Origin of the sequence: Streptomyces sp. NPDC059696, assembly GCF_042733745.1 — a bacterium.
Lineage (GTDB): Bacteria > Actinomycetota > Actinomycetes > Streptomycetales > Streptomycetaceae > Streptomyces.
This window is the reverse complement of the sequence record NZ_JBHWFG010000002.1, coordinates 1-57,671: the sequence shown is the minus strand read 5'-3', so window position 1 is coordinate 57,671 and position 57,671 is coordinate 1. Positions and strand designations below refer to the sequence as shown.

Below are 57,671 nucleotides of genomic sequence, written 5' to 3'. Positions count from 1 at the left end.
GAGGAGATGGAGACCAAGGGCCGCTTCGTCCGGATCACCTCCGCGGGTCTCAAGGAGAGCCACCCGCACGACATCCAGATGACGGTCGAGGCACCGAACTACAGCCGCAGCAAGTAGCGGCCCCGGCTTCCGAGGGCGGCTCCGGAGCATCCGGGGCCGCCCTCGTCGTGCCCGTCGGCGATACTGGAAGACGCTGCAACGCATCAGGGAAAGGCCACAGACGTGACTGAGATCGAGATCGGGCGCGGCAAGCGCGGCCGCCGGGCGTACGCCTTCGACGACATCGCCGTCGTCCCCAGCCGCCGTACCCGGGACCCGAAGGAGGTCTCGATCGCCTGGCAGATCGACGCCTACCGCTTCGAGCTGCCCTTCCTGGCCGCCCCCATGGACTCGGTCGTCTCCCCGGCCACCGCGATCCGCATCGGTGAGCTCGGCGGCCTCGGCGTGCTGAACCTCGAAGGCCTGTGGACGCGCTACGAGGACCCGCAGCCGCTGCTCGACGAGATCGCGGAGCTGGACGCGGAGACCGCGACCCGCCGTCTGCAGGAGATCTACGCGGCCCCCATCAAGGAGGAGCTGATCGGGCAGCGCATCAAGGAGGTGCGCGACTCCGGCGTCGTCACCGCCGCCGCGCTCTCCCCGCAGCGCACCGCCCAGTTCTCCAAGGCGGTCGTGGACGCGGGCGTGGACATCTTCGTCATCCGCGGTACGACGGTCTCCGCGGAGCACGTCTCCGGCGCGCACGAGCCGCTCAACCTGAAGCAGTTCATCTACGAGCTGGACGTCCCGGTGATCGTCGGCGGCTGCGCCACGTACACGGCGGCCCTGCACCTGATGCGCACCGGCGCGGCCGGTGTCCTCGTCGGCTTCGGCGGCGGCGCGGCGCACACCACGCGCAACGTGCTCGGCATCCAGGTCCCCATGGCGACGGCCGTCGCCGACGTGGCCGCGGCGCGCCGCGACTACATGGACGAGTCGGGCGGCCGCTACGTGCACGTGATCGCGGACGGCGGTGTCGGCTGGTCCGGCGACCTGCCCAAGGCGATCGCCTGCGGCGCCGACTCGGTGATGATGGGCTCCCCGCTGGCCCGTGCCACCGACGCGCCGGGCAAGGGCCACCACTGGGGCATGGAGGCGGTGAACGAGGAGCTGCCGCGCGGCAAGAAGGTCGCCCTGGGCACGGTCGGCACCCTGGAGGAGATCCTCACGGGTCCGTCCCACACCCCCGACGGCTCGATGAACCTCTTCGGCGCCCTGCGCCGCGCCATGTCCACGACCGGCTACAGCGAGCTCAAGGAGTTCCAGCGCGTCGAGGTGACGGTGGCGGACTCACAGCACCGGCGGTAGTCCGCTCAGCTTGAGAAGGGCCTGGTCACTCAGGGGAGTGGCCGGGCCCTTTCGCATGCCCAAGTGGCGGTGACGGGGCGCGTGTTGCCGATGGGGGGCGCACGGGTGCCTTCGGGCCGTTCTGACCCGTGGAGGGCGGTTTCGAGGGGCTAGTGTCCGTGATCGGCGCCCCGGTTCTTCTGGGTGCCCCCTTCCAAGGACACGGTCCGGACCCCGCTCCTCGGGGCCCGGCCCGATGCCGACGTGCCGTCTACCGGGTCAATGGGCGGCGTCGTGGAAGGGGGCGCCCATGGGACGTCACCGCAAGCCCACCCGCTGGGACCGACTCCGTCTTCGGACGGTGCAGTGCCGGAGGAGGTGGATCTTGCGGCTTTTCGGATGGTGAGCGGCCGCCCCCACGAGAACTAGGGGCGGACACTCCGTGATCCATCCAGGAGCCTGCCGCAGTACCCCCTGCGGTGGGCTCCACCTTGTTTCGGATGGTGAGCGGCCGCCCCCAGAAGAAGTAGGGGCGGACACTCCGTGATCCATCCAGGAGCCTGCCGCAGTGACCGCTGCGGTGGGCTCCGCCTGTGTCCGTAAGGTACCCGCGTGGCGTGCCGCATGCCACCAGCCCCCAGGGCTCACGCACCCCGCGCGCCCCCCTTCACAACCGATGCGCCGCCCCCGTGGGCGCCGCCCCGCGTGTGTCCAGCAGCAGCTGGGCCTTCACCGACAGGCCCTGGAGGTCGTACGTGCGGTGCTGCTGGAGGAGGATGGTCAGGTCCGCGTCGGCTGCTGCCTCGTAGAGGGAGTCCGCGCGCGGGACCGGGTGGTCGTGGACGCTCCAGGACGGGACGTACGGGTCGTGGTAGCTGACCGCCGCGCCCAGGTCCCTCAGGCGCAGGGCGATCTCGCGGGCCGGGGTGCCCTGGAGGTCGGCGAGGTCGGGCTTGTAGGTGACGCCGAGGAGGAGCACGCGCGCGCCCCGGGCCGACTTGCCGTGTTCGTTGAGGAGTGTGGCGGCGCGCTGGACGACGTAGCCCGGCATGCGGTTGTTGACCTCCCGGGCCAGCTCCACCATGCGCAGCCCGCGGCCGCCGCCGGCCGTCAGGTCCTGGGGGACGGAGTGACCGCCGACGCCGGGGCCCGGACGGAAGGCCTGGAAGCCGTGCGGCTTGGTCTCCGCGCAGCGGACGACGTCCCAGAGGTCGACGCCCAGGTCGTTGCAGAGGACGGCCATCTCGTTCACCAGGGCGATGTTCACGTGCCGGTAGTTCGTCTCCAGCAGCTGCACGGTCTCCGCCTCGCGCAGTCCCCGCGCGCGTACCACCTTGTCGGTCAGCCGCCCGTAGAAAGCGGCGGCCGACTCCGTGCAGGCCGGGGTGAGGCCGCCGATGACCTTCGGCGTGGTGGCCGGCGTGACGTCGCGGTTGCCCGGGGCGACCCGGCTGGGGGAGTAGGCGAGGTGGAAGTCGCGGCCCGCGCGCAGCCCGGAGCCCTCCTCCAGGAGCGGACGCAGGATCCCCTCGGTCGTCCCCGGGTACACCGGTGACTCCAGGATGACCGTGGTGTGCGGACGCAGGTGGCCGGCGAGGGTGCGGGCGGCTGCTTCGAGCTGGGTCAGGTCGAGCCCGCCGTCCGCTGCGGGCGGAGTCGGCGGGCAGAGGACCGCCGTGCGCACCCGGCCGAGCTCGGCGGGGTCGGTGGTCGGCCGGAAGCCCCCCGAGAGCATCCGGCGCAGCTCGGCGGGGCTGAGCGAGCCCGCCTCGGGGCCGGTCCGGTAGCCCAGCGTGGGGACGCCGGCGGCGACGGCGGCCTGGGCCAGGGGCAGGCCGTACGGGCCGAGTCCGATGACGGCGAGATCTGCGGGCATGGCGTGGCCGTCCTTCCCGATAACCGAAGTGGGACAGGGGCGCAAGCCCTGTGGACAGGACGGGCGAGCGCAATGTCAGACTAGGAGTAAATATGACCGATATGTGGGATTGCCCGGCCGAGTTTCGGTGAGTGTTCCGTGAGCGTTGTCCACAGGCTGCGGGCCCGTGGTGGCTGAAGTCGGGCAACCCGGTCAGAATCTGGGCAGGGGGATACGGACGGGGCCGCACCCGACGGGTGCGGCCGGCGCGACCGACGAGCGGGAGGCAGCGGTGAGGACAGCGACACTCGGACCGGCGCAGCGCGCCGAGTCACTCGCATCCATGGCCGAGCGCGAGCTGGACGTGCTGGTGGTGGGTGCGGGCGTGGTGGGTGCGGGCACCGCGCTCGACGCGGTGACCAGGGGCCTGTCCACAGGTCTGGTCGAGGCGCGTGACTGGGCGTCCGGCACCTCCAGCCGGTCCAGCAAGCTCATCCACGGCGGCCTGCGCTATCTGGAGATGCTCGACTTCGCGCTCGTCCGCGAGGCCCTGAAGGAGCGCGGCCTGCTGCTGGAGCGCCTCGCCCCGCACCTGGTGAAGCCCGTGCCGTTCCTGTACCCGTTGCAGCACAAGGGCTGGGAGCGGTTGTACGCGGGGTCGGGTGTCGCCTTGTACGACGCCATGTCCATGGCCCGCGGGCACGGTCGGGGCCTGCCGATGCACCGCCACCTGACGCGCTCTCATGCCCTGCGCGTGGCTCCCTGCTTGAAGAAGGACGCCCTGGTCGGGGCGCTGCAGTACTACGACGCCCAGATGGACGACGCCCGCTACGTGACGAACCTGGTGCGCACGGCGGTGGCCTACGGCGCCCAGGCCGCGAACCGCGCCCGGGTGACGGGGTTCCTGCGCGAGGGTGAGCGGGTCGTCGGCGCGAAGGTGCAGGACGTCGAAGGGGGCGGCGAGTACGAGATCCACGCCCAGCAGGTCGTCAACGCGACCGGCGTGTGGACGGACGACACCCAGGCGATGGTCGGGGAGCGCGGCCAGTTCCACGTCCGGGCGTCCAAGGGCGTCCACCTGGTCGTGCCGCGCGACCGGATCCACTCCACGACCGGGCTGATCCTGCGCACGGAGAAGTCGGTGCTGTTCGTCATCCCCTGGGGCCGGCACTGGATCATCGGCACCACGGACACCGACTGGGACCTCGACAAGGCCCACCCGGCCGCGTCCAGCGCGGACATCGACTACCTGCTGAGGCATGTGAACTCGGTGCTTGCGGTGCCGCTCTCCAGGGACGACGTGGAGGGCGTGTACGCGGGGCTGCGGCCGCTGCTCGCCGGTGAGTCCGACGCGACCAGCAAGCTGTCGCGCGAGCACACCGTGGCGCATCCGGTGCCCGGGCTGGTCGTCGTGGCGGGCGGCAAGTACACGACGTACCGGGTCATGGCCAAGGACGCGGTGGACGCCGCGGTGCACGGACTCGACATGCGCGTCGCCGAGTGCGTCACCGAGGACGTGCCGCTGCTGGGCGCCGAGGGTTACCGGGCGTTGTGGAACGCGCGGGCGCGGATCGCCGCCCGGACCGGACTGCACGTGGTGCGGGTCGAGCACCTGCTGAACCGCTACGGCACGCTGGCCGAGGAACTGCTCCAGCTCATCGCGGAGGACCCGTCGCTGGGTGAGCCCCTGCCCGCGGCCGACGACTATCTGCGCGCCGAGATCGTGTACGCCGCCTCCCATGAGGGCGCGCGGCACCTGGACGACGTGCTGACCCGGCGGACACGCATCTCGATCGAGACCTTCGACCGGGGCACCCGCAGCGCACGCGACGCGGCGCAGCTGATGGCCCCGGTGCTGGGCTGGGACAAGGACCAGATCGAGCGCGAGGTCGAGCACTACCAGAAGCGGGTGGAGGCCGAGCGGGAGTCGCAGCGGCAGCCCGACGACCTGACGGCGGACGCGGCGCGGCTGGGGGCGCCCGACATCGTGCCGTTGTAGCCGGAGATCGTGCCGTGGGGCAGAGTGCCGTCGGGGATCGGGTCGTTGTGTGCCGATGCCGATGCCGATGCCGATGCCGATGCCGATGCCGATGCCGATGCCGATGCCGATGCCGATGCCGATGCCGATGCCGATGCCGGAGCCGGTGCTGATGCCGGTCGGCGGCTGGGCTCCTGCGGATGTCACTCGAACGAGTGGCCGGAAGTGGGATCTTCGTGCGGGGGCGGGTCGTTCTACGAGGTGCGGGGGCAGAACTCGGCCGCGAGCACCGCGGGTTCGAGGCCGGGATCTGCTATCGCGTCCGTGTTCACGCGGAAGGTGAGGACACGCCGGCCGTCGACGGTGGCCGCGGTGCGCACATAGCTGCCGGATATGTGCCCGTTGTGCCCCCACACGGTCGCGCCGCACGGAAGTCTCTCGGGGAAGAGCCCCATGCCGTACGCGCCGTGTGCGGCACGGGTGTCGAGCATCTCGCGCAGCCGGTGCGGGGGCAGCAGCCGGCCGCCGAGCAGGGCCCCGTAGAAGCGGTCGAGGTCGTCGAGTGTGGTCACCAACTCGCCCGCCGCTCCGGCCACTCGCGGGTCGAGTTCGGTGACGTCGGTTCCGTCGGCCGTGTAGGCGCGGCCGTGGGGGGAGGGCAATGTGGAGCGCGAGCCGGGGAAGGAGGTGCCCGTCAGACGCAGGGGAGTGAGGATGCGCCGTTCGGCCTCGGTGGCGTACGAGTGGCCGGTCACCTGCCGCACGACCAGGCCGAGCAGCACGTAGTTGGTGTTCGAGTAGGAGAAGCGGCCGTGTTCGGCCGGAGGGTGGGTGAGAGCGAGGTTCAAGGCCTGACGAGGTGTGACGGGCGCGGTCCCGTCGGTGTCCGTGGTGAAGTCGCGCAGACCGCTGGTATGGGTGAGCAGGGAGCGCAGGGTCAGCGCGCGGCCGTCGTTGCCGGCTCCTCGCACCAGACCGGGCAGGTGCTGCTCGACCGTGTCGGACAGTGACAGCCGGTGCTCGGCGGCCAGTTGCAGCACGACCGTCGCGAGGAACGTCTTCGTGAGGCTGCCGGCGCGGAAGTGGTCCGACCGGGCGATGCCCGGACCCGCCGCGGCGTAGCGGGTGGTGGTTCCCTCCCGGGCCAGCAGGGCGGCGGCCGGGGCTCCGCCTCGCGTCACCAGCGAGGGCAGCACCGCGTCCGCGGGCGGCACCGACAGGGCGGACGAGTCGGCCGGCGGCAGACCGAACAGGGCGGCGGCCACCGGCAGGGCCAGCAATGTCCGGATCGGCGGCATACGGTCTCCTCCCTGGTCAGGGCCCATCATGCAAGGCGGCGCTGGGCGTGCCGCAGCCGGGTTCCGGGAGGGTGGGGGCGCGGACAACCGGGAGGGGCCCCCTGGGCGCCGGGCACTTGTCGGGTGAGAGACAATGGAGGCTCTGTCAGGGCGGGTTGTATGAGGGGACGCATGTCGGAGGCGGAGCGGGCGGGCACATCTCGTCAGGACACTCGTCAGGGCAACAGGGAGCGTCTCCTCGCGGGGCGCTACCGGCTGGGCAAGGTGCTCGGCCGGGGCGGCATGGGCACGGTGTGGCGGGCCGAGGACGAGACCCTCGGCCGGACGGTCGCCGTGAAGGAGCTGCGCTTCCCGTCGAACATCGACGAGGAGGAGAAGCGGCGGCTGATCACGCGGACGCTGCGCGAGGCCAAGGCCATCGCGCGGATCCGCAACAACAGCGCCGTGACGGTCTTCGACGTGGTCCAGGAGGACGACCGGCCCTGGATCGTGATGGAGCTCGTCGAGGGCAAGTCCCTCGCCGAGGTCATCCGGGAGGACGGCCTCCTGGAGCCGAAGCGTGCCGCGGAGGTCGGGCTCGCGGTCCTCGACGTGCTGCGCTCGGCCCACCGCGAGGGCATCCTGCACCGCGACGTGAAGCCGTCGAACGTGCTGATCGCCGAGGACGGCCGGGTCGTGCTCACCGACTTCGGCATCGCCCAGGTCGAGGGTGACCCGTCCATCACCTCGACCGGCATGCTCGTCGGCGCGCCCTCCTACATCTCCCCGGAGCGGGCGCGCGGGCACAAGCCGGGCCCGGCGGCCGACCTGTGGTCGCTCGGCGGCCTGCTGTACGCGGCGGTGGAGGGCGCGCCGCCGTACGACAAGGGGTCGGCCATAGCGACGCTGACGGCCGTGATGACCGAGCCGCTGGAGGAGCCGAAGAACGCGGGTCCGCTGACGGACGTCATCCACGGGCTGCTCACCAAGGACCCCGCGCAGCGGCTCGACGACGCGGGCGCCCGGGCGATGCTGAACTCGGTGCTGCACGCACCCGAGAAGGCCGCGTCCGAGGCGATGGACGCGACGAAGGTCGTGCCGTTGCCCGCCCAGCCGGACAGGTCCTCGCGCAAGGGGAGTTCGGCGGGCAAGCGCGGCGAGGAGGCCGGGGAGCGGTTGCGCGGCGCGCTGCGTTCCGTGCGCAAGGCCGCGGCGGGATCCGCCGCCGCCGGGGCGACGGACGCTGCCGCCAAGTCCGCGTCCACCGGCTCCTCCTCGGCCCGGTCCACCTCCGCCGGAACCGGCGCCGACGATGCCGCCGCCGGGTCGGCGGGCGCGGCCTCCTCCGCTTCGGGCGGTGGCGCGGGCCGGTCCGGGGCCGCGGGTGCGTCCGGGGCGCAGTCGGGTGCGGGGGCGTCCGCGCGTGGCGGCGAGCGCAGTGCGCCGGAGACGAAGCCGGCCTCCGGCGGGCGCAGTTCGGGCTGGCCCGTGATGCCGCCGCCGGACCTGCCGCCGCGGCCGGTGCCCCGGGCGCCGCTCACCGACGTGGTGCCGCGGCGGACCCTGATGATCATCGCGGTGGTCGTGGTGCTGGCCGTGATCGGCACCGTGCTCGCCCTCGCGCTCAGCGGGGACGACAAGGACTCGAAGGGGGCCTCCGGCCAGGGCGGCGGGAAGACCTCCGCCACGGCGTCGAGCAGCGCCGACACCAAGGGCGACAAGAGCGACCCCGCGCGCACGGACGGCGCCCAGAAGCAGCCGGCACCGTCCGGGCCGTCCACGGACGGCGAGCCGAGCGGCGCGGCAAGCGGTTCCTCGGACGAGGGCGGCTCCGGCGGCAAGGAGAGCGCCGCGGAGTCGACCCACCAGGGCGACCAGGGCTACTCGATCGGCCTGCCGAAGGGCTGGAAGTACCAGTCCACCGGTGCGGCGGGCGACCGCTTCACCGGGCCCGACGGGCAGAAGCTGCTCATCGCCTGGACGTCCACGCCCAAGGGCGACCCCGTGGCGGACTGGAAGAACCAGGAACGCTTCATGGTGCGCGCGCAGTACCGGAAGATCCGCATAGAGAAGGTGGACTACCGCGGCTGGAACACCGCCGACTGGGAGTTCACCTACAGCGACGGCGGCACCAAGTACCGGACCATCGACCGGGGTTTCGTGGTCGACGACCGGCAGGGGTACGCGCTGATGTACACGGCGAAGGCGTCCACATGGGGTGACGCGGTGCGCAAGGAGACGTGGCGGACCCTCACGAAGACCTTCGAACCCAAGTCCTGAGCATGAGGCCCCCGGGGTTTGGGGAGGGAGATCTCGCATCCCCGCATGCGGGTTGCCTGCGGCACGTATCGTAAAGGTTTGCGGACCGTGCGCAGCCGAAACGGACCGTGGGGCGAACGGATGTGACCGACCGGGCTGCCGGGGGAGGCAACGTGGACGACTACGCGGGTCGGGTGCTGGCCGACCGCTACCGCCTGCCGCTGCCGCCGTCCGACGAGTACGAACTCACGGAGACCCGGGCGTTCGACACCTACAGCGGACAGGAAGTCCTGGTCCGGCAGGTCCCGTTGCCCGAGATCGTCGAGGCCGAGGTGCTCGACGCGGAGGGGCTGCCCGACGGGTTCACGGCACGTGACGGCGGCGGGCGGCGGCCCGGCGGCGCGCGGGGAGGCGTCCGGCGGCCCGCGGACCCGGTGGTGCGACGCGCGGTGGAGGCGGCGCAGGCCGCCGCGGCCATTCCCGACCATCCCCGGCTCGACCAGGTCTTCGACGTGTTCGCCGAGGGCGGTTCGCTGTGGATCGTCAGCGAACTGGTCGCCGCGCGCCCGCTGGCGGCCCTGCTCGCCGAGAAGCCGCTGACGCCCTACCGGGCGGCCGAGGTGGCCTCCGACGTCCTGATGGCCCTGCGGGTGCTGCACGCGCACGGCTGGGTCCACCGGAACATCACCGCGCGGACGGTGCTCGTCTGCGACGACGGCCGGGTGATGCTGACCGGGCTGGCGGTGGGGGCGGCGGAGGAGGCCCTGTGCGGCTACGACCCCGTTCCGGAACCGGCGTTCGAGGAGACCGGGCGAGGACCGGAAGGTGCCGGGCCGGCCCACGGCCCCGGCGCGCCGGGAGCCCCGGGGCCGACCGGTGGCACGAGTGACCCCGAGGCGGCGCGGCGCGCTGCCATAGAGGCCCGGGAAGCCGGAGGGCTGCCCTCGGCAGAGGCCGCCGGCACCGGCGGTGGCCGTGTCGTGCCGGCGCGCGGGCCCGCGGAGGACGGCCGGGACCCCCGGGCGGCGCGGGCCGGGGCCATCGCGGCCTACCGGGCGGGCGCCCGGGCCGCCGCACGGGTGCAGGAGGTGCAGAGCGGGCGCACGGCCCTGCCCGGAGCCCGCCCCGCACCGGACGGCGGCGTCACGCCCTACGGCGACGGACCGGCGCCGTCGCCGTACATCCCCGGACAGGGCACGGCCTCCGGTGCCGTACCGCCGGGGCGGATCGCGGACCCCTACGGGGTGGGCGGCGGTCCGCGGTCGGCCGCCTGGCACGGCGCGGCGCCCCGCGGCACGGCCGGCGGTGCGGCGGCGCCGCGGGGCGGGGAGCGGGCCGCGCTCCCGCCCGCCCCGGACGCCGCGTCGCGGGGTGAGTCCACCCGGTGGGACGACCTGGTCGCGGACACCCCCGCGCCCCGGCGCGGCCCGGCCACGGCGCTGGCCGCCGAGCGGGCACGGCAGGCGCGGATGGCCGTCGTCGGGCCGGTGACCGAGCGCTGGGCGCCGGAGCAGGCCGGACCCGTCCACGAGAACTGGCAGTTGGCCGCGCCCATCGGTCCCGCGACCGACCTGTGGGCGCTCGGCGCTCTGCTCTTCCGGGCCGTCCAGGGGCACGCGCCCTACCCGGAGGAGTCGACGGCCGAGCTGGTGCAGATGGTGTGCGCGGAACCGCCCGCCTACGCCGAGGAGTGCGGACCGCTGCGGCCGGTCGTGGAGTCGCTGCTGCGTCAGGACCCCACCGAGCGGCTCGACTTCGAGGAAGTGCGCGGCTGGCTGCGCTCACTGGTGCGCTCGGCGCCCGAGCCGGAGGCCGGGGTGCACGTCGTCCCGACGCCGCCCGTGGACGCCAGGCGGCTGCCCGTCGTACGGCGCCGGGGCGAGCTGGTGCGCCGGCGGAAGGCGGGGCTGCCCGCGCACCACGGGCGGCACAAACGGGCCAAGAAGGAGACCGGTTCCCCGCGCCGCCTCGGCCGCACCCTGCTCGTGCTGGTGCTGCTCGCGATGGCCGCGGCGATCGCCTACGCGATGCTCTTCATGCCCAAGTCTGACGGTGAGGGCACGGGCGGGGCGGACCGTACGGGGGCCGCGGGCGAGGTGAGCCGGGCGCCCGAGCCGGACGCCAGCAGTGAGCCACGGCCCGAACAGACCTCGCCCGAGGGGGAGAAGAGCCCGTCGTCGTCGGCCGGCACCACCGAGACACAGACCACCGGCCCCGACATCGGCGACGGTTTCACCCTGCGCAAGGACGCGGCGGGCTTCCAGGTCGCCGTCGCCAAGGGCTGGGACCGCACCACGCGCGGCGGCGGCCAGGTCGTCTTCGCCAAGGGCGGCTTCGAGCTCATCGTCGTCCCGGGCCGGGACAGCGCCTCGGAGTACGGCCGTGATCCGATGGCCTACCAGCGGGAGAGGGAGCGCGAGCTGCAGCCCTACCGCGACTCCAGCTGGGCCACCTCCACCGGTCTGAAGACGATCGAGGTGGGGGGACGGACCATGGCCGAGGGGCAGTTCACCTGGACCGGCGGCGACGGGGGCGAGCTGTACGTCCGTAACCTGGCGATGCTGGTCGAGGGGCGCTACCACGTGGTCCAGGTGCGCGGCCCGGAGTCCGACCGGGACGAGGTGACCCGGCTGTACGAACAGGCGGCGGCGACGTACAAGACGACCAAGTGAGCCGACCGGCGCGCCGCCTGTACGCCGCAGTTCACACTCTGGTTGCCTCACGTCCCGGCAGGCGACAACCGTCACAGTGCGGTCACCGTGGTACCCCGCTTGTTCCCTGGGTGAGGGCGGGTCCTTACGCTGACCCTGTCAAGACCATTGCGGGGCAACGTGAATCAGATGCAGGGCCTGCTCGTCGCGGGCCGCTACCGGCTGGCCGAATCCATCGGCAGTGGCGGCATGGGCCGGGTCTGGCGTGCGCATGACGAGGTGCTGCACCGGTCGGTCGCCATCAAGGAGTTGACCGCCGCCCTCTACGTCTCCGAGAGCGAGCAGGCGATCCTCCTGGCACGCACCCGGGCCGAGGCCAGGGCAGCCGCCCGGATCAACCACTCCGCGGTCGTCACCGTGCACGACGTCCTGGAGCACGACGGCCGCCCGTGGATCGTGATGGAGCTGGTCGAGGGCCGTTCCCTGGCCGACGCGGTCAAGGAGGAAGGGCGTGTCGAGCCGCGCGAGGCGGCCCGTATCGGCCTGTGGGTGCTGAGGGCGCTGCGCGCCGCGCACACCGCCGGTGTCCTGCACCGCGACATCAAGCCCGGCAACGTCCTGCTCGGCACTGACCGGCGCGTGCTGCTCACGGACTTCGGCATCGCGCAGATCGAGGGCGACACGACCATCACGCGCACCGGAGAGGTCGTCGGCTCGGTCGACTACCTGGCGCCCGAGCGGGTGCGGGGCCACGACCCGGGCCCGTCCTCCGACCTGTGGGCGCTCGGCGCGACGCTCTACACGGCGGTGGAGGGCCGGTCGCCGTTCCGCCGCACCACCCCGCTGACCACCATGCAGGCCGTGGTCGAGGAGGAGGCCGCCGAGCTCCGGCACGCCGGTCCGCTCGAACCCGTCATCACCGCCCTGCTGCGCAAGGACCCGGCCGCCCGGCCCGACGTGCACGAGGCCGAGCACATGCTCGCCGAGGCGGCGGAGGGCCGACGGCCCCACGGGGCACAGGCGTACGTGCCGACGCAGTACGGGGGCACGACGCCGTACCGGGACCACCACAGCGCAACGGGCACCGGGCCGGGCAGGAGCACCGGCACCGGCACGGGTGCGACCGGCACCGGCACAGCAACCGGCGGCTCCGGCTCGTTCGGGGGCGGCTCGGGGTCGCACACCGGGACACCGCTCCCGCCGCTGTCCGGTACCGCGGCCCTGTCCGGTACCGCGTCTGCCGGGACGTCCACGGCCGGCACCCGGCCGTACGGCCCCGCCGGAGCCGGACAGGGTGCGACGGGCCCGCAGCGGACCGGCTCCGGCCGGCGCCGCCGGCTGCGCACCCTCGCCCTGGTGGTCGCGCTCGCGGCCATCATCGGCGGGGGCACGGCCGTGGTGCTCCAGCAGTGGAACGGGACGTCGCAGGACGACGGCTCCGGCTCGACGACGTCCACCAGCACCCAGGCGGCCGGAGGGTCGGTTCCGGACAGCTGGGTCCGCTACGAGGACCCCGTGGGGTTCAGCCTCTACCTGCCCAAGGGCTGGAAGCGCACGCCCTTCGGCCCGCAGGGCGAGCTCCAGCAGATCGACTACTCGCCGGACGGCGGCCTGCACTTCGTCCGCATCGCCATCGACACCTCACCCGACTTCGCCGACGCCCGCTCCCACCAGGAGGACCTGGAGCAGCAGGTCCAGCGGCTGGTCGGCTACAAGCGGGTGACCATGGAGGAGAACACCTACCGGGACCGCAAGGGCTCGCGGTGGGAGTACACCTGGACGGCGCTGGCCAAGGACCCGCCCTACGTCGCCGGGCCCCGCCACGCCGCGGAGGAGACGTACTTCTCGCGGGACGGCGTCGAATATGCGATCTACATCTCCTCGCCGGAGAAGGACTGGGCGCGGACGAGCAAGCAGTTCAAGTGGGTACTCCAGGGCTGGCAGCAGCCGCGGCAGGTCGGTTAGCCGGAACCGCCCTTCCTCCGCCGGGTCAGCGGTGACCTGCTCCCGGATCGCGGCAGCCGGAAGCACCGCCGAGCGGCGCGCCGCCCCGCCGGGGCCGGGCGGCGACCGGATTTCGTGGGCGTCGACGCCGTCTGCGGCATGATGGGGCTCATGGGGACCGAGGGAGCGAACTTCCGCGTGGTCGCTGGGCGTTACCGCTTGGAGGAGAGGCTCGGTCGCGGCGGCATGGGAGTGGTCTGGCGGGCGACCGACCAGCTTCTGGGCCGGAGGGTGGCCGTCAAGGAACTCCCCTACGACGAGACGCTCTCCGCAGCGCAGGCGCGGCGGCAGCGGGACCGTACGCTGCGTGAGGCCCGGGCCGTCGCTCAGCTGAGCCACCCGCACATCATCGTCGTCCATGACGTGGTCGAGGACGGCGAACGCCCCTACATCGTCATGGAGTTGGTGCAGGGCGGCTCGCTCGCCGACCGGCTCGACCAGCAGGGGCCGGTCGACGCCGCCGAAGCGGCCCGCATCGGCATCGCGCTGCTCGGCGCACTGGGCGCCGCGCACCAGGCCGGGGTGCTGCACCGCGACCTCAAGCCGGACAACGTGCTGCTGGAGACCGGCACCGACCGGGTCGTCCTCACCGACTTCGGCATCGCGCAGGTCGCGGGCGCCCCCACGCTCACCGAGAACGGCGCGTTCGTCGGCTCGCCGGAGTACACCGCGCCCGAGCGGATGTCCGGGGTCAGGACCGGGCCCGAGTCCGACCTGTGGTCGCTGGGCGCGCTGCTGTGCGCGGCCCTCAGCGGCGAATCGCCCTTCCACCGCGACTCGCTGGGCGGCGTCCTGCACGCGGTCGTCGTGGGCGACATCCAGCCGCCCCCACAGGCCGGGCCGCTCCTGCCCGTCGTACGCGGCCTGCTGGAGCGCGATCCCGACCGGCGGCTGGACGCGGACCGGGCGGAGCGGATGCTCCGGGCCTACCGCGACACGGGCCGTACGCCGCCGGTGCCGCCGCCCGCCTACGCGCCGACGGTGGGTGCCGTGCCGCGCGGACGGCCGTCGGTCCCCGCCCTGCGGCGACCGCCCGCGCCCCAGACGGACCCGAGCGGTCCGCACCGGCCGGAGGAACCCTTCCTCCGGCAGCCCGCGCGGCGCGCCCTCATCGCGGCGCTGCTGGTCGTGGCGATGGCCGGAGCCGGGGTGTCCGCGGCGGCGCTGCTCAGAGACGGCGGCAAGGGGGGCGGCGGCCCCACCCCGACGAGCTCCGCATCGGCGACACCGAAGACCCCGCCGCCCCGGCAGACCACGACGAACACGCCGGCACCAGGGCCGTGACCGGCGAGCCCGCCATACGCACGCCCGCGTCAGGCCCGTGACCACGGGAACCCGCCGGGTATCACGTGCTCCCGGCCCGTGACCAGCGGAGTCCGCCGAGTGCCGCGTGCTCCCGGCGCGCCCCGATCGTGCCCGCGCCGGCGCCATGACCGGCGGGCGCACCCGATGACAGGCCCGCGACCGCGCGCGTCCGTATCGGCACCACGTCACGTATCAGCACCGCGTCCATGTCGGCACCACGTTTGTATCGGTACATACGCGGAGGAGAGCCGCGGGTCGACGTCACGGGTCTGTGACCGGCTCGCGTCCTTTGTGGATCCGCGAGCGGTTGGCGCGGTATGGATGAGCCCATGAGCAACAGCGGGGGAGCCCGGTCCGGGGCCGACGAGCCGACGAGTTTTGTCCTGCAACCGCCGAACCGGCAGGCGCCGGTGCCGGGCAACCCCTACGCAGTGTCGCCCCCTTCCCCCCCGTCGCCCACCGAGGCCGTGCCGCCCGGGCAGGCCACAGCGTCCGAGGGCCCCGGCGCCGGGCGGCTCATCGCCGGGCGCTACCGGCTGCTGGCCAAACTCGGGCACGGCGGCATGGGCACGGTCTGGCGGGCCGAGGACGAGACGGTCGGCCGGGAGGTCGCCGTCAAGGAGCCCCGCGTCCCGGACCACCTTCCCGAACGCGAACGCGCCAACGCCTTCGAACGGATGCGCCGCGAGGCCCGCGCCGCGGCCCGGCTCGACCACCCGGCCGTCGTGAACGTCCACGACGTCGCGGTCGTGGACGACCAGCCCTGGATCGTGATGGAGCTGGTGCGGGGCCGCTCGCTGGGCGACGCGCTGCACGAGGGAACGCTGTCCGCGCGCGAGGCCGCCCGGATCGGCCTTGAGGTGCTCGGCGCGCTGGAGGCCGCCCACGCGGCGGGCATCCTGCACCGCGACGTGAAACCGGACAACGTGCTGCTCGGCCGCTACGACCGGGTCGTCCTCACGGACTTCGGGATCGCCCAGATCGAGGGCGAGACCAGCCTGACCGACACCGGCGGCTTCGTCGGCTCACCGGAGTACATCGCGCCCGAGCGCGTGCTGGGGCAGCGCCCCGGCCCGGCGAGCGACCTGTGGTCCCTCGGGGTGGTGCTGTACGCGGCGACGGAGGGCGTCTCGCCGTTCCGCCGCAGCAACACCCCCGCCACGCTCCAGTCCGTCCTCAACGCCACGCCGGCGCCGCCCGCCTCCGCCCAGGGCCCGCTGGCCGAGGCCATCCGCGGCCTGCTGGACAAGGACCCGGCCCGCCGCCCGGACGCCGCCCGGGTGCGGGCCCTGCTGGAGGCGGCCGCGCACCCGCCCGCCGCACAGCCCACCCAAGTGGCGCGGGTACCCGGCCAGGGCACCGGCGGCCGGCGCCCGCGGTTCGGCCGCGCGGGCCGGATCGGGCTGGGCGCCGCCGTCGTCGCGGCCGCGGTGACGGCGTACCTGGTGATCGCGAACCCGTTCGCCGGGCCGCTGCCCGGCGGCTGGGAGACCAAGCGGGAGAAGGATCTCGCCGCGTCGCTCGCCGTCCCGGCCGCGTACCAGCGGACCGTGCCGGACCCGGAGTCCGACCAGGGCCACTGGGTGAGGTACACCGACTGGAGCGGCAGCATCTGGATCGGCCTGTCCCTGGAGAAGAAGGCCGAGGACACCGGCGGCAACATCGCGGGCTCCGCGGCCGCCGAGATGTACGACGACGACACCCGGTTCAAGGAGAGCGGCAACTACGACCTGGACATGGACGAGGGCCCGAAGAAGACGGATCCCCAGGACACCACCTACCGGGACAAGAAGGCCGCCCGCAACACCGTCCCCTTCACGACCGACGACAGCGAGAACCCCCGCCCGCGGGAGGTCCAGATCTTCTACTACCGGACCCCCGGCGGAGACATGTACAAACTCACCGTCAGCTACCCGCGCGACAGCGATTTCACCGATCGGGGGCGCGAGGTGGCGAGCACGGCGATCGCGAACCTGGACATCGACGGGACCTGATCCCGGCGGTCCAACACCGTTGAAAACGGCCCGCGTCGACAATCCGCCGCCCCTCGGGGTACTGATGGGGCATGAGCAACGACGGGGGCGGGACGGACGCCGCGCTGGGCCGGCTGGTCGGTGGGCGCTACCGGCTGGTCGAACGCATCGGTGCCGGCGGCACGGGCACCGTCTGGCGGGCCCTCGACGAACACGCGCAGCGCGAGGTCGCCGTCAGACAGCCCCGGTTGCCGGGCGACCCGGACTCCGAGAGTCACCGGCGGGCGGCCCACCGGCTGCACCGCGAGGCCCGGGCCGCAGCGCGCGTCGACCATCCCGCCGCCGTCACCATCCACGATGTGGTCGTCGAGGCGGAGCAGCGGGACGAACGGCCGGGCCCCCTGGGCCCCGACGAGCTGGACGCGGCCGAGGCGCTGGACGGACTTCCCTGGATCGTCATGGAGTTGGTGCCCGGCGAGTCCCTGCGGGAGAGGCTCCGCCGGGGCCCGGTCGCCGTGCCCGAGGCCGCCCGGATCGGACTCGCCGTCCTCGGTGCTCTGCGCGCCGCGCACTCCGTCGGCATCGTGCACCGGGACGTGAAGCCCGCCAACGTGCTGCTCGCTCCGCACGGCCGCGTCGTCGTCACCGACTTCGGCATCGCCCAGGTGCAGGGGGACGACCCGCTGACGGTGAACGCGGAGTCCGTGTCCGGCCCCCCAGAGCCCGCGGCCGACCCCTCGGAGTCCGCGGCCGATCCCAGGGAGCGCGCGGCAGGCCTCAGGGAGCGCGCGGCCGGCCCCTCGGAGCCCGCCGCCTCACGGGAGTCCGCCGCCGACCCGGCCGAGTCCACCGGGGACCGATCAGAGCCCGTCGCCCGATCAGAGCCCGTCGGCCGCTCGGAGCCCGCTGCCCCATCGGAGCCCGCCGCCCCACCGGGGCCCGCCGCCCCACCGGGGCCCGCTGCCCCACCGGAGTTCGTCGCCCCCGAGCGGATCTCCGGTCGCACCGCCGGGCCCGCCTCCGACCTGTGGTCCCTGGGCGCCCTGCTGTACGCGGCCGTCGAGGGCTCGTCGCCGTTCCTGCGGTCCACGCCGCAGGCCACCCTCGCCGCGGTCCTCGCCGCCGAGTCGCCCGAGCCGACCCGGGCCGGGCCGCTCGGTCCCCTGATCGCCCGGCTGCTGGTCCCCGACGCCGACCGGAGGCCGGACGCGGACGAGGTCGCCAAGGAACTGGAGGCGGTGGCGGCACCCTTGCGGGTCCAGGTAGCGCGGGCGACCGACCACCCGGGGGGTCCCGTCGACGGGACCGCAGCACGATCCGAGCCGGTCCCCGCCGCCGCAGCAACAGCCCATCCTGATGCCTTCCCCGACGCCTTCCCCGACGCCGTCCCCGACTCCCTGCCCGCTCCCGCGCTCACCGGGGTCCTCGCGCCACAAAACCCCACCCCGGCGCAGCCCGGCCCTACCCCGGCGCAGCCCCGCCCCACCCCGGCGCAGCCCGGCCCCACCCCGGAGCAGCCGGACCCCACCCCGGCGCAACCCGACCCCGCCTCAGCGCACCCCGACCCCGTCCCCGCCAAGCGCCAAAGCATCCTCCGCCCCGGCCCCCTCGCCCTGCTCTCCGCCCTGCTCGCCGGCGGCATAGGCGCCGTCACCCAACTCGCCGACCCCAGCGCTGCCGAGAGCGCCGGGCAGGTCACCGACGCCGCCGGCACAGCCGACGCCTGGATTCCGCATCCCGAGCCGGACATGGGGGCCGTCCTCCACCTCCCCGGCGACTACCGCCCCCTCGGCCGTACCGGCGGCGGCGCGACCGGGCAGCCCCGCACCGCGCTCTACGGCAACGCGCAGGCCGGCACGATCCAGGTCAGCCTCCTCACCTGGGACGACGCTCCGGCCGGGCCGATGGAGCAGGCCAGGGCGCGGGAGACCGGGGGAGAGACCCGGTACGCCCCTGCCACCGTCCAGGGCCACGAAGCCGCTCTCGCCGACACCGCGTACCAACGTGGCGGGGCGCCCAGGCGGCTCCTGCGGGCGGTCGTCCGCACCGACGACGACCGCATGTACGAACTCCGCGTCGACATGCCCAGGGGCACACCGGAGGAGGAAGAGGGCACCTCGGTGTTCGAGGGGGCCCGGGAGCGGCTCACGATCGTAAAACGCTGAATCGCACCACCCGTTACCGCACAACGTCCTGATCAGCGCGTTTGTTGCCAGCGGTCACTGGCGTCGTGTGTGCGGTCGGTGAAGCCGTATTACCGACGGGTACCCAAAGCCACCGTTGCGGCATACCCTGCGGCTCATGACGGACGCGCAGGCCGCCGAGAAGACGGCAGAGACCGGCACGGCAGAGACCGGCACGGCACACACCGGCACGGCAGAGACCGGCACGGCACAGACGGGTACGAACCCCCTCGCCCCCGCCCCGGAGGGCGTCCGCACCGCCGCGGACGTGGTCACGCCCGAGCTGGTCGCCCAGCTCACCAAGGGTGTGGTCGGCTCGGGCCGGACCGCCAACCACACGCCGTTCACCGGAGAGAAGCTGGCCGACCTCCCCGAGTCGACGCCCGAGGACGTGGCGAAGGCCTTCGAAGCCGCCCGCGCCGCCCAGGCCGTGTGGGAGCGGACCCCCGTACGACAGCGCGCCGCCGTCCTGCTCCGCTTCCACGACCTGGTGCTGGAGCGCCAGGCCGAGGTGCTCGACCTGATCCAGCTGGAGACCGGCAAGGCCCGCCTGCACGGCCACGAGGAGGTCCAGGCCGTCGCCGTCGCCGCCCGGCACTACGGCCGCAAGGCCCCCGCCTACCTGCGCCCCAAGCGGCACGCCGGCGCCATGCCGACCCTCACCAAGGTCACCGAGCTGCGCCATCCGCGCGGAGTCGTGGGCCAGATCGCCCCCTGGAACTACCCGCTGGAACTGTCGGTGGGCGACGCGCTCCCGGCGTTCGTCGCGGGCAACGCGGTCGTCATGAAGCCGGACACGGAGACCTGCCTGACCGCCCTGTGGGCCCGTGACCTGCTCATCGAGGCCGGTCTGCCCGCCGACGTCTTCCAGGTCGTGATCGGCGACGGCCCGGTCGTCGGCCCCGAGGTCGTCCGGCACGCCGACTACGTCTCCTTCACCGGCTCCACCCGCACCGGCCGCGAGGTCGCCCAGGGCGCCGCCGCCCGGCTGGTCGGCGTCTCGCTCGAACTCGGCGGCAAGAACGCCATGCTGGTCCTGGAGGACGCCGACATCGAGAAGGCCGCGGCCGGAGCCGTCCGCGCCTGCTTCTCCTCCGCCGGCCAGCTGTGCATCTCCATCGAGCGGCTCTTCGTCCACGAGTCGGTCGCGGACGCCTTCCTGGAGCGTTTCGCCGCCCGGACGAAGGCGATGCGCCTCGGCACGTCCCTCGCGTACGGCGCCGACATGGGCTCCCTGGTCGGCGAGCGGCAGCTCGAGACGGTCACGCGGCACGTGGAGGAAGCCGTGGCCAAGGGCGCGAAGGTCGTCGCGGGCGGTGTGGCACGCCCCGACATCGGCCCGTACTTCTTCGAGCCCACGATCCTCGACGGGGTCGTCACCGACATGTCCGTCTGCGACGAGGAGACCTTCGGCCCGGTCGTCTCGGTCTACCGCTTCAAGGACGAGGACGAGGCGATCGAGCGCGCCAACGCCACGGCGTACGGCCTGAACTCCTCGGTGTGGACGAAGAACGGCCGCCGCGGCCAGGAGGTCGCCGCCCGCCTGCGCACCGGGACGGTCAACATCAACGAGGGCTACGCCCCCGCCTACGGCAGCGTCCAGTCCCCCATGGGCGGCATGAAGGACTCGGGTCTCGGCCGCCGCCACGGTTCCGAGGGCATCCTCAAGTACACCGAGGCGCAGACGGTCGCCCACCAGCGGGTGCTCCCGATGGCCCCGTCGCTGGGCATGGACGACGAGAAGTACGCGCGGTTCATGAGCCGGAGCCTGCGCCTGATGAAGGCGTTCCGCTTCCGGTAGACGACCCTCGCCTCAGCCACTCGAAGGAGAGACGGCACGTGTCTCAGGACGCTTACGACTACGACGTCATCGTCGTGGGTTCCGGCTTCGGCGGGTCGGTGACCGCCCTGCGCCTCACGGAGAAGGGCTACAGGGTGGGCGTCCTCGAAGCCGGCCGCCGCTTCACCCGTGAGTCCCTCCCGAAGAACTCCTGGGACCTGAAGAACTACCTGTGGGCGCCGAAGCTCGGCATGTACGGCATCCAGCGCATCCATCTGCTGGGCAACGTCATGGTCCTGGCGGGCGCGGGCGTGGGCGGCGGCTCCCTCAACTACGCCAACACCCTCTACGTCCCGCCGACGCCGTTCTTCGAGGACCCCCAATGGCGTGACATCACCGACTGGCAGGACGAGCTGGCGCCGTACTACGACCAGGCCCGGCGCATGCTGGGCGTGCGGCTCAACCCGACCATGACCCCCTCCGATGTCCACCTGAAGGCGGCGGCGGAGAAGATGGGCTGCGGGGACACCTTCCACATGGCCCCGGTCGGTGTCTTCTTCGGCGACGGCGAGGACGCCGACGGCTCGGCGAAGGCGAAGCCGGGCGAGGAGGTGCCGGACCCGTACTTCGGCGGGGCGGGCCCGTCCCGCAAGGCCTGCTCCGAGTGCGGCGAGTGCATGACCGGCTGCCGGCACGGCGCCAAGAACACCCTCAACGAGAACTACCTGCACCTCGCCGAGAAGGCCGGCGCGGTCGTCCACCCCATGACGACGGTGGTCTCGGTCACCGACGACTCGCGCGGCGGCTACGCGGTCGCCACCCTGCCGACCGACCGCGGCCGCAAGGCGAGGGGCCGCACCTACACCGCCCGCAAGGTCGTCCTCGCCGCCGGCACCTACGGCACGCAGACCCTGCTGCACCGCATGAAGGCGGGCGGTCAACTGCCCCACCTCTCGGACCGGCTGGGCGCGCTGACCCGCACCAACTCCGAGGCCCTGGTCGGGGCCCAGACGGACGACCGGCGCTACCGCAAGGCGCACGGCAGCCCGAAGGCCGACTTCACGCGGGGCGTGGCCATCACGTCCTCGATCCACCCCGACGCCGACACCCACATCGAGCCGGTCCGCTACGGCAGGGGCTCCAACTCGATGGGCGGCCTGTCCATCCTCCAGGTCCCTTACGCGGGGACGGACTCGGGCGCCTCGCGGGTCCTGGGCTTCCTCGCCAACGCGGCGAGGCACCCGTTGCTGGTGCTGCGTTCGCTGTCCAACCGCCGCTGGTCGGAGCGGACCATCATCGGCCTGGTGATGCAGTCGCTGGACAACTCCCTGACGACGTACCTGAAGCCGTCGGGCGTCGGCCGCGGCCTGCTCACCGCACGGCAGGGCCACGGCGCCCCCAACCCCAAGCAGATCAGGGCCGCGACGGAGGGCGCCTCGGCACTGGCCGCCGAGATCAACGGTTTCGCCGGCTCCAACGTCGGCGAACTGATGGGCACCCCGCTCACCGCCCACTTCCTCGGCGGCTGCCCCATCGGTGACTCCCGTGACTCCGGCGTGATCGACCCGTACCACCGCCTCTACGGCCACCCTGGCATCTCGGTCGTCGACGGCGCCGCGGTCTCCGCCAACCTGGGCGTCAACCCGTCCCTCACCATCACCGCCCAGGCCGAGCGGGCGATGTCGTACTGGCCCAACAAGGGTGAGCCCGACCAGCGTCCCGAGCAGGGTACGGCCTATGTGCGGCTCCAGCCGGTCGAGCCGAAGTCCCCGGCGGTCCCGGCGGAGGCGTTCGGCGCGCTGAAGCTGCCTTTCCTCGGCATGCCGGTGGTACCGCCGAAGTCCTGAGCGCTGCGGGACGCAGAAGAGGGACCTGCGCCCCCCTCCGAGCGCAGGTCCCTCTTCTGCTTGGTGCGACGGCCCGTCGGCCGCTACGGCTTACGCCTGCACGCCGGCCTTGCGGCGGCGGACGACGAAGATCGCGCCGCCACCGGCGACGACCGCGGCACCGCCGACCAGGCCGATCATCGGCAGGGCGGAGCTGGAGCCGGTCTCGGCGAGGCTGCCGGTGACCTCCGGCGTGCTGCCGCTCGGCTTCTCGTCGGTGACGGGCGCCTTGCCGCCTTCCTGCGGCTTGGTGCCGTCGGTGTCCGTGCCGGCGGAGACGATTTGGAACTTGTACGACACGTCGCCGAAGCCGGTGCACTCGTCGTCGTTGTCGCCGTAGATCGTCGCGCCGAGCGAGAAGCCGGCGCCGACCGGGGCGGACTTGCTGACGTTGAGGCGCAGCGGGATCTCGACCTCGTACTCGGGCTTCAGCTCGTCGGTGTAGCCGACGTAACCGACCGCGTAGCCGCCCTCGTTGAGGTCGACCCAGGTCTTGCCCTCCGGGTCCCAGGCCTGGAGCTGGACCTGCTTGCTGGTGAACAGCTCCTCGCCGTTCTTGTCGGGGGAGGCCCCGGCGAAGAAGTTGAGGTCGTTCAGCGTGGAGTCGGAGTTGTTCAGCACGTTCAGCGAGAACTTGTGCCAGCCGCTGCCCGCCGCGATCTTGCCGGGCAGTCCGGAGATGCTGACGTCGACCTTGGTGTCCTCGCACACCGAGGGCTCGGGGTCGGGGGACTCCGACTCCTCGGGCTCGGAGGCGCTGGGCGCGGGGGAGGATTCGCTGGCGGAGGCGCTCGGCGAGCTGGACGTCTCGGGAGCGGACGCGCTCACGGACGTGCTCGGAGCCGGCGACGTCTCCGGAGCGGACTCGGTCACCGACGGCGAGGGCGACGTCTCGGGAGCGGACTCGCTCACCGACGCGCTCGGCGTGGGCGTCGTTTCGTCGGTCGCGTACGCGGCCGGTGCCGCGAGCAGTGCCACCGGGGCTATGACCGCCGTAGCGGCCGCTGCTGCCATGGCGCGGCGAAGCTTCATGAAGACCTCGGAGAGTCCGGCGTACCGCGGGATGCGGCACGAACGTTGGGGGAGGCCTCCGCGTGTGGGGCGCGGGAGTGGCCCTTGGTTCGCCGTGTTTGATCAGTGAAGGCTGTGAATGGTTGTGCCGCTCCTGACAAGATTTTTATGTGTCCTGCGTCACAGGGTCGGGGGTCCTGCGTCACGGGGTGGGGGGTCCTCGGCGGTGGTCGACGGCGCCGAGCGGCTGTACCGCTGTCTCCGGGCTCGCTGTCCGAAGGCTGACGTACGCTCGGCCGTCCGGCGAGAGACCACGAGAAAGCGCGGAGAATCATGGCCGACAGACCGTCAGAAGGCCCCGGGAACGGGCTCGGTGAAGAAGGCGGCTCCTCCTCGTCCATACCCGACGACATGTGGGAGAAGTTCCTCGAGGACAGCGAACGCGACATCCGTTCCACTGCCCCGAAGGAGCCGTCCGCGCGGGCCCGTATGGTCACCGAGCGGCTGCGCGAGCAGGACGCCAGGGGCGAGTTGCCGCCGGGGTGGCGTACCGGCCCTGCCTGGCAGGAGATGAACGGCCGTGCGGCCCGGCGCCGCAAGCTGTGGACCGTCCTCGGGGTGGCGGTCGCCGCCGCCGTCGCGCTGGTGGCCCTGAAGCCGTCGCTGCTGCCCGGCGACCCCTTCGGCACCGGGGAGCCCTCGGCCGCGGAGGCCGCACCGCTGCCCGACGAGACGGCGGCGCCCACCGCCGCACCCGGCGCGTCGGACCCGGAGACCCCCACCCTGGACCGGCCGTTCGCCGGCTCACCGGCGCTGCGCTGGGCCGACGGCGAGGCCGGCATCGTCCTGCCGGAGGCGAAGGCCGTCGGTACGGTCCCGGCGGGCCGGGTGGAAGAGGCGCTGAAGCTGACGAAGAAGCTGCTGGTGGGCGCCAATCTCGACCCGAAGGCCGTACGCGGGGCGCGCCCCGCGGCCGCGCTCTCCGTGCTGGACCCCAAGCAGCCCGAGCTCCTCGACGACCTCGACACCGGACTGCGTTCCCCCAGCAGAGGGCACGACCCGGTGACGCTGTTCAGCCGCTTCGACCCCGACGAGGCGCGGCCGGTCGGCGACGTGATCAAGACCCGCGGACGCATGACGTTCGAGAAGGGGACACAGGGAGGTGTCGCGGTGCGCGCCGACTACACCTTCGTCTACCCCGTCGTGCGGGCGGACGGCCCTCCCGAGGTCACCCGCACCATCGTGCGCAGGGTCCTCGACGTCGAACTCGCCGACCCCGCCCGGTACACGGTCACACCGGGCCGGCTGCTGCTGGTCAAGTACGACCAGGAGATAGGCAACTCCGCCTGTGACGTCTACGACGGCTACCTGCATCCGGGGTTCCCGTCGAGCCGGTCCGAGGGCCCGGACCCGAGCGGCCCGGCGACGGATCCGTACGACCGCAGCAGGGACATCGACCACGGCGACGGCGGCCACTGCGGGCGGGTCACCCGTACCTGAGCGGACGGTGACCGGCAGCAGGGCAGAGCGAAGGGCCCCGCGGGGTGGAGCCGCGGGGCCCTTCTTCTCGTCAGCACCGACGTCAGGGCAGCGCCGGTGCCTGGAAGCGGCGCCGGGGGGTTGCGCCGCTGGTCTGTACCTCTGGCGATACGGCAATGCGGGTGTCCGCGAGGGGACTTGGACTGTGTACGCATCGTGCTGGATGAACGCGGCGCCCGCAACCGTTTGACCCAGACTTGTGCATTTATGCAAGGTCCGCCGGTCGGCCCCGGGCGTCCCCGGAGCCGACCGTTCTCTTGGTGACCGGGCTGCTGTCCCCTGCCGTCCGGTCACTTCCCTGGAGCGAGGTCCCACGACGCACGGCACGATCCGTGCGTCTCATCGCCCCAGTGAGCCACGCGTGGTTCTTTCGGGCCCGCCCCTGGCTGGCACGGACACCGGGACCAACGACGCGGTGCGGGGGCGGTCACGCGCCGTACGGGTGAGAGCGATGCGTACGTCTGTCCCGGGAACACGAACCCGGGCCCGGAGGCCGCAGACGCCCGGGCGTTCAGACCCCCGGGCTTCAGATCCCGAGGCCTCAGATCCCGAGGCCTCAGATCTTGCCGCGGCACAGCTCCAGCAGGGTCATCGCGAGCGCGGTCCCCGGCTTGCCCAGCGCCTCCCTGTAGTGGGCGAGGACGTCCATCTCGCGGGAGAGGTTCACCCGCCGGCCGCCGGAGGCGATCCGCGCCTCCTGGATGACGGCGGAGACGGCCACCCGTTCCTGGATCAGGCCGATGATCCGGTCGTCGAGCGCGTCGATCCGCTCGCGTGCTCCGCTGATCACGCCGGCGGCCTCGGGAGTGCGGGCACCGGTGACGTCGATGGCGGTCGTGTCGATGGCGGTCATGGGGGCTCCTCGTCGTCGGGGGCCGCCCCGGGGCGACACGGCCCGGACGACGACAGGCGCCCCGGGCCTTGTCGGCCCGGGGCGCCTGGGAAGTCGCTTGTCAGTTGCTCAAGCAGCACGACCATGGCGTCCGGCGGGCCGGATGCCATAGGTAAAGACGAACGTCTGCTGCGAGAACATGGGGCAAGTATGCACCGCCTCCGGGGGCCGTCCAAGCCGGTTCGCATCCTGAGACGGGGTGCTCGTCCGGTGCACGAAAGGAGCCCGGCGGCCCCCCGGTAGAATCGGGTGGCACAAGACCCCCGCCCCACCGCCGGAAGGCACCCCGTGTCATCAGCGACTCCCGCTGCCAACGCCGCCGACACCGTCCTGGTCGTCGACTTCGGCGCGCAGTACGCCCAGCTCATCGCCCGTCGCGTCCGCGAGGCGCGGGTCTACAGCGAGATCGTGCCGAGCACCATGCCGGTCCGGGAGATGCTCGCCAAGAACCCCGCGGCGATCATCCTCTCCGGCGGCCCCTCGTCGGTCTACGCGGAGGGCGCGCCCAGCCTGGACCGCGAGATCTTCGAGGCCGGCGTCCCCGTCTTCGGCATGTGCTACGGCTTCCAGCTGATGGCGAGCGCCCTCGGCGGCACCGTCGACAACACCGGAGCCCGCGAGTACGGCCGCACCGACCTGCACGTCTCCAAGGTGTCCTCCACCCTCTTCGAGGGCACCCCCGCCGAGCAGCCCGTCTGGATGTCGCACGGCGACGCCTGCTCCGCCGCCCCCGAGGGCTTCACCGTCACGGCCTCCACGGACGTCGTCCCGGTCGCCGCCTTCGAGAACGACGAGAAGAAGCTCTACGGCGTCCAGTACCACCCCGAGGTGATGCACTCCACGCACGGGCAGCAGGTGCTGGAGCACTTCCTCTACCGGGGTGCGGGGCTCACGCCGAACTGGACGACCGGCAACGTCATCGAGGAGCAGGTCGCCGCCATCCGCGAGCAGGTCGGCGACAAGCGCGCCATCTGCGGTCTGTCCGGCGGCGTGGACTCCGCGGTCGCCGCGGCCCTCGTGCAGAAGGCCATCGGCTCCCAGCTGACCTGCGTGTACGTCGACCACGGCCTGATGCGCAAGGGCGAGACCGAGCAGGTCGAGAAGGACTTCGTGGCCGCGACCGGCGTGCAGCTGAAGGTCGTGGACGCCCAGGAGCGGTTCCTCAAGGCGCTCGCCGGGGTCTCCGACCCCGAGCAGAAGCGGAAGATCATCGGCCGCGAGTTCATCCGGGTCTTCGAGCAGGCCCAGCTGGAGATCCTCCAGGAGGAGGGCCCCGAGGTCGCCTTCCTCGTGCAGGGCACCCTCTACCCGGACATCGTCGAGTCCGGCGGCGGCACCGGCACCGCCAACATCAAGTCCCACCACAACGTGGGCGGCCTCCCCGACGACATCGAGTTCGAGCTCGTCGAGCCGCTGCGCCAGCTGTTCAAGGACGAGGTCCGCATGGTCGGCCAGGAGCTCGGCCTGCCGGAGGAGATCGTCCAGCGCCAGCCCTTCCCCGGACCGGGCCTCGGCATCCGCATCGTCGGTGAGGTCACCAAGGAGCGCCTGGACCTGCTGCGCGAGGCCGACGCCATCGCCCGCGAGGAGCTCACGGCGGCCGGCCTCGACCGCGACATCTGGCAGTGCCCGGTGGTCCTGCTCGCCGACGTCCGCAGCGTCGGCGTCCAGGGCGACGGCCGCACCTACGGCCACCCCATCGTGCTGCGCCCCGTCTCGTCCGAGGACGCCATGACGGCCGACTGGTCGCGTCTGCCCTACGAGGTCCTCGCCCGGATCTCCACGCGGATCACCAACGAGGTGAAGGACGTCAACCGCGTCGTCCTCGACGTGACCTCGAAGCCGCCGGGCACCATCGAGTGGGAGTGATCCCGAGGCTTAGGTGCGCTTGATCGTGCGCAGGGCGGCGCCGGGCGTCCAGACCTGGACGACGAGGTACGTGTCGTCCTCGACGTAGGTCCGCACGACCTCCGTCAGCTCGGTGCGGAAGAGGTGGAACGGCTCCGGCGGTTCCACCTCTTCGACGTATCCGGCCTTGGTCTCCAGGTCGTCGACCTCGACCGCCCGGCCGCTGATCCGGACGTCGCCGCCGCCCATGCCCGTGCCCGCGCCGGGGTTCGCCTGGAGCGCGAAGCGCGGATCGCGGCGCAGGTCGAGGGCCTTGAGCGAGTCGGGCATCATGCCGAGCCACAGCTCGCCGTTCAGGAACCGCGCCTCCAGGCCGCTGGTGCGGGGCGAACCGTCCTTACGGAGGGTGGCGAGGATGTGGTGCGTGAAGGCACCGAAACGCTTCTCCACGGTGTCGGCCAGATCCGGTTCGGCCGCGGCGAAAGCCGCCCAGTTCGCTGTCATGGGAAGAGTGTCGCGCCGAATCCCGACATCTTCTGTCGGCTGTTCGTGGGGTGCGGGAGCCAGGGGGCACTCGCAGGGCACAGGGTGCTCGCAGGGGCGCTCGTGGCATCTTCACGAACCGCTCCTGTTCTTCCCGGCCTCACGGACGGTAACTTCCGCCCGTACGCAGAACCAGTGCTGGAGGACCTATGCACGGGCCCACGCCGCCCCTGCCGCTGCCCACCGACCGGCTGCGCTTCGCCATGCCGCCGATGCACGAGTCGGTCGAGGACGAGCGCAGGCACCGCAAGGAACGGCTCGCCGGCGCCCTGAGGATCTTCGGGCGGCTGGGCTACGAGGACGGTGTCTCCGGGCACATCACGGCCCGCGACCCGGAGTTCACCGACTGCTTCTGGGTCAACCCGTTCGGGATGCCCTTCCGGCACGTCACCGTGAGCGACCTCGTGCTCGCCAACCAGGACGGCCAGGTCGTCGAGGGCGGCTACCACGTCAACCAGGCCGCCTTCACCGTGCACGCCCAGGTCCACGCCGCCCGGCCCGACGTGGTCGCCGTCGCCCACTGCCACTCGGTGCACGGCAGGGCGCTCGCGGCCCTCGGCGAGCTGCTGGAGCCGATCACCCAGGAGAGCTGCGCCTTCTACGAGGACCACGCCCTGTACGACACGTACACGGGCGTCTCCGTCGACGCCGAGGAGGGGCGGCGCATCGCGGAGGTGCTGGGCTCCCGCAAGGCGCTCGTGCTGCGCAACCACGGGCTGCTGACCGTCGGCGACTCGGTGGACGCGGCGGCCTGGTGGTTCGTTTCGATGGAACGCTCCTGCCAGGTGCAGCTGACCGCCCAGGCGGCCGGGCGGCCGGTCCGGATCGAGCACCGGATGGCGGTGGCGACCAGGGAGCAGCTGGGCGGCGACCTGGTCGCGTGGATCAACTACCAGCCGATGTGGGAGGACGTCAGCCGCAGCGAGCCGGGACTGCTGAGCTGACGCCGGGGCTGCTGATTGGACGCCTGTGCCGCCGACCGGACGCCGGGGCTGCTGAGTGGACGTGGGTGCTGCTGATTGGACGCGGTGCCGCCGGTCGGACGCCGGGGCCGCTGAGCTGACGCGGAGGTCCGCCGAGCTGACGCGGGGGTCAGCCGAGCTGACGCCGGGGCGACCGAGCCGGCTCAGAAGCCGCGCAGGACCGCTGTCTTCGTCCTCGTGAACTCCTCGTCCGTGAGGACGCCTTCGCGGTGCAGCCGTCCCAGTTCGCGCAGCCGGCGCAGCAGTACGTCGTGGTGGTCGGGGGCGGGCGGTGGCACGAGGTGCGCCGCCGACCCGTCGCTCCCGGTCGGGATGCGTGCGGACGGGTGCGGCAGCCGGGCGGTGACCGCCGCGGCGACGAGCGCGGTGAGCAGATCCCGGCGGGCGCTGCCCCACAGGCAGAGCGCGTACGGGTCCTTCTCGGGCGGCAGCGCCGCGGACACGGTCTCGCCGGTCACGAAACGCAGGGAACCGTCCACGCGGCCGGTGTTCGGCAGCCACTCGACCCGGACGAGCTCGTCCGCGGCGATGATCCGCGGGCCGGTGGCGCGTTTGACCCGCTCGGAGGTCTCCGCCCAGTCGATGCGGATCCGGGTGCCGTCGAAGGAGACCGTCCCGTCCGAGGTGCGCACGGAGACCGGGACCGGCGGACCGGGCAGCAGATAGGTCCGCGCCGGTTCCTGCGGGATCCGGTCCAGGAGCAGCGCACGGCGGATCTCCTCGGTGACGTACTCGGCGACTCCCGTCCGGTCGGCGTCCACCGCCAGCCGGTAGGGATCGGCCGCGTCCGGCAACCGCCCGCCCGTCGCCTGGAGCAGGGGATCGGCGCCCTCCCGCAGCCGCAACCGCAGCCGTCCGCGCCTGCGGTCGGGTTCCAGGACGATCCCGGCAACCGCCGCGAGCGGCACGGCGATCTCCCCCAGCGTCCGCCGGAACAGCGGCACGGAGCGGTTCAGGTCGGGCGTGATCCGGATCGTGTCACCGTCGAAGGCCCAGGTCCCGTCCCGCTGGATGATCTCGGCCATAGGGGAATTCTCCCAGCCGGGTCAACAGGGCGCGCCGAACTTCACCCGTGTTGACCAGACCGTGCGGACGCGGACCGGGGGGTGTAGGGCACAATTCGACGTCGTCGCACGGGAGTTGCACAGCGGTGTTTCCGGGGTCCGGAAGGCCGGCGGTGGTTGGGTCGCGGGAAGGCGGGCGTCGGGCGTGGCGGTGCGGGAGACGGGGCAGAGCGGCGCGGACCCGGGCGGGTACACGGCCGCGCGTGCGGGTGTCCGTGCCGAGGGGTACGCGGGCGGCTACGCCGCCGTGCCCACCGGTGGGCACGGCGGGTACGCCGGTGGACAACCGGGCGGCCCCGGGGGTGATCACGACGGCGGGTGCGCCTGCGGGGACTGCCCGCACGGGGCACGTGAAGGGCACCGGCGGGCCGTCGCCGCGTTCCTGCGCCGCCGGGACGAGTTCGCCGCCGGCCACGGACTGCCGGCCGCGGTGGCCCACTCCGCCTCCGCCTCCCGCCAGTGGGTCTCCGAGGAACTGGCGCAGTCCGCCGAGCAGGTCGCCGAACGAGGGCGCGCCGAGGGGCAGGCCTGGCTGACGGGCCTGTGGCGGCGCACCGCGGTCGTGGTCGGGGCGGCCGTGGTGCTGTTGCTGCTCGGTCAGGCCCTCACCGCGGTCGGCACCGGCTGGACGGCGGCGCGTACGGCCGGACTGGCCGCCGCGCTGGTGACGGCCCTGGCGCTCACCGCCGCGTCCTGGTTCCACCGGGCCAGGGGCGGGGCGCTGGCGCCCGTGATCGGCGAGGACAACCGGCTGTCCACGTCCCGCACGGTCGCCGCTGCCTGGGTGCTGTTCGTGGCGTACTCGGTGCTCGTCCTCGCGGGGCGGCTCGCCGCCGCCTCCGGACACCGGGAGCGCGACGCCCTGATCTCCGGGCTGGACCTCGCCCGGGGCGCCGGCGTCGTGACCGTGCTCGCCGTGCTGTGCGGGATCGCCGTGCTCGTGCGGCGGGTGGTCGGACTGCGGGTGCGGGGCCAGCGGCTGCAGAAGGTGCGCGCCGACCGGCCACGGGCCGCCGACCTGCTGACCGACGACGCGGGACGGGGCACCTTCGCCGACATCCAGTACGTCGTGATCAGCGGCGTCGCCCTGGTCTTCGCGGCGGTACGGCTGGCCCGGCACCCGGAGCAACTGCCGGATCTGCCCTGGGGACTGGCGGTGGTGGTGCTGGTGTCGGGCGCCACGTATCTGACGGGCAAGTACGCCGAAGGCGGCCGGCCGGTCATCCTCTCCGTCGTCCGGGCCCGGGAGGCGGGCGACCTGGACGGGCCGATCCGCACCGGCGACGACATCGAGATCCGCGGCGCGGGATTCGTGCCGCCGGGGGCACAGGGAGCCGACCGGCTGGCCCGGATGGTCGTGCGCGTGGGCGCGGTGCACGTCCACGTGCCGCTGGTGCCGGTGCCCGGCGGGTTCCGCAACCCCACGGACACGCTGCTGACCGTGCCGGTACCGGCCGACGTGGAGCCGGGCCGGGTGGAGGTGCAGGTCGTCACCGCCGCGGGGGCCGAGACGAATCGGTACGCGGTCGACGTGACGGAGTGAGGGGGCCGGCCCCGGAGGCCACGCCCTCGGCCATCACCACGCCGCGGCACCCCACGTCGCGGCAAGGTCGGCCCGAGCCGTTCGCGCAGGATTGAGCGCGCTCCGTTCGGCGTACGTATCGTCTGTTGAGGGGGTCTCGGCACCGGTGGGCGAGAGGCGGCCAGCAGCGATGACTCACGGCATGAGAACGGACACGCACACCCCCCACTTCGGGGACGGGGGAGGCTGGCGCGACCACGCCACCCGCTACGCCCTGCTGCCCCTGCGCATCTTCCTCGGCGTCACCTTCATCTACGCCGGCCTGGACAAGCTCACCGACAGCGCCTTCATGAAGGACTCCGGTGCCGGGTCGATCGGCGACATGATGCGTGCCGTACGCGACTCCTCCGCCATTCCCGCCCTGGTCGACCTCTCCCTCAAGAGCCCCGTCGGGTTCGGCTACGCCATCGCCTTCGGGGAACTCGCCGTCGGCATCGGCACGCTGCTCGGTCTGCTCGCCCGTCTGGCCGCGCTCGGCGGCGCGCTGATCTCCCTCAGCCTGTGGCTGACCGTGAGCTGGGCCTCCGACCCGTACTACTACGGCAACGACCTCGCCTACCTCATGGCCTGGACGCCCCTGATCCTCGCGGGCGCGCCCCTGCTGTCCGTCGACGCGGCGCTGCGGTCACGACGACGGCAGCGAAGCGGCGGGTACCGGTAGCCGGGGCGGTACGGGCGGATGCCGGTGGCCGGGCCGTACCGGCGGATGCCGGTGGCCGGGGTGGTACCGGCGGATGCCGGTGGCCGGGCCGTACCGGCGGGTGCCGGTGGTCGGGGTGGTACCGGCGGATACCGCAAGCCGGGCCGTACCGGCGGGTGCCGGTGGCCGGGGTCGTTTCGGCGGCGGGCCCATGCCGGCCGCCCACCGCTACCGGTGTCAGCTCGCGTCCGCGCCCGTCCGGCCGTCCCGGCGGCGCCGGCGCACCACGCCCGTCAGCAGCGCCACCGCGCCCGCCAGGCGGCCCACGTCGGCCGCCCACCGCTCCCGGCGTCAGCCCGCGTCCGCGCCCGTCCGGCCGTCCCGGCGGCGCCGGCGCATCATGCCCGTCAGCAGCGCCACCGCGCCCGCCAGGCACAGCCCGCCCGTGACGAGGGGAATCGCGACGAACCACGGGGTGTGCCAGGCGCCGCCCGCGTCACCCGCGTACAGGACACCCGCCAGCACGAGGACGGTGCCGGCGATCAGCTTCCCGGGCTGGGGTTCATGACGCAGCACGGCTGACCTCCGCCTGTCCCACGCCGACCTGGAGGTCCAGGTCGATCGTGCCGGACTTCTCGGCACCCCGGGCGGGAGAGAGGGTGATCCGCTTGTGCCGTCCCGGCTGCACGTCCACGTCCTTCGGGTCGTCCCCCGGTAGTTGCAGATCGCCGACGCCCACCTCGACGTCCAGCCGCACCGTCACGTCGCCGGGCACCAGCACCCTGACCTTGCCCATGCCGATGTCCGCCCGTGTCGTGACCGTCTGCTTCCCGGACACGTCCAGCCTCCTCAGGTCCAGGGTGCCGACGCCGGTGCCCAGCTCGTACCGGGGCCGTACGTCCGCCACGGTGGCGGGTTGCCAGGTGGTGCGCGTCCAGTGCGTGTCGATCTCCTTCGGCAGCGCCGCCGCGCCGGCCAGCAGCCCGGCCGTGACGATCGCCAGGAAGACCGATCCCGCACCGGTCCGGCCCAGGAACGCGCTGACGGCTATGCCCAGGCCCAGAACGGCGAGCGCACAGGACAGGCCCGTCTGCAGGCTGGTGCCCAGCGGGTGCCCGTCCCACGTGAGGCTCGTGCCCAGAGCGCCGGCGAGCAGCGCCAGCAGGAAGACCCAGCCGCCGATCCAGCGGGGGCCGCGCGGCCGGGGCGGCACGGGACGCCGGCCGGGTATCTCCTCGCCCGGGGCCGGGCGGGCGCCGGGCCGGGTGCCGAGACCGATGTTGACGGCCGCGGCGACATCCAGGTCGCGGGTGTCGCGCGGGCCCCACAGATAGCCCGTGCCGCCGATGTGGGTGCCGTCCTTGACGATGGGGTCGCGCCACCAGGACGGGGAGGTGAGGAACACCGGCGGCGCCTGGGGCTCCGGCGGCGCGTCGGCGGCGGCCTGGGCGGCCAGCGGGTCGGGGCTGGGGGCGCCGCGCTGGCGTGACCAGTAACCGGCGCCCGCGAGGACCAGGGAGAGGACGACGGCGAAGGTCAGCACCCCGCCGTTGTGCAGCATGGTCAGAAACACCCCGCAGCCGACCAGCGCGAACAGCACGGCCACCAGGGCCTGGCCGTCGACGCGGCCGGTGAGCAGCTTGCGGACCTCGTTCTCCTCCTCGTCGTCGTAGGGGACGAAGAGCCAGGCGAAGCCGTAGAAGAGGAGGCCGATGCCGCCGGTGGCGGAGAGCACGGCGAGGGTGATGCGGAAGATCACCGGGTCCATGTCGCACTGCCGCCCCAGTCCGGCGCAGACGCCGGCCAGCGTCTTGTGGCGGCGGTCACGGCGGAACGCGTGCGGCGGGCCGGGCGGGACGGCGTCCTCGCCGGGGGCGGCCGTACCGGGTGCTCCTCCCTGTTGTCCCGCGTCCGCGCGGCCGGGCGCGGGCCCCGCGGCGGGCGCGGCATCCTGCGGCCCGGCACCCTCGGGGCGCGGGCCGGAGCCGGGTCCCGGACCCGTCGCGGCGTGCTCGTGATCGGTCATGGGTCCATGGTGACGGGCGCGGCGCCCCGGCGGGAGTCGGAACGACCCTGGCCGGACCCTGATATCGGCCCCGAGAAGCGGCTCGGGAAGCGTTCGAGGGGCGCCCGGCTCAGATCAGGGGAGCCTCAGGGGCCGACCCTGATGCTCCGGACTCCCGCACGTGTGACCATCAATGGCATGTCGGAAGCCGCAGCAGCGCCCCTCGCCGAACCGCGGCCGCCGCGCAAGCTCTACCGCAGCAGTGACGGACGCTGGCTCGGGGGCGTGGCGCGGGGCCTCGCCGGGCATCTCGGGCTGCCCGTGATCTGGGTGCGGCTCGTCTTCGTCGGCCTGTTCATGGCCGACGGCCTCGGCGCGCTGCTGTACGCCGCGTTCTGGTTCTTCGTCCCGCTCGGCGTCGGCGGTGTCGAGGCCCAGCGGCCGCCGTCGCCCACGACCGAGGAGACATCGGCCGACGGCCGCCGCAGACGCGTCGCGCGCAGACCGGACCGGGGCCAGATCGTCGCCCTGCTCCTCATGGTCGTGGTGGCCATGGTCTTCGTGGGCAAGGTGAACCTCAGCGGCGGTGCCCGGGCCTACCTCTGGCCGGCCGTCCTCGTCGGCGCGGGCGTCGCCCTGGTCTGGCGGCAGGCGGACAACGCCCGGCGGGCCCGCTGGGCCGAGGTCGGCCGCCGCCGGCGCACGGTGACGCTGCTGCGCTCGGTGGGCGGCGTGCTGCTGGTGACGGCCGGCGTCTCCGGCATCTTCGTCCTCCAGGGCTCCGCGGCGCACCTCGGGTCCGTCCTGCAGGCGGCCCTCGCGGTCCTCGTCGGGATAACGCTGCTCGCCGGGCCGTACCTGGTGCGCATGACGCAGGACCTCTCCGAGGAGCGCCTGATGCGCATCCGCGCCCAGGAACGCGCGGAGGTCGCCGCCCATGTGCACGACTCGGTGCTGCACACCCTCACCCTGATACAGCGCAACGCGGACAACGCCGGCGAGGTCCGCCGCCTGGCCCGCGCCCAGGAACGCGACCTGCGCACCTGGCTCTACAAGCCCGAGGGCACCGGCAAGGACGAGGCCGACGAACCCACCACCCTCGCCGACGCCGTCCGGCGCAACGCCGCCGAGGTGGAGGACAAGCACGGTGTGCCCATCGAGGTCGTCGTCGTGGGCGACTGCCCTCTCGACGACGGGATCGCCGCACAGATGCAGGCCGCGCGGGAAGCAATGGTGAACGCCGCCAAGTACGGTGGCGAAGGCGGCGCCGTGCAGGTCTTCGCCGAGGTCGAGGGGAAGACGGTCTTCGTGTCCGTCCGGGACCGCGGTCCCGGCTTCGACCTCGATGCGATACCCGCCGACCGGATGGGTGTCAGAGAATCGATCATCGGCCGCATGGAGCGCAACGGCGGCACGGCGCGGCTGCGCGCGGTGCCGGACGGCGGCACGGAGGTCGAGCTGGAGATGGAGAGGGCGGAGAAGACGTCATGAGCGACCCGACCGAGGCGAACGGTACGGCGGGATCGGCAAAGGCGGCGGGGCCCGCGGAGCATGGCGGCGGTCCGGGGCGTCATGTCCGCGTGGTTCTCGTGGACGACCACCGCATGTTCCGTACGGGGGTCCAGGCCGAGATCGGGCAGACCGGGCAGACCGGCGTCGAGGTCGTCGGCGAGGCCGCGGACGTCGACCAGGCCGTCACGGTCATCACCGCGACCCGTCCCGAGGTGGTCCTCCTCGACGTCCACCTGCCCGGTGGGGGCGGCGTGGAAGTGCTGCGCCGCTGCGCGCCGTTGATGGCGGACAGCGAGCAGCCGGTGCGCTTCCTCGCCCTGTCCGTGTCGGACGCCGCGGAGGACGTGATCGGCGTGATCCGCGGCGGTGCCCGCGGCTACGTCACCAAGACGATCACCGGCACGGACCTCGTGGACTCCATCTTCCGCGTCCAGGAGGGCGACGCGGTCTTCTCGCCCCGGCTGGCCGGGTTCGTCCTGGACGCCTTCGCCTCCACGGACGCGCCGCCGGTCGACGAGGACCTGGACCGCCTGACCCAGCGCGAGCGCGAGGTGCTGCGGCTCATCGCGCGGGGCTACGCCTACAAGGAGATCGCCAAGCAGCTGTACATCTCCGTCAAGACGGTCGAGTCGCATGTCTCGGCGGTGCTGCGCAAGCTCCAGCTGTCGAACCGGCACGAGCTGACGCGCTGGGCGACGGCGCGCCGGCTGGTCTGACGCCGGCCCTCACACCACCCGCGTCGCCCCCGCGAACGGCATCTCGTCCAGCGGCGCGACGCGCACCGGTGCCGACGGGTTCGGGGCGTGGATCATGCGGCCGTCGCCCACGTAGATGCCGACGTGGCTGATGCCGGCGTAGAAGAAGACCAGGTCGCCGGGGAGGAGTTCGGAGCGGTCGACGCGGCGGCCGGCGGCGATCTGGGAGTACGTCGTGCGGGGGAGGGAGACGCCCGCCGCGCGGTAGGCGGCCTGGACGAGCCCCGAGCAGTCGAAGGCGTTCGGGCCGGTCGCGCCCCAGACATAGGGGCTGCCGAGCTTCTGGTAGGCGTAGGAGACGGCCGCTGCGGCGCGGGGGCCGGGCGCCCGGGAGGAAGCGGAGCCGGGGGCCGCGAGGGTCTCCCGGCCGCTCGCCGACCGTGAGGCCCGGTCCTGGGAGAGGCCCAGCCGGGAACGTTCCTGCGCGTCGAGCCGGGACAGCAGCCGCCGGGCCGAGCCCAGCTTGCCGGTGATCGTCTTCTTGTGCCGCTTCAGCTCGCTCTGCCGCGACTTCAGGGACGTCAGCTCGATGTGGGCGGCCCCGCGCAGCTGCTCGATCTCCCGGAGCTGCTCGCGCACCCGCGCGACGGCGGCGTTCTGCCGGGTGCCGGCCCGCTCGACGAACTCGGCGTTGTCGAGGTACCGGTCGGGATCGTCGGAGAGGGCGAGCTGCACCGCGGGGTCGAGACCGCCGGCGCGGTACTGCGCGGCGGCGACCGAGCCCAGGGCGTCACGGGCGGAGTTGAGCCGCTCCTCCTTGCGTGCCGCCTGGTCCTGGAGGTCCTTCAGCCGGTGCCCGGCCGCCTCGGCCTTCTCCTTCGCGCCGTTGTACTTCTCGGTGGCGACCTCCGCCTCCTGGTACAGCCGGTCCACCTTCGCCTCGACCTGGCCGGGGGTGAGCCGGGGCTCGGCGTGTCCGGTCCCGTCGAAGCCCGTCGCCGTCGCGGCGCCCGCGAGGGCGATCGTGGCGGCCGTACGGGCCTTGCCGCCACCCAATGCGCGCTGTCGGGGTTTGCGGTGCGCTGCCAACTGGAGGCCACGTCCTTTCCTCGACCGCCGGCGCGTGCGGCCGCCGGCGGGGAGCGGACGGGCGGCCTGCGCGTCCGGCGACGGCCCGCACAGGGGGGAGCGGACCGCCGCCGGACCATTTCGGCGGTGGTGTCCGACTGCCGCCCCTGGCCCGGGCGGCGGTGGGGAGCCGGGCACCTGGTGGGGACGCTAGGCGTCACCGTGGCGGGCCGTCGGCGGGTGTGCGGAAGTGACCCGAGAGGACCGGCGGTGACCGTATGCGACCATGAGCCCGCCCGCGCACCGTCTACTTCACTCAGCGTGATGACCGATGCGTCGAATCGTCGGCGAGTGACCGTGATCGACTGCTATGGGGTGCATTTATGCATCCATGGGCCGGTGTCGGGCGGCCCCGGAGCCCCTGATTAGGCTCCGGCCTCATGGACGTACTCATCCACCTCTTCGTCGGCCTCCACATCATCGGCATCGCCTCGCTCCTGGGCGGCTTCCTCACCCAGATGAAGGCGATGGGCGAGGGTACGGCCCGCTTCACCCCCGCGATGCTGCACGGCGCGTTCACGATGCTGGTCACCGGTGTGGTCCTGGTCGGCCTCAACCAGGCCGACGACCAGCCCGTGAACAACGTCAAGATCGGCGTGAAGCTGGCCCTGCTGATCGTGATCCTCGGCCTGGTCTACGTGAAGCGGGACGAAGAGAAGGTCGACAAGGGCCTCTTCGGCCTGGTGGGTCTGCTGACCACGGCGAACATCTTCATCGCCGTGCTCTGGACCTGATCCGGGAGCGCCGGGCGGAGGCGAGGGCCCAGGCGGTGCACCCGAGCCAGGCGGCCACCGCGATCCACAGCAGCACCTCCCCGGCGATGTCGAGCCAGGGGACGTCGAGGGCGGCGGCGACCGCGAGGGTCGCCGTGGCCGTCACGACCGCGGCGAACACGGTCGCCCAGCGCCGCACGTCGTAATGGTGGCGGGGCCAGAAGAGCTCGGCGAGGAGCAGGGCGACGCAGGCGGCCAGCGCCAGCACGAGCAGCGTGACCGTCGTCGTGCGCAGGACGTCGGCGTTCTCCTCGTTCCACAGGTACAGGCGCGGGCCGTCGGCGGCGAACAGCCGCGCTCCGGCCAGTGCCGACAGGGCGAGGGCACCGGCCGCCAGCCAGTGGTCCCCGCGCCCTTCCTCCACCTGCCGGGGCTGGAAGCGGAACAGGGCGAAGCCGTAGAGCGCGAGCCCCAGCCAGAACAGCACGAGGGCCGCGTGGGCGAGCCAGGCCGCCGCGTCGGCCGCGGCGAGCGTCGCGCCGAGCACGGCGAGTCCCTCGGTGGCCACGCAGCGCAGGAACACCGTTCCGCGTCGGCCCTGGGCCTCCGCGGTGAGCAGCACCGCCCAGAGCACCATGGCGAGCGCCAGGAGTGCCGCCGCCAGGGTCTGCTGCCCGGCCGCGGAGAAGCCGGCACCCAGGACGGCGGTCGCCGCCACCATGGTCAGCGCGGCCGGCGTCTCCGTGCGCCGCTCGCCGTGCGCCGCCCGCTGGGCCAGACCCGCGGCCGCGAGCAGCCAGGCCGCGCAGGCCAGGGCGAGGGTGATGCGGGCGAGGGCGGCGTACCCCGCCGAGTCCAGGCCGACCGACACGATGCCGGTCGCCAGCGCATACGTCGGCCACCAGGTGGCGAACGGGGAGGGACCGGACATAGCGCCGATGCTAGAGAGCGGCGCGCGCGTTACGTGAGGGGCACGCGCGTGTGCCCCCAAGAAGCGAGGAAACTGTCCGGTCGAGTTCTCGCGGGCCGGGTTTTCGGCACCGCCTTTGATGGAAGTGGCGCGTCGCCCTCAGGCTGGGCCGTCGACGGAAAAGGGTGGCCGAAAAGCAGTCAGTCCCTTGACGACCTGCGGAAAGGGAAGGCGGCGCTCCGTATTTCCGCAAGCTCAAAACCAGCTCAATAGGCTATTACAGGCTTTCTGGAGGGCTATAAAGTCTCACTCGTTCGCAAAACGAGTACATGACAAAGGAGCCCCGTGTTCACGCGTTCCGCCCTCCGTAACACCGTCGTCGCCGCAGCCGTGGCCATGACTGCCGTCACCGCGACCAGCGCCAGCGCCGCCTCCGGCTTAGGCGCCGAGGAACCGAAGGTCATCGCCCTAGGCGGCAACACGGGCCTCAAGATGATCGAAGGCGCCGAGGGCGCGGCTCTTCTGCGGGCCGACGCCACCGTGACCGCGGCCGCCGCCAACGTGTGCGGCTCCGGCTACACGATCTCCGCCGGCGCCGCGCGCTACGGCAATAACGCCAGCCTCTACCTGTGGTGGAACGGCAAGTACAGCGGCAGCAACAAGCTGTACGACAAGTACATCTGCGGTGTCCTCTTCAATGACACCGGCTCCGCGCGCTCCATGGGCATCCGGCTGAAGGACAACTTCACCGACACGCCTCACGCCGAGGACTTCGGCACGTACAGCACCTACGCCGGGCCCGTCTATCAGAAACGCGGCGGCTGCGGCGAGGCGTACTCCTACATGAAGTCCGGGAGCACTGTCGTCGTCGACAACACCTACACCATGTCCGGATGCAACTGATCTCCACGCGTGGCCGGCTGCGCCCCCTCGTTCAGGGCGCAGCCGTCGCCGCCGTCCAGCTCCTGAGCCTCCCCGCGGAGGCCTCTCAGGCCGGGCGGACCACGCTGTGGATCGCCGATTCGCCGTCGTAGTAGATCGACTCCTCGCGGACGTACGTGCCGGGCTTCGGGGCGTGGATCATCATGCCGTTTCCGATGTAGATCCCGACGTGGGTGACGTCGTCGTAGAAGAAGACCAGGTCACCGGGCTGGGCCTGGGAGAGCGGAACCGTGGTGCCGGCGTTCACCTGGTCGTAGGTCGTGCGCGGCAGGGTGACGCCCGCGGCCTTCCACGCGGCCTGGGTCAGGCCCGAGCAGTCGTAGGAGCCGGGGCCGACGGCGCCCCACACGTACGGCTTGCCGATCTGGGCGCGGGCGAAGGCCAGCGCCTTGTCGGCCTTGGTGGCGTACGAGGAGTCGGCCGGGGGTGTGGAGGAGGTCGAGCCGGAGCCCGTGGAGCCCGACGAGGCGGTCCCGCCGTCCTGCTGTCGGGAGGCCTCCTCCTGGGCCTGCTGCCGCGCGGCCTGCTGCCGGGCCAGTTCGTCGGCCTTGCGGGCGGCCTCCGCCCGCTTCTCCTTCTCGATCGCCGCGAGCCGGGCCTTCTCCTCGGCGGTCAGCTTCGACATCAGCTCGCGTGCCTCGGCGAGCTTGCGCTGGACGGTGGCCTTGGCCGTCTTCAGGCCGTCCTGCGAGTCGGTGAGCGTCTCGAGGCTCTCGGTGGCCTCCTGGCGCTTCTTCATCGTCTCGGACTGCTGGGTGACGTAGTCGTCGACCGCGACCTTCTGGCGGCCCGTCATCCGGTCCATCAGCTGGGTCTGGTCGAAGTAGTCCTGCGGGGTGTCCGCCAGCAGGAACGTCGCCGTGTCCGGGGCGGCGGCGCCGGTGCGGTACTGGGCGGAGGCGAAGGATCCCAGCTCCTCGCGCGCCTCGTTGAGCTTCTGGGTGCGCTGGGCGACGTCGTCGAGGAGGGTGTCGACGCGCTTGCGCTGCTTCGCGGTCTTCTCCTTGGCCGCGTTGTACTTGTCGGTCGCCGACTCGGCCTGGCGGTACAGGTCGTCGACCTTCTTCTCGACGTCCTCCAGGCTGGGCTTGTCGTCGGCCGCGGGGGCGGCGGTGGCCGACTGGGAGAGCAGGGCCACGGAGGTGAGGGCCGCCGTTGCGAGGGCGGGGGTCCGTATGCCTGCCATGCGCGTACCCGTAGGACGCGACTTGCGGTGCGACGCCAAGGGAGGCGACTCCTTCCATGTTCCGCCTACCGGGTTAGCTGTCGGGTTCGGGCGGGTGGTTCGGAAGGTTTGCCCTACGGCCTCTCCGCTCAGGGAGTCGGGCCGATTCACCCCAGGTTCACGGTTGGGTCCCCGGCTCCGGCTGCCGCTGCGGCACACCGGACTCGGCGGAGGCCGCGCGGCCCGGCGACGTTCGCCGGTGGGGGTCGTGCGGCCTGGTCGCACGGTAGCCAACTCGTGTGGCCCCTGTGAAGGTTGATGGGTGATATGCCCGATACATTTTCGTGACCTTATCCCCGGGCGTTGCCGAGAGTCAGCGATCAAGGGTGATTGGTGGGTGAAGATCCCCATATGTGGGGACCGTAGCGGGGCGTGATCACGCGGTCATGGAGGGCGACAACGCGCCGCCGGGCGGTCGGCGGAAGGACCGGGCGCCCGCGGATGTTCTCAGGGCGGCGGCGGTCTGTCAGTGGGGCGCCCTAGACTCGGAGAGCGATGAGCAGCCTCTTTGACGACAACTTCCTGGCGAACCTCCAGGCCCAGCGGGGCCCGGCCGACGAACCCCCGCCGCCGCCCGAGGACGATCACGTTCCGGAGCCGATCCCCGACGATCTGTTCGGCGGGAAGTTCGACACGCCCCCGGACCGGGACGCCTACTACCGCGACGGCGCCCCCCGCCCGGTGATCGACTCCGCCGCGCTGCTGGAAGGGCTGAACGACAACCAGCGCGCCGCCGTCGTCCACTCCGGCTCCCCGCTGCTCATCGTGGCCGGCGCCGGCTCCGGCAAGACCCGCGTGCTCACCCACCGCATCGCCCACCTGCTCGCCGAGCGGGACGTGCACCCGGGCCAGATCCTCGCGATCACCTTCACCAACAAGGCCGCCGGGGAGATGAAGGAGCGTGTCGAGCAGCTCGTCGGCCCGCGCGCCAACGCCATGTGGGTCATGACCTTCCACAGTGCGTGCGTGCGCATCCTGCGCCGGGAGAGCAAGAAGCTCGGCTTCACCTCCTCCTTCTCGATCTACGACGCCGCCGACTCCAAGCGTCTGATGGCCCTGGTCTGCCGCGACCTGGACCTCGACCCCAAGCGCTTCCCGCCGAAGTCCTTCAGCGCCAAGATCAGCAACCTGAAGAACGAGCTGATCGACGAGGAGGACTTCGCCGCCCAGGCCACCGACGGCTTCGAGAAGACCCTCGCCCAGGCCTACGCCATGTACCAGTCGCGGCTGCGCGAGGCGAACGCCCTCGACTTCGACGACCTGATCATGACGACGGTCAACCTGCTGCGCGCCTTCCCGGACGTCGCCGAGCACTACCGCCGCCGCTTCCGGCACGTCCTGGTCGACGAGTACCAGGACACCAACCACGCGCAGTACGCCCTGGTCCGCGAGCTGGTCGGCACCTCGGAGCACCCGGTCGACGTGCCGCCCGAGGCCGAGATCCCGCCCGCCGAGCTGTGCGTGGTCGGTGACGCCGACCAGTCGATCTACGCCTTCCGCGGCGCGACGATCCGCAACATCCTCCAGTTCGAGGAGGACTACCCGGACGCGACGACCATCCTGCTGGAGCAGAACTACCGCTCCACGCAGACGATCCTCAGCGCCGCCAACGCCGTCATCGAGCGCAACGAGTCCCGCCGCCCCAAGAACCTGTGGACCAACGCGGGCGCGGGCGCCACGATCACCGGGTACGTCGCCGACACCGAGCACGACGAGGCGCAGTTCGTCGCCGACGAGATAGACCGCCTCACGGACGCCGGCGAGGCCAAGGCCGGCGACGTCGCCGTCTTCTACCGCACCAACGCCCAGTCCCGTGTCTTCGAAGAGGTCTTCATCCGCGTCGGCCTGCCCTACAAGGTCGTCGGCGGAGTCCGCTTCTACGAGCGCAAGGAGGTCCGGGACGTCCTGGCCTACCTGCGCGTGCTGTCCAACCCCGAGGACTCGGTGCCGCTGCGCCGGATCCTCAACGTCCCCAAGCGGGGCATCGGCGACCGCGCCGAGGCGATGATCGACGCCCTGTCTCAGCGCGAGAAGATCAGCTTCCCGCAGGCGCTCAAGCGTGTCGACGAGGCGTACGGCATGGCCGCGCGCTCCACCAACGCCGTCAAGCGGTTCAACACGCTGATGGAGGACCTGCGCACCGTCGTCGAGTCCGGCGCCGGACCGGCCACGGTGCTGGAAGCCGTCCTGGAGCGCACCGGCTACCTCGCCGAACTCCAGGCCTCCACCGACCCGCAGGACGAGACCCGGATCGAGAACCTCCAGGAACTCGCCGCCGTCGCCATGGAGTTCGAGCAGGAGCGCGGCGAGGACGAGCAGGCCTCCCTGTCCGACTTCCTCGAACAGGTCGCCCTGGTCGCCGACTCCGACCAGATCCCCGACGAGGAGGACGGCGACGGCGTCATCACGCTGATGACCCTGCACACCGCCAAGGGCCTGGAGTTCCCGGTCGTCTTCCTGACCGGCATGGAGGACGGCGTCTTCCCGCACATGCGCGCCCTCGGCCAGACCAAGGAGCTGGAGGAAGAGCGGCGCCTGGCCTACGTCGGCATCACGCGCGCGCGGGAGCGGCTGTATCTGACGCGGTCCACCCTGCGCAGCGCCTGGGGCCAGCCCTCCTACAACCCGCCCTCGCGGTTCCTGGAGGAGATCCCCCCGGCCCACGTGGAGTGGAAGCGGACGGGAGCGACCGCGCCCGCGTCCTCCGGACCGGTCTCGGCGGTGGCGGCCTCGCTGTCGTCGTCCCGCTCGCGCTCGTCGGCGTCGGGCGCCTCCGGTTTCGCCACGCGCCGCACCTCCGAGAAGCCGGCGGTGTCACTGGCGGTCGGGGACCGGGTCACCCACGACCAGTTCGGACTCGGCACCGTCGTCGCGGTCAAGGGCACGGGCGGCAACGCCGAGGCGACGATCGACTTCGGCGACACCAAGCCGAAGCGGCTGCTGCTGCGGTACGCACCGGTGGAGAAGCTGTAGCACCGTGAGGTGAACCAGCCGGCCCCTGCGCGCTCGACGCGGGCGGGGGCTGTGTCTGTGGCTGCCGGGACGCCGCTCGGTGCGGGTGGGGGCGGAGGCGGCCGGGACGCTCGGTGCGGGTGGGGGCTGAGGCTGCGGCTGCCGGGACGTTTACGTCGGGTCGATGCCGTGGCTGCGCAGCCACGGGAGCGGGTCGATCGCCGAGCCGCCGCCCGGCCGTACCTCGAAGTGCAGGTGCGGACCGGTGGAGTTGCCGGAGTTGCCGGAGCGCGCGATCGGATCGCCGGCCTTCACGGTCGTACCGGAGGCGACCGTGTACGTGGAGAGGTGGCAGTACCACGTCTCCGTGCCGTCCTTCGCGGTGAGGACCAGCATGTTGCCGTACGCGCTGTTCCACTGCGTGCGCACGGTGCCGTCGGTCGCGGCCATCACGGTCGTGCCGTACGAGACGGGGAAGTCGATGCCGGTGTGCAGGGACATCCAGTTGATGCCGGACTGCCCGTAGGTGGCGCTGAGTCCGTGCCGGGCGACCGGCAGGGCGAACTTGGGGCGCAGCCGCTCCTTGCGGGCCGCCTCCTCCGCCGCCCGCTTCCGCTCGGCGGCCTGCTGCGCCTTGAGGTCGATGCGTTCCTGCGTACGGCTGGCCCGGTCGGCGAAGTCGTCGGCACCGGCGGAGAGGCTCTGCAGCTGGGTGTCCAGCTTGTTGTTGGCGGCGGCCGGCTTCACGGGCTGCGCGTCCGCCGCGGTCGTCCGGGCCTCCGCGGCACTGTCGTCACCGAAGCCGCCGACGGAGGCGGCCGCGATCCCGGCGACCCCCATCACACACGCCGAGGGCACCGCGATGGTCATCAGCGCCGAGCGCTTGGGAGGGGTACGGCGGCGGGAGCGGGAACCGGCGCGTGCGGCCGCCCGCGAGGACGGTGCGGGGGCGACGTCCTCCTGGTCGTCCAGGAGTGGGGTGACGACGGGCAGTTCACCGGTGGCGGCCGGTTCGCCACCGTCCGCCTCGTCGCCGCGGTAAGCGGCCTCGGCGGACTCGGCGGACTCGTCGTACGTGACCTGGTCGAAGGAGCCGGTCTCGTGCTGGTCGAAAGCCGGCGTCTCGTGCTGGTCGAAGGTTTCGGCAGGGTGCTCGTACGCGTCGGGCGCCGGTGCGGCGGTGCCGTCGGAGTTCCACTGCGTCGCGTCGTAGGCGCCCGTGTCGAAGATCTGCGTGCCCCACTCCCACTGCTGGGTGTGGTCGGCCGGGTTGCCGGACTGGTCGGGCTGGAGCCAGGCGCCGGCTTCCCACTGCCCGGTGGCGTCGGGGGACGGGCTCTGGGACGGGATGGCCGACATCGGCTGCTGCTCGGCCGTCCAGGAGGTGGTGTCGTACACACCGGTGTCGTAGGCGGCGTGGTGCTGGGCCGCGTACGCGTCGTAGTGCACGTTCTCGTGCGTTGCGGTGGGCCAGTGGCCGGTGTCGTACGTGCCCGGGTCGTGGCCGCCGCCCGTCATGTCCCCGAAGAGGGGGTCGGTCGCGAAGCTCGCGGTGGTGTGCCCGGTGGCGTCGAAACCGGCGCCGTGGGTACCCGTGGCGTCACATCCGGTGGCGGCGTAGTCGCCGTACGTGGTGAAGTCGCCGTACTGGGCTTCCTGGGTGTTGTACGACGCGTAGTGCGCGGAGGCGGCGTCGGAAGCCGGAGCCGGGGTCATGGTCCCCGACGGGTGACGGTCGTTCACCAACTTCTCTTTCGCCTCGACAACAGGGGCTGCCAGAGCAGTGCGGCGACTGTACCCGGCGGTACGCGGGCACGACAATCTTCGGCAGGTTTCACGCGCGCAGGAAACGGGCATTCGGCCCTGTTTTGGCGGACGGCGGGCACGGGTTTGGCCCTGTGTTCGAAGTTTGTTCGAGGTTGATCGTTGCTGTGGCGTCGAGTGTCCGCTGTATGACGAGTCTCAGGCGACGGTCAGACCGTCGGTGTGTTCGGTGGACGGTTCACCCGGGAGGGCCGTGTCGAGAACCTGCCGCACGCCGTTGGCGACGGCGGGGTGCACGGGCAGGGCGAGGTGGCCGATGCCGGTCACGCGCACGTTCTCCGCCATCAGGTCCGGATGGTCGATGCAGGCCGTCTCCAGCGGATCCATCACATGGTCGAGGTCGCTCCAGAAGCTGACGAAGTGCGTACGGCAGTCAGGGGCGGGCGCCGCGAGCTCCTCGAGCACCGGTGAGCCGGGGCGCATCTGGCGCACGATGGGGTGCGCGTCCGCGAAGGGCACCACTCGGGTTCCCGAGTGCGGCGTGCCGAGCGTGACAAGGGTCCGCACGTACCGGTCGCCGCCGAGGCACTGCACGTAGTAACGCGCTATCAGGCCGCCCAGACTGTGTCCGACGATGTCGATCTGCTCGGCCCCCGTGCGCTCGCAGAGTTCCTCGACGCGCCGTCCGAGCAGTTCGGCCGCGGCGCGTATGTCACGGGTCAGCGGCGAGTAGTTGAGGGACTCGATCCGCTGCCTGCCGTGCTGCGCGAGGCTGCGGCGCAGCAGGACGAAGACCGAGCGGTTGTCGATGAAGCCGTGCAGCAGGAGGACCGGCGGTTTGGCCTCTGTGGGCAGTTGGGCGGCACCGTCCGCGGGCAGCGCCGGGGCGGGGATGCGCCGCTCCTGGGTGATGCCCGACGGATAGAGGAGGAGATGCCCGGCCAGGATCGCGATCTCCAGGGCGGTGGCCTTCAGGAGGGCCATGGAGAGTCCCGCGAGCCGGCCCGGCAGCAGGCGCCCGCAGAGCGGAAGAAAGGGCAGAGCAGCCCCGGTGACCTTCATGGCCGACCTCCTGTCGGCACGCGACAGGACGACTCCGCCCCCCGTGTGCCCTCGTGGAAAGCAGCTGCGAAGACGGGCGGCGTGGACCGCGAGAGCGGCGTGAGCCGCGTGGGCCGCATGAGTCGCGTGAGCTGCCGGGGTAGAGCGCGGCGTGTGGCGTGTGTGACGCCGGTGGTGCGACGGGGGTCCCCGATCTGTGGGGTGACGAGGCTCCCCGCCGGTGCGCCGTGTCTGCCCTGCGTGTGGTGCGTGCTCGGTGCGCTGTGCGTGCGGTACGTGCCCTGTGTGCCCTGTTCGCCTTCGCCGAGGTGCCCTGCCGCCGCGGTGTGTGGGTGGTGCGGCGGTGCGGCGGCCTCGATGCGGCTCGCCTTGCGCTTGTCCCATCGTGTGATTTCCCCCTCGGTATCCACCGCGAAACTGCCGGTTACGGGATCCTGGAGATAACGTTCGTTCACTTGCCCGGCCGGTTCGGGGCGGGGTGTCCGTGCGGTGTGGCATGTACGGCTTGCCTGATGTGTGCGGTACTTGTCGGTACGGATGGATGTAGTCGCTTCATGGAGGCAGTGATGGGTGTGGCAGCCGGTCCGATCCGCGTGGTGGTGGCCAAGCCGGGGCTCGACGGCCACGATCGCGGGGCCAAGGTGATCGCGCGGGCCCTGCGCGACGCCGGTATGGAGGTCATCTACACCGGCCTCCACCAGACTCCCGAGCAGATCGTCGGCACGGCGATCCAGGAGGACGCCGACGCGATCGGCCTGTCCATCCTCTCCGGAGCGCACAACACGCTCTTCGCGGCGGTCATCGACCTGCTCCGCGAGCGGGACGCGGAGGACATCCTCGTCTTCGGCGGCGGGATCATCCCGGAGGCGGACATCCCCCTGCTCAAGGAGAAGGGCGTCGCGGAGATCTTCACGCCCGGCGCGACGACGGCGTCCATCGTCGACTGGGTGCGCACGAACGCACGCCAGCCCGCGCAGGCGTAGCCCTGCGGCGCTCCCGACCCGGGAGCGCCGCCCGACCTGGGAGCGCCGCCCGTCGCGGGCGGGATTCAGGCCGCTTCCAGCTCCTCGGTCATCGCCGCGCGCAGCCGCAGGGTCGTGACCAGGCGCTGGAAGGCCTCCGCCCAGTAGCCGCCGGCTCCCGGGGACGCGTTCTCCGGCTCGTCCGGTACGGCCAGCAGGGCGTCGAGCCGGGAGGCCTCGGACGGGTCCAGGCAGCGCTCGGCCAGACCCATCACTCCGCTGAAACTCCATGGATAACTCCCCGCGTCCCGAGCGATGTTGAGCGCGTCCACCACTGCCCGGCCGAGCGGCCCCGCCCAGGGCACCGCGCACACTCCGAGCAGCTGGAAGGCCTCCGACAGGCCGTGTGTGCCGATGAAGCCGGCCACCCACTCGGCCCGTTCGGCGGGCCCCAGCGTGTCGAGCAGCTTGGCGCGCTCGGCCAGGGACACGGCCCCCGGACCGCCCGCCTCCGGCGCCGACGGGTCGCCGAGCAGCGCGCGTGACCACTCGGCGTTCCGCTGCCGCACCGCCGCCCGGCTCCACGCCGCGTGCAGTTCGCCCTGCCAGTCGTCCGCCACCGGCAGCGCCACGATCTCCATGGGTGTGCGACCACCGAGCCGCCGCGACCAGGTCCCGAGCGGAGCCGACTCCACCAACTGTCCCAGCCACCAGGACCGTTCACCGCGTCCTGCGGGAGCCTTCGCCACGACGCCGTCGCGCTCCATGCCCGGATCGCACTCGTGCGGCGCCTCGACGGCGATCGTGGGGGTGGCCTCGTCGGCTGCCGGAGCACCCTCGGTCGGCGTGGCAGTGGTGGCCTCTGGGGCCTCCGCGGCAGCAGCTGTGGCCCCTATGGCCCCTGTGGCCCCTGTGGAGCCCGTGGTTTCTGTGGCTCCCGCCGCCGTGGTTCCTGCGGCTCCCGCATGCGCGGTTCCGATGGCCGCCGTGGTTCCGATGGCCGTGGTGGTGCCAGTGGCGGTGGTGGTGCCAGGGGCCCTGTTGGTTCCAGCGGCCGTGGTGGTGCCAGTGGCCGATGTGGTGCTCGCCGTCTCGCCGAGGCCCTTATTCTCCGTGCCGGGCTTGCGAGGTGGGGCCGTTCGCAGGTGGTCGATGGCCACACAGGCCGCCGCCCGGGCCGCCATCCGTGCGGCGAGCGCCGAACCGGGCAGGGCCGACAGCAGTTCCGCCGCCGTCGCCCGGACGTTGCGGCTGCGGTCGGCCAGGGCCTGCTCCAGGAAGGGCTCGTCGTCCGGGCCCAGGCCGGCACGCAGCGAGTCGAGGAACATCAGCCGGTCCTCGGCCCGTTCCGTCGGCCAGGTCGCCGCGAGCAGGTCGCGCGCGGCGGCCGGTTCCCAGGAGCGCAGCGCGGACAGCAGGGCGACACGTTCGGCGAACAGGCCCTCCTGCCACAGCCGCTGGACCCTGTCGCGCTCCTCGGGCCGCGGCAGGGCGGCGCTTCCGCCCGGGGCCGCACGCAGCGCGAACCGCCAGTCCGGGTTGAGCCGCGCCAGCCACAGGGCCCGGGGCCCCGCGAACTCCAGGGCGGCCGGGCGCAGGTCGGTACGCCCCCGGGCCGCGTCCAGCAATGCCGGAAGCAGATGCGGAGGCGGCGCGAAACCGCGGGCGTTGGCCGCCGCGAGCCATTGCGGCAGCAGTTCCGTCAGGTCGGGTGCGGTGCCCCGCCGGCCGCCGCCGGAGGGGCCGGGTCGGTCGGCCAGCAGCATCGCGAGTCTGCGCGCCGCCGCCGACGGCAACGGCGGACGCGTGTCCTGCGGAGCCGGCTGCGGCCGCTCGGCGGCCCGCGCGGGGCGCAGACCGGCCCGTCGTCGCACGGTTTCCACGGCCGCAGCGTCCAGCAGGGCCGCGGGTGCGTCCGGGCCCGGCGCGGCGCCCGGCGGGGTGCGCCGGTCCGTGCCGAGCAGCGCGGTGGTGACGAGCCCCTCCCACGCGTCCGCGCCGGGCGCGCCCACAGGAGTGGAGGTCCTGGTCATGAGCTTCCTTTCCGCGGGGTACCCGGTGGTTGAAGGCTCGTCCTTACCGGTTGTCCCGTGATGCCTGAAAGATGCGTCAGTTGGTGGGATGGGTGGGGTCGGCGGAGGGCGTGGGCTGAGGCGCCGTCACCGGATCAGCACAGCGCGACCGCGTCGCCCGGGCCCTCCGGCCAGGCCGTCAGCGGGGTGAAGCCCTGGTGGCCGCATTCGCCGAAGACCCTGACCGGGGCCCCGCCCGACAGGGCGACGAGCCGCCAGAGGCCCGGCCGGGAACGCGCCGCGGGACTGAGCGGCAACGCCGTGTCCTCGTCGGCGTCCGCGAGCTGCCAGGAGGCGCCGTCCGGTACCGGAACGACCCGGTCCAGCGTCACCGGGACGGACTCCAGCCACGGGTCCGCGCGCAGGGCGTCGCCGTAACGGGCCGCGGCCCGGGACGTGGTCGTGCCCGGGGGACGTGTCCGCGCGGGTGCGGGCGGGGCGAACTGTTCGCCCAGGGACACCCGCGATTGCCCGGCGCCCGGATACGCGGACACCTCGGCGTCCAGGGCCAGTCCCACCGGCAGCGCCAGCTCCGGGGCACGACCCCCGGCGCCGTAGGAGAGGAGCAGCACGGTGCGCTGCGAGTCGCTGCCGTGCAGCCAGATCCGGCGGGTCGTCAGGCGCGGGTCCGTCGTGTCGTACTGGGCGAGGACCAGCCAGCGGTCGCGCAACGGCGGGCCGTCGGCGGAGGCCGGCAGGCCCATGCGGGAGCGGACCGTGGCGGCCAGGCCCTCCGGGAGCCGCTCGCGGCGCAGCCAGCCCTGCCCGAGGAGGTGCAGCAGCGCGCACTCCTCCAGCAGCCGCACCGGCCAGCCCGGGCCCGTGCCCGGTATCGCCCCCAGCTCCCGCACCCGGCCCGCCAGGCCCTGGGCCTGGGCGTCGACCATGCGGGCCGCCGTCTCCTCCCACAGCCCGTACCCCGACTGCTCGGCGGTCGCCAGGCCGCCGCGCAGCAGATCGGCCAGGCGCTGTTCCAGCTCCACCGCGCCCGCCGTGACCCGTTCGGCGCGTCGCTCCGCCCGGCGCCGCGCGGCCTCCGGATCAGCGGACCCCGGTGACGCGCCGGAACGGTCGCCGGCCTCCTTCGCCGCGGAGCGCCTGCGCCGCCCCGCCACCCATTCCCCGGCCCATTCCGGGGCCTGCCCCGGCGGCACCGCCGCGTCGTCGGCGGCCCAGAGCAGCAACAGCCCGAGCGCGTGCTTGCACGGGAACTTGCGGCTCGGGCACGTGCACCTGCAGGCCGGGCCCGCGGCGTCCGCGAGGTCGACGACCGTCTGATACGGCTTGCTCCCGCTGCCCTTGCACAGCCCCCACACCGTCCCCTCGTCGGAACACCCCGCCTCGGACCACGGCCCGGCCGCGCCGAGTTTGCTTCCCGCTTTGCGTGATGCGGCGTCAGGTGCCAGTGCCAGCACCTGGTCCGCCGTCCAGCGCACCCCCTGCTGAGTCATGTCACCGAAGGTAGATCCCGCCACTGACAATCGGGTCCGTGAGCGACTTCGGCAGAGCGTTTTCACAGGTCAGAACGCATTGTCAGTGGTGTGGTGCAACGTTGGTGCCAGATCCGAACCGGCCGAGCTGGAGGGGGACTTTGCCATGACCGTGTCCGTGGAGCCGACGTCCGTCGAAGCGGGGAAGGCGGCATCGACCCAGGCGTTGCGACCGCACGCCGAGGACGCCTTCGCCCATGAACTGGCCGCACTGGCCGTGCAGGACGACCGCCCGCGCCCGGCCCGCTGGAAGCTGTCGCCGTGGGCCGTCGCGACGTACTTGCTCGGCGGCACGCTGCCGGACGGCACGGTGATCAGTCCCAAGTACGTGGGGCCGCGCCGCATCGTCGAGGTCGCCGTCACCACGCTGGCCACCGACCGGGCCCTGCTGCTGCTCGGTGTACCGGGCACGGCGAAGACCTGGGTGTCCGAGCATCTGGCCGCGGCCGTCAGCGGCGACTCCACGCTGCTGGTGCAGGGCACCGCCGGCACCCCGGAGGAAGCCATCCGCTACGGCTGGAACTACGCGCAGCTGCTCGCCCACGGCCCGAGCCGCGACGCCCTCGTGCCCAGCCCGGTCATGCGGGCCATGGCGGAGGGCATGACGGCCCGGGTCGAGGAGCTGACGCGCATCCCCGCCGACGTGCAGGACACGCTCATCACGATCCTGTCGGAGAAGACGCTGCCCATACCGGAGCTGGGCCAGGAGGTGCAGGCGGTCCGCGGCTTCAACCTCATCGCCACGGCCAACGACCGCGACCGGGGGGTCAACGACCTGTCCAGCGCCCTGCGCCGCCGGTTCAACACGGTGGTGCTGCCGCTGCCGGAGAGCGCCGAGGCGGAGGTCGACATCGTCTCGCGGCGCGTCGACCAGATCGGCCGCTCCCTCGACCTGCCGGCCGCGCCCGACGGGCTCGCCGAGATCCGCCGGGTCGTCACGGTCTTCCGTGAGCTGCGCGCCGGTGTCACGGCCGACGGCAGGACGAAGGTGAAGTCGCCCAGCGGGACGCTGTCCACGGCCGAGGCGATCTCCGTCGTCACCAACGGACTCGCCCTGGCGGCCCACTTCGGCGACGGCGTGCTGCGCCCGGGCGACGTGGCCGCGGGGATCCTCGGCGCGGTGGTCCGCGACCCGGCCGCGGACCGGGTCATCTGGCAGGAGTACCTGGAGACGGTGGTCCGCGAGCGCGACGGCTGGAAGGACTTCTACCGGGCCTGCCGCGAGGTGAGCGGGTGAGCGACGCCGGGCGGGGGCCCGTCGCTGGTCCGGCGGTGCTCGGCCGACGGGCGGGGGGCCGACGGCTGGTCCGGGGGTGGCCGGTCGGTCCGGGGGTGGTCGGCCGGTCCGAGGGTCGGCGGTCCTTCCGGCGGTGGTCGGCCGGTCCGGGGGTGGCCGGTCGGTCCGAGGGTCGGCGGTCCTTCCGGCGGTGGTCGGCCGGTCCGGGGGTGGCCGGTCGGTCCGAGGGTGGGCGGTCCCTCCGGCGGTGGTCGGCTGGTCCGGGGGTGGCTTGTCCGTCCGATGATCGTCGGTCGGCCCGGGGCGGGGGAGACGGGGCGGGGCGTGCAGGACGGGAGGGGGACGAGGTGGCCGGTGTGGCAAGGGACGCGGACGAGCGGGACGGCAGGGGGCGTGAGATGACCGTCGTGGAGAGGGCCGTGGGCCGACGTGCCGGGCCCGGGCCGGTGCTGCTCGGGGTGCGGCATCACGGGCCGGGTTCCGCGCGGGCGGTGCGGGCGGCGCTGGAGGAGGTACGGCCGGCGGTCGTGCTGATCGAAGGCCCGCCCGAGGCCGACGCGTTGGTGCCGCTCGCAGCCGACGAGGAGATGCGGCCGCCGGTCGCCCTGCTCGCCCACGCCGTGGACGAGCCCGGCCGCTCGGCGTTCTGGCCGCTGGCCGCGTTCTCCCCGGAGTGGGTCGCCCTGCGCTGGGCCCTGGAGCACGGCGTCCCGGCCCGCTTCGTCGACCTGCCGGCCACGCACACACTGGCCTGGGAACGGCAGGAGGACGAGGCGGCGCCGGACGGCGGACGACCCCTCGACGCCGAGGAGACACCGACAGAAGACACCGGAGCCGAACCCGCCGACTCGGCGGAACCCGCCGGCCCAGTCGAACCCGCTGGCCCAGCCGAACCCGCCGGTTCAGCCGAACCCGCCGGTTCAGCCGAATCTGGTGGGTCGCTCGAACCTGCCGGGTCACTCGAACCCGACGGCGCCGCTGAACCCGCCGGGTCAACCGCCCCTGCTGACGCAGCCGACCCCGCGGACCTGCGGATCGATCCCCTCCGCGTACTCGCCGAAGCCGCCGGCTACGACGACCCGGAGCGGTGGTGGGAGGACGTCGTGGAGCACCGGGGCGCGGGGGAGGGCGACGCGCTCGCACCGTTCACCGCGCTCGAGGAGGCCATGGGCGCCCTGCGGGAGACCTACGGCAGCGGGGGCCACGACCGCGACCTGGTGCGAGAGGCGTACATGCGGCTCCAGGTGCGGGCCGCGCAGCGGGAGTTCGAGGACGGCGTCGCCGTCGTCTGCGGAGCCTGGCACGTGCCCGCGCTGCGGCAGAAGACCACCGTCGCCGCCGACAAGGCGCTGCTGAAGGGGCTGCCCAGGGTCAAGACGGACATGACCTGGGTGCCGTGGACGCACCGCCGGCTGTCCCGGGCGAGCGGGTACGGGGCGGGCATCGACTCCCCGGGCTGGTACGGGCACTTGTTCAGCGCCCCGGACCGGCCGGTGGAGCGGTGGCTCACCAAGGTGGCGGGGCTGCTGAGAGAAGAGGACCGGATCGTCTCCTCCGCGCACGTCATCGAGGCGGTGCGGCTCGCCGAGACGCTCGCCGCGATGCGCGGCCGTCCGCTGCCGGGCCTGAGCGAGACGACCGACGCGGTGCGGGCGGTGATGTGCGAGGGCTCGGACGTGCCGCTGGCGCTGGTGCGGGACCGGCTGGTCGTGGGGGACGTACTGGGCGAGGTGCCCTCGTCGGCACCGGCGGTGCCCTTGCAGCGGGACCTGACCGGGTTGCAACGGCGGCTGCGGCTGAAGCCGGAGGCGTCGGAGCGGGAGCTGGAGCTCGACCTGCGCAAGGACAACGACGCCGCCCGCAGCAGACTGCTGCACCGGCTGCGGCTGCTCGGCATCGCGTGGGGCGAACCGGCCGCCTCGCGCGGCAGCACCGGCACGTTCCGGGAGACGTGGCGGCTGCGCTGGGAACCCGAACTGTCCGTGCGGGTCGCCGAGGCCGGGGTATGGGGGACGACCGTCCTGTCCGCCGCGACCGCGAAGGCCGAGGCGGACGCCGTCAACGCGGCGGCCCTCGCCGACGTCACCGCGCTCGCCGAGCGCTGCCTGCTGGCCGAACTGCCGGACGCGCTGCCGACGGTGATGCGGGTCCTCGCCGACCGGGCGGCCCTCGACACCGACGTCGGCCACCTCGCCCAGGCGCTCCCGGCCCTGGTCCGCTCCCTGCGCTACGGCGACGTGCGCGGCACGGACACCGGAGCCCTGGCGGAGGTCGCCGCGGGACTGGCCGAGCGGGTCTTCGTCGGCCTTCCCCCGGCCTGCGCCGCGCTCGACGCGGACGCCGCCGAGGAGATGCGGCGCCACGTGGACGCGGTGCACGGAGCCGTCGGTCTCCTCGGCGACGCCCCCGCCACCGGACACGTCCGGCTGAGAAGCCGCTGGCAGTCGGTGCTCAGGGTGCTGTCCGGACGGGACACCGTGCCCGGGGTGATCCGGGGGCGCGCCGTGCGGCTCCTGCTCGACGACGGGGAACTGGCCCAGGACGAGGCGGCCGTGCTGATGGGACTCGTCCTGTCACCGGGCACACCTCCGGCGGACGCCGCCGCCTGGATCGAGGGCTTCGTCGGAGGGGGCTCCGGCGGCGGGATGCTCCTGGTGCACGACGAGCGGCTGCTCGGCCTGGTCGACGCGTGGCTGACCGGAGTGCCGGCCGAGGCCTTCACGGACGTACTGCCCCTGCTGCGGCGGACGTTCTCGGCGTACGAGCCGGGGGTGCGCCGGACCCTCGGTGAACTGGTCCGGCGCGGACCGGGAGCCGACGGTCACGCCACCGTCGCCGGCCTGGGCGCGGCCGGCTTCGCGGCCGACCTCGACACGGCACGCGCGGACGCCGTGCTGCCGGTCGTGCGGCTGCTGCTGGGGCTGGACGAAGAGGACGAGAACACGGACCACCATCTGACGGGGGTGACGGGATGACGACCGAGGCACTGTGCGAGCGGACGACGGCTCAGGAAGCGGCAGACGCCTGGACGGGCGGGCTCCGCGCGGAAGGACGGTCCACGACGACCGTGCCGGTGATCCCGCTGTGGGAACGGCCGCACCCGGGAGGGCGGGGATGACGCCCGGATCGACGGACCCGGCCCAGGAGCGGCTGCGGCGGTGGCGGCTCGTGCTCGGGGGCGACGCGGCGGACGGCACCGGCTGCGCGCTGTCGGGCCGGGACGCCGCGATGGACGGAGCGCTCACCGCGCTCTACGGCAGAAAGGACGGCAAAGCACAGGGAAGCCGGGAGCGTTCGGCGGGGCTCGGGGCGTCGGCGCCGTCCGTGGCGCGCTGGCTCGGGGACATCCGGACGTACTTCCCCTCCTCCGTCGTGCAGGTCATGCAGCGCGACGCCATCGACCGGCTCGGTCTGGCCACGCTGCTGCTGGAGCCGGAGATGCTGGAGGCGGTGGAGGCCGACGTGCACCTCGTCGGCACGCTGCTGTCACTGAACAAGGCGATGCCGGAGACGACGAAGGAGACGGCCCGGGCCGTGGTGCGCAGGGTCGTCGAGGACCTGGAGAAGCGGCTCGCCACCCGCACGCGGGCCACTCTCACCGGCGCGCTCGACCGCAGCGCCCGGGTCAACCGGCCCCGCCACCACGACATCGACTGGAACCGCACCATCGCGGCCAACCTCAAGCACTACCTGCCCGAGCACCGGACGATCGTGCCGGAGCGGCTCATCGGCTACGGGCGGGCGAGCCGCTCCACGAAGAAGGAGGTCATCCTCTGTATCGACCAGTCGGGATCCATGGCTGCATCGGTGGTGTACGCATCGGTGTTCGGGGCGGTCCTCGCCTCGATGCGGACGATCTCCACGCGACTCGTCGTCTTCGACACGGCGGTCGTCGACCTCACGGACCAACTGGACGACCCGGTCGACGTGCTGTTCGGCACGCAGCTCGGCGGTGGCACGGACATCAACCGGGCGCTCGCGTACTGCCAGGCGCAGATCACCCGGCCCGCGGAGACGGTCGTCGTGCTGATCAGCGACCTCTATGAGGGCGGCATCCGCAACGAGATGCTCAAGCGGGTCGCCGCGATGAAGGCGTCGGGGGTGCAGTTCGTGACGCTGCTGGCGCTCTCGGACGAGGGGGCACCCGCGTACGACCGGGAACACGCCGCCGCGCTCGCGGCGCTGGGGGCACCGGCGTTCGCGTGTACGCCCGATCTGTTCCCGGAGGTGATGGCTGCGGCGATCGAGAAGCGGCCGCTGCCGATACCGGACGCGGCCTGAGGAGGACGGTCGCGGGGGGGGGGGGGGGGGGGAGCGGCTAAAACGGGAACAGCACCCACGAGACCGACACCCCCTTGGAGCGGAGGCCCCGGTCAAGGGCCAGGAACGCATGGCGAAATGTCAACCCAAAGACGAACCCAGT

At 72.9% G+C, this 57,671-nt stretch carries 40 protein-coding genes and 1 riboswitch (1 of these 41 running past the window's edge); of the genes, 25 read left to right on the top strand and 15 right to left on the bottom strand.

What is annotated here, in order from left to right; all coding sequences use genetic code 11:
* Both guaB and ACFV20_RS02050 read left to right on the top strand, forming a co-directional pair.
* Positions 1-117: the 3' portion of an IMP dehydrogenase gene (guaB, locus tag ACFV20_RS02055; RefSeq protein ID WP_385651392.1), read on the top strand. Its footprint begins 1,389 nt before the window's first position; the window shows 117 of its 1,506 coding nt (coding positions 1,390-1,506); its start codon lies off the left edge, out of view; the stop codon is at positions 115-117.
* A gap of 105 nt (positions 118-222) precedes the next feature.
* Complete coding sequence (locus tag ACFV20_RS02050; RefSeq protein ID WP_385651389.1) at positions 223-1,347, top strand: GuaB3 family IMP dehydrogenase-related protein; 1,125 nt, start codon at positions 223-225, stop codon at positions 1,345-1,347.
* 646 nt (positions 1,348-1,993) lie between these two features.
* Here the strand turns inward: ACFV20_RS02050 and ACFV20_RS02045 are convergent.
* On the bottom strand, positions 1,994-3,202 hold the full coding sequence (locus ACFV20_RS02045; protein WP_385651387.1) for a nucleotide sugar dehydrogenase: 1,209 nt from the start codon (positions 3,200-3,202) through the stop codon (positions 1,994-1,996).
* 271 nt (positions 3,203-3,473) lie between these two features.
* On the opposite strand from ACFV20_RS02045, the gene ACFV20_RS02040 reads away from it, so the two are divergent.
* Complete coding sequence (locus ACFV20_RS02040) at positions 3,474-5,180, top strand: glycerol-3-phosphate dehydrogenase/oxidase (RefSeq protein WP_385651384.1); 1,707 nt, start codon at positions 3,474-3,476, stop codon at positions 5,178-5,180.
* A gap of 233 nt (positions 5,181-5,413) precedes the next feature.
* Here ACFV20_RS02040 and ACFV20_RS02035 read toward each other — a convergent pair whose 3' ends face one another.
* Positions 5,414-6,457, bottom strand: coding sequence for a serine hydrolase domain-containing protein (locus ACFV20_RS02035; protein WP_385651381.1), 1,044 nt, complete (start codon positions 6,455-6,457; stop codon positions 5,414-5,416).
* A gap of 171 nt (positions 6,458-6,628) precedes the next feature.
* Here ACFV20_RS02035 and ACFV20_RS02030 point away from each other — a divergent pair, with 171 nt between their 5' ends.
* The 8 genes from ACFV20_RS02030 (at position 6,629) to ACFV20_RS01995 (ending at position 22,438) form a co-directional block, all read left to right on the top strand.
* Complete coding sequence (locus ACFV20_RS02030) at positions 6,629-8,716, top strand: serine/threonine-protein kinase (protein ID WP_385651378.1); 2,088 nt, start codon at positions 6,629-6,631, stop codon at positions 8,714-8,716.
* A gap of 152 nt (positions 8,717-8,868) precedes the next feature.
* The gene (locus ACFV20_RS02025; RefSeq protein ID WP_385651374.1) at positions 8,869-11,367 is read left to right on the top strand and encodes a protein kinase; all 2,499 of its coding nucleotides are present in this window, start codon (positions 8,869-8,871) and stop codon (positions 11,365-11,367) included.
* 168 nt (positions 11,368-11,535) lie between these two features.
* A complete protein-coding gene (locus tag ACFV20_RS02020) occupies positions 11,536-13,311 on the top strand; it encodes a serine/threonine-protein kinase (RefSeq protein ID WP_385651370.1) in 1,776 nt (591 codons plus the stop codon).
* A 150-nt stretch (positions 13,312-13,461) separates the two neighbouring features.
* Positions 13,462-14,634 carry a protein kinase gene (locus ACFV20_RS02015; RefSeq protein ID WP_385651367.1) on the top strand — a complete coding sequence of 391 codons (1,173 nt, stop codon included), beginning with the start codon at positions 13,462-13,464 and terminating at the stop codon, positions 14,632-14,634.
* Positions 14,635-14,984: 350 nt separating this feature from the next.
* Entirely contained in the window at positions 14,985-16,649 is a 1,665-nt protein-coding gene (locus ACFV20_RS02010) for a serine/threonine-protein kinase (RefSeq protein WP_385651364.1), read from the top strand.
* Between the two features lie 71 nt (positions 16,650-16,720).
* Positions 16,721-18,793 carry a protein kinase gene (locus ACFV20_RS02005; RefSeq protein ID WP_385651360.1) on the top strand — a complete coding sequence of 691 codons (2,073 nt, stop codon included), beginning with the start codon at positions 16,721-16,723 and terminating at the stop codon, positions 18,791-18,793.
* A gap of 136 nt (positions 18,794-18,929) precedes the next feature.
* Positions 18,930-20,612 carry a succinic semialdehyde dehydrogenase gene (locus ACFV20_RS02000; RefSeq protein ID WP_385651358.1) on the top strand — a complete coding sequence of 561 codons (1,683 nt, stop codon included), beginning with the start codon at positions 18,930-18,932 and terminating at the stop codon, positions 20,610-20,612.
* A gap of 38 nt (positions 20,613-20,650) precedes the next feature.
* Positions 20,651-22,438, top strand: coding sequence for a GMC family oxidoreductase N-terminal domain-containing protein (locus tag ACFV20_RS01995; RefSeq protein ID WP_385651355.1), 1,788 nt, complete (start codon positions 20,651-20,653; stop codon positions 22,436-22,438).
* 90 nt (positions 22,439-22,528) lie between these two features.
* On the opposite strand, the gene ACFV20_RS01990 is transcribed toward ACFV20_RS01995, so the two are convergent.
* Entirely contained in the window at positions 22,529-23,509 is a 981-nt protein-coding gene (locus ACFV20_RS01990; protein ID WP_385651352.1) for an LAETG motif-containing sortase-dependent surface protein, read from the bottom strand.
* A gap of 312 nt (positions 23,510-23,821) precedes the next feature.
* Here ACFV20_RS01990 and ACFV20_RS01985 point away from each other — a divergent pair, with 312 nt between their 5' ends.
* The gene (locus ACFV20_RS01985) at positions 23,822-24,988 is read left to right on the top strand and encodes a hypothetical protein (RefSeq protein WP_385651350.1); all 1,167 of its coding nucleotides are present in this window, start codon (positions 23,822-23,824) and stop codon (positions 24,986-24,988) included.
* A 595-nt stretch (positions 24,989-25,583) separates the two neighbouring features.
* On the opposite strand, the gene ACFV20_RS01980 is transcribed toward ACFV20_RS01985, so the two are convergent.
* Entirely contained in the window at positions 25,584-25,880 is a 297-nt protein-coding gene (locus ACFV20_RS01980) for a chorismate mutase (RefSeq protein WP_385651347.1), read from the bottom strand.
* 327 nt (positions 25,881-26,207) lie between these two features.
* Here ACFV20_RS01980 and guaA point away from each other — a divergent pair, with 327 nt between their 5' ends.
* Positions 26,208-27,788: a glutamine-hydrolyzing GMP synthase gene (guaA, locus tag ACFV20_RS01975; protein WP_385651345.1), complete on the top strand. Its 1,581-nt coding sequence runs from the start codon at positions 26,208-26,210 to the stop codon at positions 27,786-27,788.
* Positions 27,789-27,797: 9 nt separating this feature from the next.
* On the opposite strand, the gene ACFV20_RS01970 is transcribed toward guaA, so the two are convergent.
* Positions 27,798-28,271, bottom strand: a complete 474-nt coding sequence (locus ACFV20_RS01970) for a pyridoxamine 5'-phosphate oxidase family protein (RefSeq protein ID WP_385651342.1) — start codon at positions 28,269-28,271, stop codon at positions 27,798-27,800.
* 188 nt (positions 28,272-28,459) lie between these two features.
* Here ACFV20_RS01970 and ACFV20_RS01965 point away from each other — a divergent pair, with 188 nt between their 5' ends.
* Entirely contained in the window at positions 28,460-29,254 is a 795-nt protein-coding gene (locus ACFV20_RS01965; RefSeq protein ID WP_385651339.1) for a class II aldolase/adducin family protein, read from the top strand.
* A gap of 182 nt (positions 29,255-29,436) precedes the next feature.
* Here ACFV20_RS01965 and ACFV20_RS01960 read toward each other — a convergent pair whose 3' ends face one another.
* Complete coding sequence (locus tag ACFV20_RS01960) at positions 29,437-30,318, bottom strand: DUF4429 domain-containing protein (RefSeq protein WP_385651336.1); 882 nt, start codon at positions 30,316-30,318, stop codon at positions 29,437-29,439.
* Positions 30,319-30,604: 286 nt separating this feature from the next.
* On the opposite strand from ACFV20_RS01960, the gene ACFV20_RS01955 reads away from it, so the two are divergent.
* Positions 30,605-31,900, top strand: coding sequence for a hypothetical protein (locus ACFV20_RS01955; protein ID WP_385651956.1), 1,296 nt, complete (start codon positions 30,605-30,607; stop codon positions 31,898-31,900).
* A gap of 169 nt (positions 31,901-32,069) precedes the next feature.
* Positions 32,070-32,600: a DoxX family membrane protein gene (locus ACFV20_RS01950; RefSeq protein ID WP_385651333.1), complete on the top strand. Its 531-nt coding sequence runs from the start codon at positions 32,070-32,072 to the stop codon at positions 32,598-32,600.
* A 330-nt stretch (positions 32,601-32,930) separates the two neighbouring features.
* Here ACFV20_RS01950 and ACFV20_RS01945 read toward each other — a convergent pair whose 3' ends face one another.
* Together ACFV20_RS01945 and ACFV20_RS01940 are read right to left on the bottom strand one after the other, a co-directional pair.
* Positions 32,931-33,155: a hypothetical protein gene (locus tag ACFV20_RS01945; protein WP_385651330.1), complete on the bottom strand. Its 225-nt coding sequence runs from the start codon at positions 33,153-33,155 to the stop codon at positions 32,931-32,933.
* Positions 33,142-34,605 (bottom strand): PspC domain-containing protein, encoded by a 1,464-nt coding sequence (locus ACFV20_RS01940; RefSeq protein WP_385651328.1) that lies wholly within the window; start codon positions 34,603-34,605, stop codon positions 33,142-33,144. Before ACFV20_RS01940 ends, ACFV20_RS01945 begins: the two co-directional genes overlap by 14 nt.
* Positions 34,606-34,782: 177 nt before the next feature.
* Here ACFV20_RS01940 and ACFV20_RS01935 point away from each other — a divergent pair, with 177 nt between their 5' ends.
* Positions 34,783-36,075 (top strand): PspC domain-containing protein, encoded by a 1,293-nt coding sequence (locus ACFV20_RS01935; RefSeq protein WP_385651325.1) that lies wholly within the window; start codon positions 34,783-34,785, stop codon positions 36,073-36,075.
* Positions 36,072-36,812 carry a LuxR C-terminal-related transcriptional regulator gene (locus tag ACFV20_RS01930; RefSeq protein WP_385651322.1) on the top strand — a complete coding sequence of 247 codons (741 nt, stop codon included), beginning with the start codon at positions 36,072-36,074 and terminating at the stop codon, positions 36,810-36,812. The genes ACFV20_RS01935 and ACFV20_RS01930 overlap by 4 nt, the downstream gene beginning before the upstream one ends.
* 9 nt (positions 36,813-36,821) lie before the next feature.
* Here the strand turns inward: ACFV20_RS01930 and ACFV20_RS01925 are convergent, their stop codons facing one another.
* Positions 36,822-37,880 (bottom strand): NlpC/P60 family protein, encoded by a 1,059-nt coding sequence (locus ACFV20_RS01925; protein ID WP_385651320.1) that lies wholly within the window; start codon positions 37,878-37,880, stop codon positions 36,822-36,824.
* Positions 37,881-38,299: 419 nt separating this feature from the next.
* On the opposite strand from ACFV20_RS01925, the gene ACFV20_RS01920 reads away from it, so the two are divergent.
* Positions 38,300-38,653, top strand: coding sequence for a hypothetical protein (locus ACFV20_RS01920; protein WP_385651318.1), 354 nt, complete (start codon positions 38,300-38,302; stop codon positions 38,651-38,653).
* On the opposite strand, the gene ACFV20_RS01915 is transcribed toward ACFV20_RS01920, so the two are convergent.
* Positions 38,631-39,563 carry a hypothetical protein gene (locus ACFV20_RS01915; protein ID WP_385651315.1) on the bottom strand — a complete coding sequence of 311 codons (933 nt, stop codon included), beginning with the start codon at positions 39,561-39,563 and terminating at the stop codon, positions 38,631-38,633. The two genes, ACFV20_RS01920 and ACFV20_RS01915, sit on opposite strands and share 23 nt — an antisense overlap.
* A gap of 324 nt (positions 39,564-39,887) precedes the next feature.
* Here ACFV20_RS01915 and ACFV20_RS01910 point away from each other — a divergent pair, with 324 nt between their 5' ends.
* Positions 39,888-40,445 (top strand): hypothetical protein, encoded by a 558-nt coding sequence (locus tag ACFV20_RS01910; protein ID WP_385651313.1) that lies wholly within the window; start codon positions 39,888-39,890, stop codon positions 40,443-40,445.
* Between the two features lie 85 nt (positions 40,446-40,530).
* On the opposite strand, the gene ACFV20_RS01905 is transcribed toward ACFV20_RS01910, so the two are convergent.
* Entirely contained in the window at positions 40,531-41,709 is a 1,179-nt protein-coding gene (locus tag ACFV20_RS01905; protein ID WP_385651311.1) for an NlpC/P60 family protein, read from the bottom strand.
* A gap of 8 nt (positions 41,710-41,717) precedes the next feature.
* A riboswitch (cyclic di-AMP (ydaO/yuaA leader) is annotated at positions 41,718-41,889 on the bottom strand.
* 315 nt (positions 41,890-42,204) lie between these two features.
* On the opposite strand from ACFV20_RS01905, the gene pcrA reads away from it, so the two are divergent.
* Positions 42,205-44,682 (top strand): DNA helicase PcrA, encoded by a 2,478-nt coding sequence (gene pcrA, locus ACFV20_RS01900; RefSeq protein WP_385651307.1) that lies wholly within the window; start codon positions 42,205-42,207, stop codon positions 44,680-44,682.
* 150 nt (positions 44,683-44,832) lie between these two features.
* Here the strand turns inward: pcrA and ACFV20_RS01895 are convergent, their stop codons facing one another.
* Both ACFV20_RS01895 and ACFV20_RS01890 read right to left on the bottom strand, forming a co-directional pair.
* Positions 44,833-46,404 (bottom strand): M23 family metallopeptidase, encoded by a 1,572-nt coding sequence (locus ACFV20_RS01895; protein WP_385651304.1) that lies wholly within the window; start codon positions 46,402-46,404, stop codon positions 44,833-44,835.
* Between the two features lie 219 nt (positions 46,405-46,623).
* Positions 46,624-47,487 carry a lipase family alpha/beta hydrolase gene (locus tag ACFV20_RS01890; RefSeq protein WP_385651301.1) on the bottom strand — a complete coding sequence of 288 codons (864 nt, stop codon included), beginning with the start codon at positions 47,485-47,487 and terminating at the stop codon, positions 46,624-46,626.
* A gap of 566 nt (positions 47,488-48,053) precedes the next feature.
* Between ACFV20_RS01890 and ACFV20_RS01885 the strand changes: the two genes are divergently transcribed.
* Positions 48,054-48,470, top strand: coding sequence for a cobalamin B12-binding domain-containing protein (locus ACFV20_RS01885; protein WP_362051231.1), 417 nt, complete (start codon positions 48,054-48,056; stop codon positions 48,468-48,470).
* A 65-nt stretch (positions 48,471-48,535) separates the two neighbouring features.
* On the opposite strand, the gene ACFV20_RS01880 is transcribed toward ACFV20_RS01885, so the two are convergent.
* The gene (locus ACFV20_RS01880; RefSeq protein WP_385651297.1) at positions 48,536-50,482 is read right to left on the bottom strand and encodes a DUF5691 domain-containing protein; all 1,947 of its coding nucleotides are present in this window, start codon (positions 50,480-50,482) and stop codon (positions 48,536-48,538) included.
* 134 nt (positions 50,483-50,616) lie between these two features.
* Positions 50,617-51,972, bottom strand: coding sequence for an SWIM zinc finger family protein (locus ACFV20_RS01875; RefSeq protein WP_385651295.1), 1,356 nt, complete (start codon positions 51,970-51,972; stop codon positions 50,617-50,619).
* A 145-nt stretch (positions 51,973-52,117) separates the two neighbouring features.
* Here ACFV20_RS01875 and ACFV20_RS01870 point away from each other — a divergent pair, with 145 nt between their 5' ends.
* The 3 genes from ACFV20_RS01870 to ACFV20_RS01860 all read left to right on the top strand — a co-directional run bounded on the left by ACFV20_RS01870 (position 52,118) and on the right by ACFV20_RS01860 (position 57,529).
* Positions 52,118-53,248, top strand: a complete 1,131-nt coding sequence (locus ACFV20_RS01870; RefSeq protein ID WP_385651293.1) for an AAA family ATPase — start codon at positions 52,118-52,120, stop codon at positions 53,246-53,248.
* A 398-nt stretch (positions 53,249-53,646) separates the two neighbouring features.
* Entirely contained in the window at positions 53,647-56,223 is a 2,577-nt protein-coding gene (locus tag ACFV20_RS01865; RefSeq protein WP_385651954.1) for a DUF5682 family protein, read from the top strand.
* A gap of 139 nt (positions 56,224-56,362) precedes the next feature.
* Positions 56,363-57,529, top strand: coding sequence for a VWA domain-containing protein (locus ACFV20_RS01860; protein ID WP_385651290.1), 1,167 nt, complete (start codon positions 56,363-56,365; stop codon positions 57,527-57,529).
* Positions 57,530-57,671: the final 142 nt, after the last annotated feature.

Bases quoted from the DNA above. Each gene is read 5' to 3' on its own strand.
- ACFV20_RS01960 (WP_385651336.1), bottom strand. From the start codon at position 30,318: ATGGCCGAGATCATCCAGCGGGACGGGACCTGGGCCTTCGACGGTGAC.
- ACFV20_RS01875 (WP_385651295.1), bottom strand. From the start codon at position 51,972: ATGACTCAGCAGGGGGTGCGCTGGACGGCGGACCAGGTGCTGGCACTG.
- ACFV20_RS01950 (WP_385651333.1), top strand. From the start codon at position 32,070: ATGACTCACGGCATGAGAACGGACACGCACACCCCCCACTTCGGGGAC.
- ACFV20_RS02030 (WP_385651378.1), top strand. From the start codon at position 6,629: ATGTCGGAGGCGGAGCGGGCGGGCACATCTCGTCAGGACACTCGTCAG.
- ACFV20_RS01920 (WP_385651318.1), top strand. From the start codon at position 38,300: ATGGACGTACTCATCCACCTCTTCGTCGGCCTCCACATCATCGGCATC.
- ACFV20_RS01935 (WP_385651325.1), top strand. From the start codon at position 34,783: ATGTCGGAAGCCGCAGCAGCGCCCCTCGCCGAACCGCGGCCGCCGCGC.
- pcrA (WP_385651307.1), top strand. From the start codon at position 42,205: ATGAGCAGCCTCTTTGACGACAACTTCCTGGCGAACCTCCAGGCCCAG.
- ACFV20_RS01930 (WP_385651322.1), top strand. From the start codon at position 36,072: ATGAGCGACCCGACCGAGGCGAACGGTACGGCGGGATCGGCAAAGGCG.
- ACFV20_RS01915 (WP_385651315.1), bottom strand. From the start codon at position 39,563: ATGTCCGGTCCCTCCCCGTTCGCCACCTGGTGGCCGACGTATGCGCTG.
- ACFV20_RS01990 (WP_385651352.1), bottom strand. From the start codon at position 23,509: ATGAAGCTTCGCCGCGCCATGGCAGCAGCGGCCGCTACGGCGGTCATA.
- ACFV20_RS01940 (WP_385651328.1), bottom strand. From the start codon at position 34,605: ATGACCGATCACGAGCACGCCGCGACGGGTCCGGGACCCGGCTCCGGC.
- ACFV20_RS01970 (WP_385651342.1), bottom strand. From the start codon at position 28,271: ATGACAGCGAACTGGGCGGCTTTCGCCGCGGCCGAACCGGATCTGGCC.
- ACFV20_RS02010 (WP_385651364.1), top strand. From the start codon at position 14,985: ATGAGCAACAGCGGGGGAGCCCGGTCCGGGGCCGACGAGCCGACGAGT.
- ACFV20_RS01980 (WP_385651347.1), bottom strand. From the start codon at position 25,880: ATGACCGCCATCGACACGACCGCCATCGACGTCACCGGTGCCCGCACT.
- ACFV20_RS01965 (WP_385651339.1), top strand. From the start codon at position 28,460: ATGCACGGGCCCACGCCGCCCCTGCCGCTGCCCACCGACCGGCTGCGC.
- ACFV20_RS02005 (WP_385651360.1), top strand. From the start codon at position 16,721: ATGAGCAACGACGGGGGCGGGACGGACGCCGCGCTGGGCCGGCTGGTC.
- ACFV20_RS01885 (WP_362051231.1), top strand. From the start codon at position 48,054: ATGGGTGTGGCAGCCGGTCCGATCCGCGTGGTGGTGGCCAAGCCGGGG.
- ACFV20_RS02035 (WP_385651381.1), bottom strand. From the start codon at position 6,457: ATGCCGCCGATCCGGACATTGCTGGCCCTGCCGGTGGCCGCCGCCCTG.
- ACFV20_RS01880 (WP_385651297.1), bottom strand. From the start codon at position 50,482: ATGACCAGGACCTCCACTCCTGTGGGCGCGCCCGGCGCGGACGCGTGG.
- ACFV20_RS01870 (WP_385651293.1), top strand. From the start codon at position 52,118: ATGACCGTGTCCGTGGAGCCGACGTCCGTCGAAGCGGGGAAGGCGGCA.
- ACFV20_RS02045 (WP_385651387.1), bottom strand. From the start codon at position 3,202: ATGCCCGCAGATCTCGCCGTCATCGGACTCGGCCCGTACGGCCTGCCC.
- ACFV20_RS01865 (WP_385651954.1), top strand. From the start codon at position 53,647: ATGACCGTCGTGGAGAGGGCCGTGGGCCGACGTGCCGGGCCCGGGCCG.
- ACFV20_RS02015 (WP_385651367.1), top strand. From the start codon at position 13,462: ATGGGGACCGAGGGAGCGAACTTCCGCGTGGTCGCTGGGCGTTACCGC.
- ACFV20_RS01890 (WP_385651301.1), bottom strand. From the start codon at position 47,487: ATGAAGGTCACCGGGGCTGCTCTGCCCTTTCTTCCGCTCTGCGGGCGC.
- ACFV20_RS02020 (WP_385651370.1), top strand. From the start codon at position 11,536: ATGCAGGGCCTGCTCGTCGCGGGCCGCTACCGGCTGGCCGAATCCATC.
- ACFV20_RS02000 (WP_385651358.1), top strand. From the start codon at position 18,930: ATGACGGACGCGCAGGCCGCCGAGAAGACGGCAGAGACCGGCACGGCA.
- ACFV20_RS01860 (WP_385651290.1), top strand. From the start codon at position 56,363: ATGACGCCCGGATCGACGGACCCGGCCCAGGAGCGGCTGCGGCGGTGG.
- ACFV20_RS01985 (WP_385651350.1), top strand. From the start codon at position 23,822: ATGGCCGACAGACCGTCAGAAGGCCCCGGGAACGGGCTCGGTGAAGAA.